Origin of the sequence: Streptomyces albicerus, assembly GCF_008905045.1 — a bacterium.
GTDB classification, from domain to species: domain Bacteria; phylum Actinomycetota; class Actinomycetes; order Streptomycetales; family Streptomycetaceae; genus Streptomyces; species Streptomyces albicerus.
Genome location: NZ_VWMY01000059.1, coordinates 1 through 57,671, shown reverse-complemented (window position 1 = coordinate 57,671; position 57,671 = coordinate 1). Strand labels below are relative to the sequence as shown.

The 57,671-nt window shown below is 70.3% G+C and carries 46 protein-coding genes (1 of these 46 running past the window's edge); 22 read left to right on the top strand and 24 right to left on the bottom strand.

Annotation, left to right across the window (positions count from 1 at the left end; all coding sequences use genetic code 11):
* A protein-coding gene (locus tag GAS53_RS40715; protein WP_151482796.1) for a beta-N-acetylhexosaminidase crosses the window boundary here: on the top strand, positions 1 to 1,274 show its 3' portion. Its footprint begins 322 nt before the window's first position; 1,274 of the gene's 1,596 nt are visible here — the last part of the coding sequence; the start codon falls outside the window, past its left edge; its stop codon occupies positions 1,272 to 1,274.
* Positions 1,275 to 1,372: 98 nt separating this feature from the next.
* Here the strand turns inward: GAS53_RS40715 and GAS53_RS40710 are convergent, their stop codons facing one another.
* From GAS53_RS40710 to GAS53_RS40665, 10 genes are all read right to left on the bottom strand, one after another.
* Entirely contained in the window at positions 1,373 to 3,145 is a 1,773-nt protein-coding gene (locus GAS53_RS40710) for an IucA/IucC family protein (protein ID WP_151482795.1), read from the bottom strand.
* Complete coding sequence (locus GAS53_RS40705) at positions 3,142 to 3,708, bottom strand: GNAT family N-acetyltransferase (RefSeq protein ID WP_151482794.1); 567 nt, start codon at positions 3,706 to 3,708, stop codon at positions 3,142 to 3,144. Before GAS53_RS40705 ends, GAS53_RS40710 begins: the two co-directional genes overlap by 4 nt.
* Complete coding sequence (locus GAS53_RS40700; protein WP_192583492.1) at positions 3,705 to 4,982, bottom strand: lysine N(6)-hydroxylase/L-ornithine N(5)-oxygenase family protein; 1,278 nt, start codon at positions 4,980 to 4,982, stop codon at positions 3,705 to 3,707. The genes GAS53_RS40705 and GAS53_RS40700 overlap by 4 nt, the downstream gene beginning before the upstream one ends.
* Positions 4,966 to 6,432, bottom strand: a complete 1,467-nt coding sequence (desA, locus tag GAS53_RS40695; RefSeq protein ID WP_151482793.1) for a lysine decarboxylase DesA — start codon at positions 6,430 to 6,432, stop codon at positions 4,966 to 4,968. The genes GAS53_RS40700 and desA overlap by 17 nt, the downstream gene beginning before the upstream one ends.
* 164 nt (positions 6,433 to 6,596) lie before the next feature.
* Entirely contained in the window at positions 6,597 to 7,529 is a 933-nt protein-coding gene (locus tag GAS53_RS40690) for a siderophore-interacting protein (RefSeq protein ID WP_151482792.1), read from the bottom strand.
* Between the two features lie 142 nt (positions 7,530 to 7,671).
* Positions 7,672 to 8,721: an ABC transporter substrate-binding protein gene (locus GAS53_RS40685; RefSeq protein ID WP_151482791.1), complete on the bottom strand. Its 1,050-nt coding sequence runs from the start codon at positions 8,719 to 8,721 to the stop codon at positions 7,672 to 7,674.
* A 184-nt stretch (positions 8,722 to 8,905) separates the two neighbouring features.
* On the bottom strand, positions 8,906 to 10,066 hold the full coding sequence (locus tag GAS53_RS40680; RefSeq protein ID WP_151482813.1) for an acyl-CoA dehydrogenase family protein: 1,161 nt from the start codon (positions 10,064 to 10,066) through the stop codon (positions 8,906 to 8,908).
* A gap of 11 nt (positions 10,067 to 10,077) precedes the next feature.
* Positions 10,078 to 11,034, bottom strand: coding sequence for a hydroxymethylglutaryl-CoA lyase (locus tag GAS53_RS40675; RefSeq protein ID WP_151482790.1), 957 nt, complete (start codon positions 11,032 to 11,034; stop codon positions 10,078 to 10,080).
* On the bottom strand, positions 11,031 to 13,148 hold the full coding sequence (locus GAS53_RS40670) for an acetyl/propionyl/methylcrotonyl-CoA carboxylase subunit alpha (protein WP_151482789.1): 2,118 nt from the start codon (positions 13,146 to 13,148) through the stop codon (positions 11,031 to 11,033). Before GAS53_RS40670 ends, GAS53_RS40675 begins: the two co-directional genes overlap by 4 nt.
* Positions 13,149 to 13,162: 14 nt before the next feature.
* Positions 13,163 to 14,779: a carboxyl transferase domain-containing protein gene (locus tag GAS53_RS40665; RefSeq protein WP_151482788.1), complete on the bottom strand. Its 1,617-nt coding sequence runs from the start codon at positions 14,777 to 14,779 to the stop codon at positions 13,163 to 13,165.
* 100 nt (positions 14,780 to 14,879) lie between these two features.
* On the opposite strand from GAS53_RS40665, the gene GAS53_RS40660 reads away from it, so the two are divergent.
* The 3 genes from GAS53_RS40660 (at position 14,880) to tesB (ending at position 17,725) form a co-directional block, all read left to right on the top strand.
* On the top strand, positions 14,880 to 15,491 hold the full coding sequence (locus GAS53_RS40660) for an SACE_7040 family transcriptional regulator (RefSeq protein WP_151482787.1): 612 nt from the start codon (positions 14,880 to 14,882) through the stop codon (positions 15,489 to 15,491).
* 169 nt (positions 15,492 to 15,660) lie between these two features.
* Positions 15,661 to 16,818: an acyl-CoA dehydrogenase family protein gene (locus GAS53_RS40655; protein WP_151482786.1), complete on the top strand. Its 1,158-nt coding sequence runs from the start codon at positions 15,661 to 15,663 to the stop codon at positions 16,816 to 16,818.
* 34 nt (positions 16,819 to 16,852) lie between these two features.
* Entirely contained in the window at positions 16,853 to 17,725 is an 873-nt protein-coding gene (gene tesB / locus GAS53_RS40650; protein ID WP_151482785.1) for an acyl-CoA thioesterase II, read from the top strand.
* A gap of 18 nt (positions 17,726 to 17,743) precedes the next feature.
* Here tesB and GAS53_RS40645 read toward each other — a convergent pair whose 3' ends face one another.
* Complete coding sequence (locus GAS53_RS40645; protein WP_151482784.1) at positions 17,744 to 18,541, bottom strand: phosphatase; 798 nt, start codon at positions 18,539 to 18,541, stop codon at positions 17,744 to 17,746.
* Positions 18,542 to 18,887: 346 nt separating this feature from the next.
* Positions 18,888 to 20,462 carry a PucR family transcriptional regulator gene (locus GAS53_RS40635; protein ID WP_151482783.1) on the bottom strand — a complete coding sequence of 525 codons (1,575 nt, stop codon included), beginning with the start codon at positions 20,460 to 20,462 and terminating at the stop codon, positions 18,888 to 18,890.
* Between the two features lie 230 nt (positions 20,463 to 20,692).
* Here GAS53_RS40635 and GAS53_RS40630 point away from each other — a divergent pair, with 230 nt between their 5' ends.
* Genes GAS53_RS40630 through GAS53_RS40620 form a run of 3 tightly spaced genes read left to right on the top strand, consistent with a single transcriptional unit; the run spans position 20,693 to position 24,874 of the window.
* Complete coding sequence (locus GAS53_RS40630) at positions 20,693 to 22,168, top strand: sodium:solute symporter (RefSeq protein ID WP_151482782.1); 1,476 nt, start codon at positions 20,693 to 20,695, stop codon at positions 22,166 to 22,168.
* A gap of 55 nt (positions 22,169 to 22,223) precedes the next feature.
* The gene (gene speB / locus GAS53_RS40625) at positions 22,224 to 23,192 is read left to right on the top strand and encodes an agmatinase (RefSeq protein ID WP_151482781.1); all 969 of its coding nucleotides are present in this window, start codon (positions 22,224 to 22,226) and stop codon (positions 23,190 to 23,192) included.
* Positions 23,189 to 24,874: a thiamine pyrophosphate-binding protein gene (locus tag GAS53_RS40620; RefSeq protein ID WP_151482780.1), complete on the top strand. Its 1,686-nt coding sequence runs from the start codon at positions 23,189 to 23,191 to the stop codon at positions 24,872 to 24,874. Before speB ends, GAS53_RS40620 begins: the two co-directional genes overlap by 4 nt.
* A gap of 185 nt (positions 24,875 to 25,059) precedes the next feature.
* Here the strand turns inward: GAS53_RS40620 and GAS53_RS40615 are convergent, their stop codons facing one another.
* The 3 genes from GAS53_RS40615 to GAS53_RS40605 form a co-directional block, all read right to left on the bottom strand.
* The gene (locus GAS53_RS40615; RefSeq protein ID WP_151482779.1) at positions 25,060 to 26,547 is read right to left on the bottom strand and encodes an FG-GAP-like repeat-containing protein; all 1,488 of its coding nucleotides are present in this window, start codon (positions 26,545 to 26,547) and stop codon (positions 25,060 to 25,062) included.
* Positions 26,548 to 26,725: 178 nt separating this feature from the next.
* Positions 26,726 to 27,529 carry an endonuclease I family protein gene (locus GAS53_RS40610; protein ID WP_151482778.1) on the bottom strand — a complete coding sequence of 268 codons (804 nt, stop codon included), beginning with the start codon at positions 27,527 to 27,529 and terminating at the stop codon, positions 26,726 to 26,728.
* Positions 27,530 to 27,882: 353 nt separating this feature from the next.
* A complete protein-coding gene (locus GAS53_RS40605) occupies positions 27,883 to 28,824 on the bottom strand; it encodes an NHL repeat-containing protein (RefSeq protein ID WP_151482777.1) in 942 nt (313 codons plus the stop codon).
* 262 nt (positions 28,825 to 29,086) lie between these two features.
* Here GAS53_RS40605 and GAS53_RS40600 point away from each other — a divergent pair, with 262 nt between their 5' ends.
* The 6 genes from GAS53_RS40600 (at position 29,087) to GAS53_RS40575 (ending at position 37,035) form a co-directional block, all read left to right on the top strand.
* The gene (locus tag GAS53_RS40600; protein ID WP_151482776.1) at positions 29,087 to 29,326 is read left to right on the top strand and encodes a hypothetical protein; all 240 of its coding nucleotides are present in this window, start codon (positions 29,087 to 29,089) and stop codon (positions 29,324 to 29,326) included.
* 159 nt (positions 29,327 to 29,485) lie between these two features.
* A complete protein-coding gene (locus GAS53_RS40595; protein ID WP_151482775.1) occupies positions 29,486 to 30,403 on the top strand; it encodes a serine hydrolase in 918 nt (305 codons plus the stop codon).
* Entirely contained in the window at positions 30,400 to 30,924 is a 525-nt protein-coding gene (locus tag GAS53_RS40590) for an AAA family ATPase (protein ID WP_151482774.1), read from the top strand. The genes GAS53_RS40595 and GAS53_RS40590 overlap by 4 nt, the downstream gene beginning before the upstream one ends.
* 244 nt (positions 30,925 to 31,168) lie before the next feature.
* Complete coding sequence (locus GAS53_RS40585; RefSeq protein WP_151482773.1) at positions 31,169 to 32,020, top strand: calcium-binding protein; 852 nt, start codon at positions 31,169 to 31,171, stop codon at positions 32,018 to 32,020.
* Between the two features lie 159 nt (positions 32,021 to 32,179).
* Positions 32,180 to 33,214 carry an esterase-like activity of phytase family protein gene (locus GAS53_RS40580; RefSeq protein WP_151482772.1) on the top strand — a complete coding sequence of 345 codons (1,035 nt, stop codon included), beginning with the start codon at positions 32,180 to 32,182 and terminating at the stop codon, positions 33,212 to 33,214.
* A gap of 77 nt (positions 33,215 to 33,291) precedes the next feature.
* Positions 33,292 to 37,035 carry an ABC transporter ATP-binding protein gene (locus tag GAS53_RS40575; protein ID WP_151482771.1) on the top strand — a complete coding sequence of 1,248 codons (3,744 nt, stop codon included), beginning with the start codon at positions 33,292 to 33,294 and terminating at the stop codon, positions 37,033 to 37,035.
* Here the strand turns inward: GAS53_RS40575 and GAS53_RS40570 are convergent.
* Positions 37,019 to 37,546 (bottom strand): hypothetical protein, encoded by a 528-nt coding sequence (locus GAS53_RS40570; protein ID WP_151482770.1) that lies wholly within the window; start codon positions 37,544 to 37,546, stop codon positions 37,019 to 37,021. The two genes, GAS53_RS40575 and GAS53_RS40570, sit on opposite strands and share 17 nt — an antisense overlap.
* Positions 37,547 to 37,730: 184 nt before the next feature.
* On the opposite strand from GAS53_RS40570, the gene GAS53_RS40565 reads away from it, so the two are divergent.
* Together GAS53_RS40565 and GAS53_RS40560 are read left to right on the top strand one after the other, a co-directional pair.
* Positions 37,731 to 38,123, top strand: a complete 393-nt coding sequence (locus GAS53_RS40565) for a hypothetical protein (RefSeq protein ID WP_151482769.1) — start codon at positions 37,731 to 37,733, stop codon at positions 38,121 to 38,123.
* Positions 38,124 to 38,239: 116 nt separating this feature from the next.
* Positions 38,240 to 39,688, top strand: a complete 1,449-nt coding sequence (locus GAS53_RS40560; RefSeq protein ID WP_151482768.1) for a S28 family serine protease — start codon at positions 38,240 to 38,242, stop codon at positions 39,686 to 39,688.
* A gap of 75 nt (positions 39,689 to 39,763) precedes the next feature.
* On the opposite strand, the gene GAS53_RS40555 is transcribed toward GAS53_RS40560, so the two are convergent.
* The 3 genes from GAS53_RS40555 to GAS53_RS40545 form a co-directional block, all read right to left on the bottom strand.
* Complete coding sequence (locus GAS53_RS40555; RefSeq protein WP_151482767.1) at positions 39,764 to 40,402, bottom strand: hypothetical protein; 639 nt, start codon at positions 40,400 to 40,402, stop codon at positions 39,764 to 39,766.
* A 125-nt stretch (positions 40,403 to 40,527) separates the two neighbouring features.
* Entirely contained in the window at positions 40,528 to 42,342 is a 1,815-nt protein-coding gene (locus GAS53_RS40550) for a glycoside hydrolase family 3 protein (protein WP_151482766.1), read from the bottom strand.
* Positions 42,343 to 42,835: 493 nt separating this feature from the next.
* A complete protein-coding gene (locus tag GAS53_RS40545; RefSeq protein WP_151482812.1) occupies positions 42,836 to 43,753 on the bottom strand; it encodes a LysR family transcriptional regulator in 918 nt (305 codons plus the stop codon).
* A gap of 108 nt (positions 43,754 to 43,861) precedes the next feature.
* On the opposite strand from GAS53_RS40545, the gene GAS53_RS40540 reads away from it, so the two are divergent.
* On the top strand, positions 43,862 to 44,797 hold the full coding sequence (locus GAS53_RS40540) for an EamA family transporter (RefSeq protein ID WP_151482765.1): 936 nt from the start codon (positions 43,862 to 43,864) through the stop codon (positions 44,795 to 44,797).
* On the opposite strand, the gene GAS53_RS40535 is transcribed toward GAS53_RS40540, so the two are convergent.
* The 4 genes from GAS53_RS40535 to GAS53_RS40520 all read right to left on the bottom strand — a co-directional run bounded on the left by GAS53_RS40535 (position 44,743) and on the right by GAS53_RS40520 (position 50,200).
* The gene (locus GAS53_RS40535; RefSeq protein WP_225859398.1) at positions 44,743 to 45,717 is read right to left on the bottom strand and encodes a hypothetical protein; all 975 of its coding nucleotides are present in this window, start codon (positions 45,715 to 45,717) and stop codon (positions 44,743 to 44,745) included. The two genes, GAS53_RS40540 and GAS53_RS40535, sit on opposite strands and share 55 nt — an antisense overlap.
* Positions 45,718 to 45,927: 210 nt before the next feature.
* Complete coding sequence (locus tag GAS53_RS40530; RefSeq protein WP_151482763.1) at positions 45,928 to 46,728, bottom strand: sugar phosphate isomerase/epimerase family protein; 801 nt, start codon at positions 46,726 to 46,728, stop codon at positions 45,928 to 45,930.
* A gap of 74 nt (positions 46,729 to 46,802) precedes the next feature.
* The gene (locus tag GAS53_RS40525; RefSeq protein WP_151482762.1) at positions 46,803 to 47,741 is read right to left on the bottom strand and encodes a bifunctional helix-turn-helix transcriptional regulator/GNAT family N-acetyltransferase; all 939 of its coding nucleotides are present in this window, start codon (positions 47,739 to 47,741) and stop codon (positions 46,803 to 46,805) included.
* A 257-nt stretch (positions 47,742 to 47,998) separates the two neighbouring features.
* Positions 47,999 to 50,200: an MMPL family transporter gene (locus tag GAS53_RS40520; protein ID WP_151482761.1), complete on the bottom strand. Its 2,202-nt coding sequence runs from the start codon at positions 50,198 to 50,200 to the stop codon at positions 47,999 to 48,001.
* Positions 50,201 to 50,284: 84 nt separating this feature from the next.
* Here GAS53_RS40520 and GAS53_RS40515 point away from each other — a divergent pair, with 84 nt between their 5' ends.
* The 3 genes from GAS53_RS40515 (at position 50,285) to GAS53_RS40505 (ending at position 52,591) form a co-directional block, all read left to right on the top strand.
* The gene (locus GAS53_RS40515) at positions 50,285 to 50,935 is read left to right on the top strand and encodes a TetR/AcrR family transcriptional regulator (RefSeq protein WP_151482760.1); all 651 of its coding nucleotides are present in this window, start codon (positions 50,285 to 50,287) and stop codon (positions 50,933 to 50,935) included.
* 185 nt (positions 50,936 to 51,120) lie between these two features.
* Complete coding sequence (locus GAS53_RS40510; RefSeq protein WP_151482759.1) at positions 51,121 to 51,969, top strand: aldo/keto reductase; 849 nt, start codon at positions 51,121 to 51,123, stop codon at positions 51,967 to 51,969.
* A gap of 190 nt (positions 51,970 to 52,159) precedes the next feature.
* A complete protein-coding gene (locus tag GAS53_RS40505; protein ID WP_151482758.1) occupies positions 52,160 to 52,591 on the top strand; it encodes a VOC family protein in 432 nt (143 codons plus the stop codon).
* Between the two features lie 96 nt (positions 52,592 to 52,687).
* Here the strand turns inward: GAS53_RS40505 and GAS53_RS40500 are convergent, their stop codons facing one another.
* Positions 52,688 to 53,740 carry a LacI family DNA-binding transcriptional regulator gene (locus GAS53_RS40500; protein ID WP_151482811.1) on the bottom strand — a complete coding sequence of 351 codons (1,053 nt, stop codon included), beginning with the start codon at positions 53,738 to 53,740 and terminating at the stop codon, positions 52,688 to 52,690.
* Positions 53,741 to 54,067: 327 nt separating this feature from the next.
* On the opposite strand from GAS53_RS40500, the gene GAS53_RS40495 reads away from it, so the two are divergent.
* Genes GAS53_RS40495 through GAS53_RS40485 form a run of 3 tightly spaced genes read left to right on the top strand, consistent with a single transcriptional unit; the run spans position 54,068 to position 57,266 of the window.
* Complete coding sequence (locus GAS53_RS40495) at positions 54,068 to 55,219, top strand: Gfo/Idh/MocA family protein (RefSeq protein ID WP_151482757.1); 1,152 nt, start codon at positions 54,068 to 54,070, stop codon at positions 55,217 to 55,219.
* 44 nt (positions 55,220 to 55,263) lie between these two features.
* Positions 55,264 to 56,439 carry a dihydrodipicolinate synthase family protein gene (locus GAS53_RS40490; protein ID WP_151482756.1) on the top strand — a complete coding sequence of 392 codons (1,176 nt, stop codon included), beginning with the start codon at positions 55,264 to 55,266 and terminating at the stop codon, positions 56,437 to 56,439.
* A gap of 29 nt (positions 56,440 to 56,468) precedes the next feature.
* A complete protein-coding gene (locus GAS53_RS40485; RefSeq protein ID WP_151482810.1) occupies positions 56,469 to 57,266 on the top strand; it encodes a sugar phosphate isomerase/epimerase family protein in 798 nt (265 codons plus the stop codon).
* Positions 57,267 to 57,671: the final 405 nt, after the last annotated feature.

The window sequence follows — 57,671 nt, the reverse complement described above, 5'->3', positions numbered from 1 at the left end:
AGGACGCCGCGTTGGGCGAGGAGGGCTACCGGCTCAAGAGCGGCAAGGGCGCCGTCACCATCACGGCCCGGGGGCCCGCCGGGCTGTTCCACGGCGTGCAGACCCTGCGTCAGCTCCTGCCCGCGGCCGTCGAGAAGGACTCCGCGCAGCCCGGCCCCTGGCTGGTCGCCGGCGGCACCATCACCGACACACCCCGCTACGGCTACCGCGGCGCGATGCTGGACGTCTCCCGGCACTTCTTCACCGTGGACCAGGTCAAGCGCTACATCGACCAGCTGGCGCTCTACAAGGTCAACAAGCTGCACCTCCACCTCAGCGACGACCAGGGCTGGCGCATCGCCATCGACTCCTGGCCGCGGCTCGCCACGTACGGCGGCTCCACGCAGGTCGGCGGCGGGCCGGGTGGCTACTACACCAAGGCCCAGTACAAGGACATCGTCAAGTACGCCACCTCGCGCTATCTGGAGGTCGTGCCCGAGATCGACATGCCAGGGCACACCAACGCCGCGCTCGCCTCGTACGCGGAGCTGAACTGTGACGGCGTCGCGCCCCCGCTCTACACCGGCACCGAGGTCGGCTTCAGCTCCCTGTGTGTCGACAAGCCGGTGACGTACGACTTCGTGGACGACGTGATCCGCGAACTGGCCGCGCTCACACCGGGCGAGTACCTCCACATCGGCGGCGACGAGGCGCACTCCACCAGCCACGAGGACTATGTGGCGTTCATGGACAAGGTCCAGCCGATCGTCGCCAAGTACGGGAAGACCGTGGTGGGTTGGCACCAGCTGACCGGGGCCACTCCGGCGAAGGGCGCGCTTGCCCAGTACTGGGGCCTGGACAGCACGAGCGCCGCCGAGAAGGAGCAGGTCGCGGCGGCCGCGCGGAACGGCACCGGGCTGATCCTGTCGCCGGCCGACCGGGTGTACCTCGACATGAAGTACACCAAGGACACGCCGCTCGGCCTGGACTGGGCGGGGTACGTGGAGGTCCAGCGGTCGTACGACTGGGACCCGGGCAACTACCTTCCGGGCGCGCCCGGTTCGTCCGTTCAGGGTGTCGAGGCGCCGCTGTGGACGGAGACCGTCTCGACCTCGGCGCACATCGACTACATGGCCTTCCCCAGGCTGCCCGGCGTGGCCGAGCTCGGCTGGTCGCCCGCGTCGACGCACGACTGGGACGCCTACAAGGTGCGGCTCGCGGCGCAGGGGCCGCGGTGGGACGCGCTGGGGATCGGCTACTACCGGTCACCGCAAGTGCCCTGGCCCGCCGAGTAATTGAAGCCCGGCAGGTGAATACGGCGGCGGGCGCCCCCTGGGACCGTACGTGGGGACGCCCGCCTGCTTGTGAGGGCCGCTGAGGCCCGACAGGGGCTCTACAGCCCGGCGATGGGGTTCTTCAGGTTCCCGACGAGCTGGAGTGCGCCCGCCGGGTCGGAGAGATCCACCATCTGCTCGTTGTTGCGCAGCTGCAGCCGGTTGAGGCAGGACAGCGCGAACTCCGACGCGAACATGTCGTACTGCTTGAACTTGTCGGCCAGTTCGGGGTTGGCCGCCTGGTAGTCGCGCACGCAGTCGGCGACCGTCCGCCAGAAGTCGGTCTCCTCCAGGACGCCCTCGCCCGCCAGGTTCGCGGCGAGGAAGCGGAAGAAGCAGTCGAAGACGTCCGTGAAGATCGACAGGAGCTTCTTGTCCTCGGGCACGTCCACGCGCAGCCGCTCGACCGTCGGCGGCAGCACCGCGTCCGGATCCATGACGGCGATCTCCTCGGCGATGTCCTTGTAGATCGCCCGCTCGACGACACCGTCCTTGAGGACAAGGATGACGTTCTCGCCGTGCGGCATGAACACCAGGTCGTAGGCGTAGAAGCTGTGCAGCAGCGGCGTGAGGTACGCGCGCAGATAGCGGCGCAGCCACTCCACCGGCGTCAGCCCCGAGCGCTCGATCAGCGCCGCCGCGATCGAGGCGCCCTCGTGGTCGACATGGACGAGGGAGGCCATGGTGGCGAGGGACTCGCCGTCCCGGAGCGAGGAGACCGGGCTCTCGCGCCACAGGGCGGCGAGCATCTTGCGGTACGGGGAGTAGCGGTCGGTGGCCGCCTCGTACTCCAGGTGCCGGTAGCCGACGGCCGCCCGCTCGCGGATGATCGACAGGCCGGTCGACCTCAACACCGGGTCGTTGTCGATCAGTTGGGCCAGCCAGTCGTTGATGGCCGGAGTCGCCTCCATGTAGGCGGCGGACAGGCCGCGCATGAAGCCCATGTTGATGACCGACAGGGCCGTCTTCACGTAGTGCTTCTCGGGGGCGCTCTTGTTGAAGAAGGTCCGGATCGACTGCTGGGCCAGGTACTCGTCGTCGCCCTCGCCGAGGCAGACGAGGTGCCGCTGGGCGACCTCCGCCGCGAAGGTGACGGTCAGCTTGTTCCACCACTGCCAGGGGTGGACCGGGATGAGCAGGTAGTCGGCCGGGTCGAGGTCCTGGTCGCGGAGGGTCCGGTCGAAGCGCTCCACGGTCTCGGAGCCCAACTCGTCGCGCAGGAAGGACTCGTACTCCACGCCCACGCCCGCCGTGAAGGCGGCGCGCGAGCGGTGTGCGGCCAGCCAGATCAGCCGTACGGGGCTCGCGGTCTCCGGCGCGTACGAGAGGTACTCGTGGACCCCGAAGCCGAGCCGCCCGTTGTTGGCGACGAAGCAGGGGTGGCCCTCGGTCATGCCCGTCTCGATCTCCTGGAAGCCGCTTTCCGCGAGCTCGGCGGAGGTGAGCTGGGGCTTGGTGAGCTTGTAGCAGGTGCCGGCGAGGGTGGAGGAGATCTCCTCCAGGTAGACCGGCAGCACCTCGTCGCTCAGGCCGAGCGACTTCTTCAGCTCGATGAAGAAGTCCAGGGCGTGCAGGGGGAGTTCCTGCCCGTCCCGGTGGCGGGTGATCGACTCGGCGTCGACCTGCCAGTGGTCGAGGGAGCGCACGGCGGCGGTGAAGCGGTAGCGGGTGAGGCCGTCGTCGCCGCGTACGACGTACGAGCCGTCTCCCTGTGCCTCGGGTGTGATCAGCCGTTCGTGGGCGAACTCGGCGAGGGCCTTGCGGATGAGGAGGCGGTCGGCCCGCGCCCAGCGGTGGGGGGACAGATGCGCCACGGCGTCGGACAGGGTCATATCGAAACTCCTCGCGTGGCAAGGCTGTGCCTATTGAAGAAGCGCTCGCGCGTGCAGAAGGACAGCAGCGCGCGCTTCTCCGGCTTCTGGATCTCCCGCGCCGGTACGAAGCCGACGGCCTCGTTCAGCGCGTGTACCGCTGTGTTGCTGACATCGGGTTCGACGACGACCCGCCGGGTGCGCGGGTCGGCGAACAGCTCGTCCATCACAGCTGTGATGACGGCCCTGGTGAAGCCGTGCACCGGCCGGTCGGTGGGGGCGACCAGGAAGTGCATGCCGACGTCACCGGGCTCGGGCTCGTACAGCCCGACCAGTTCGATGTACCGGGGGTCGTACTTCTCCATCAGGAACGCGGGTACGCCGTCGTGGAGTCCGAGGTACGCGTGGTGGTGCTCACTGGCCGCGATGGCCATGTACTCGCGTTCGACGTCCTGGAGTTTCGCGTTCTGCATCATCCAGAAGGCGGCCTTGGGGTGGGTTACCCAGGAGTGCAGCAGCTCGGCGTGCTGGAGGGGGTCGAGGGCCCGGAAGCTGAGGGTGCCGAGAGTTCCGGTGGCGCTCATACGGCGAACTCCTGGAACGCGATGGACTTCTCGACCGGGTAGTACTCGGTGCCGAGCAGCTCACGGATGATGTACGCGTTGCGGTACGCGCCCATGCCGAGGTCCGGCGACGTGATCGAGTGCGTGTGGACACCGGCGTTCTGGAGGAAGATGCCGCGCCCGGTCGTGTCGATGGCGTAGTTGCGGGCCACGTCGTGGTTGCCGTGCTCGTCGTAGCGGATGCGGTCGCGGACGGGCTTCAGGAACTCGGGCTCGGCGTACTTGTAGCCGGTCGCCAGGACCAGGCCCTCGGAGTGCAGCTCGTACTCCTTCTCCTGCTCCTCCTGGCGCAGGCCCAGCGTGTACGTGCCGTTCTCGTAACGCGCGCTGTTCAGCGAGGAGTTGGTGAGCAGGCGGGTGGGGACCGGGCCGCCGAGGTTCTTCTGGTAGAGCAGGTCGAAGATCGCGTCGATCAGCTCGCCGTCGATGCCCTTGAACAGGCCCTTCTGCTCCGTCTGGAGGCGGTAGCGGGTCCGCTCGGGCAGCGCGTGGAAGTAGTCGATGTACTCCGGGGAGGTCATCTCCAGCGTGAGCTTCGTGTACTCGAGCGGGAAGAAGCGCGGGGAGCGCGTGACCCAGTTCAGCCGGTAGCCGTGGACGTCGATCTCGCTCAGCAGGTCGTAGTAGATCTCGGCGGCGGACTGCCCGCTGCCGACGAGCGTGATCGACCTTTTGGCCTGCAGTTCCTGCTTGTGCTGCCTGTAGCGGGAGTTGTGGATGAAGTCCCCGCCGAGGTCCGCGCAGACCTCGGGAATGTACGGGGGAGTGCCGGTGCCGAGAACGAGGTGCCGGGCGCGGTACGTCTCGCCGGTCTCCGTCCGTACGACGTACACGTCATCGGCGTACGAGACCTCCGTGACCGTCGTGTTGAAACGGATGCCGGAGAGCTGCGCGGCCGCCCAGCGGCAGTAGTCGTCGTACTCGACGCGCAGCGGGTAGAAGTTCTCGCGTATGTAGAACGAGTACAGACGTCCGGACGCCTTCAGGTAGTTGAGGAAGGAGTACGGGGACGTCGGGTCGGCCAGCGTGACCAGGTCCGACATGAACGGGGTCTGGAGGTGGGCGCCCTCCAGGAACATCCCGGAGTGCCACTCGAAGTCCGGCTTGGACTCCAGGAAGACACCGTCGAGTTCGACGATCGGCTCGGTGAGGCAGGCGAGGCCGAGGTTGAAGGGGCCGAGGCCGATTCCGATGAAGTCGTGGATCTTCACGGCGGATTCAGGAAGCGCGGTCAAGGGACTCTCCCAGGTACTGCTCGGCGTGGCCGGCGATCAGGTCGAGTACGGCGGAGATGTCGTCCGTCGTGGTCTCGGGGTTGAGCAGGGTGAACTTGAGGAAGTGACGGCCGCCGACCTTGGTGCCCGCGACCACCGCGTCACCGGAGGCGAACAGGGCCTTGCGGGCGTACAGGTTGGCGCGGTCGATCACGGAAGGATCGGTGACGGCGGCCGGGATGTAGCGGAAGACGAGGGTGGAGAGGGACGGCTCGACCACGACGTCGTAGCGCGGGTCGGCGGCGATCAGCTTCCAGCCCGCCTCCGCCAGGTCGCAGACGTCGTCGAAGAGCCGGCCGATGCCGTCGGCGCCCATCACGCGCAGCGTCATCCACAGCTTGAGGGCGTCGAAGCGGCGGGTGGTCTGCAGGGACTTGTCCACCTGGTTGGGGATGCGCTCCTGCACCATGCGGCGCGGGTTGAGGTACTCCGCGTGGTAGGTGGCGTGGCGCAGGGTGGCCGCGTCGCGGACGAGGACGGCGGACGAACTCACCGGCTGGAAGAAGGACTTGTGGTAGTCCACGGTCACCGAGTCGGCACGCTCGATGCCGTCGATGCGGTGCCGGTTCTTCAGGGACGTGAGCAGTCCGCAGCCGTACGCGGCGTCCACGTGCATCCAGGCGCCGAACTGCTCGCACAGGTCGGCGATCTCGGGCAGCGGGTCGATGGAGCCGAAGTCGGTGGTGCCCGCGGTGGCGACGACGGCCATGGGGACCAGACCGTCGCGCTTGCAGCGCTCCAGCTCACGGGCGAGCACGACCGTCTGCATGCGCTTGTCGTGGCCGACGGGGATGGAGACCACGGAGTCCTGGCTGAGCCCGAGGAGTTTCGCCGACTTCTTGACGCTGAAGTGGCTCACCTCGGAGGCGAAGATGCGCAGTTTGGCGTGGCTGGCCGATGTTTCCCACCCTGCCCGCCCTGGCTTGGCCTCCTCGCGGGCGAGGAGGAGCGCCTGGAGGTTGGACTGCGTGCCGCCGCTGGTGAACACACCGTCGGCGGCCGGACCGAGGCCGATGCGCTCGGTCGTCCAGTCGATGAGCTTGCGCTCGATGAGGGTGCCGCCCGCCGACTGGTCCCAGGTGTCGAGGGAGGAGTTGACGGCGGAGAGGACGGCCTCGCCGAGCACGGCGGGTATGACCACCGGGCAGTTGAGGTGGGCGAGGTAGCGCGGGTGGTGGAAGTACACCGCGTCGCGGAGGTAGACGTCCTCCAGCTCGTCGAGCACCGCGGTGGTGTCGTACAGCGGCTTGTCGAGGTCGATCCGCTCGATACGGGGGGCGAGGGCGTCCACCGTGACACCGGTGAACGGACGGTCGGTGGTGGCGAGTTTGGCCGCCACCCGCTCGATTCCTTCGGTCACGGAGCGGCGGTACCGCTCCGCAGTCGTGTCATTGAGCAGGTGCGAGCGCATGGGGGAGTCCTCCGGGGACGACAGGAAGAGGGGTGTGGCGCTTGGGTGGGGCGCGAGGGTGGGGCGTAAGTGGGGGGTGGGCTTCAACTTAGGTAAGCCTAACCTAAGTTCCTGTGAGTGTCCGCCCCGCCGTCACGGCTGTGCTGTGACGTGCGCCTCCCTCGTCACTCGCCCTGCTCGCGCAGCTGCTCCTCGCTCAGTCCGCGCCGCCAGTAGCCGACGAAGGTGACGCGCCTGCGGTCGATCTCCCGCTCCCGTACGAGGTGGCGGCGCAGGGTTTTCACGCAGCCGGACTCGCCTGCGATCCAGGCGTACGGGGCCTGGGCGGGCGGGAGTTGGGCGGTACGGATGGCTTCGAGGGCCATGGGGGAGCCGCCCTCGTTGTGTGTTGCCCGGCGTGCCTCGTCGGGTGCCTCGGCGGATGCTTCGCCCGGCACTTCGCCGATCGCTTCGTCGCGTACGAGCCAGGTGATCTCGGCGTCGGCGGCCGTGGTGGGCTCGACGCGGTCGCCCGCGTGCGGGACCTCCAGCCAGACTCGGGCCTTCGTCCCGGCCGGCAGCGTCTCGAGGATGGCCGAGGCGGCGGGGAGGGCGGTCTCGTCGGCCCACATGACGATCAGGTCGGTGTCGGCGGGCGGACGGAAGCGGATCGCTGTGTTGTCGGCGACGGCTGGGCCGAGCAGGACGGCCCGGTCGCCGGGCTGTGTGTCGGCGGCCCAGCGGGAGGCCGGGCCGGCCGGGGTGGCGGCGTCGGGTTCCGTGCCGTGCAGGACGAAGTCGATGTCGATTTCGGTGGTGGTGCCGTGTGCGTCCTGGCGCAGGGCGCGGAGTGTGTACGAGCGCATCACCGCGCGTACGTCTTCGGGGGTGTCGATCCAGGCCTGGCGCCAGCCTTCGCCGTACTCCATCGGCATGACGGGGGCTTCCTGGCCCGGGCGGGGGAGGAAGAGGGAGAGGCTCTGGTCCTGGCCGTTGGAGGCGAAGGCGTTCAGGTCGGGGCCGGTGAAGGTTACGCGGACCAGGGACGGGCTCAGCCGCCTCGTCCGTGTGACCTGGAGGGTGAAGATACGGAACGGGGCGGCTGTCGCCGTGGTCATGCGTGCTCCTGAGTTTCGTCAGGGGGCGGGTGGGTCGCTGTTGTGTCCGGGCTGCGGGTTGTGGGGGCTGGTCGCGCCCACGCGGCGGAGCCGCATGAAAGACACAGCCTCGCGCCCCTTACGGGGCGCTCGCCCCTTCCCGTCAGGCGACCTTCTTGGCCTTCTCTATTGCCTCGGCCAAGTTGTTGAGCATGGGGGTGCACTTGGCGTAGGAGAGGATCGGCTCGGGGGTGCGGGCGATGACCTGGCCGGCCTTGACCGCGGGGAGCTTCTTCCAGGTGCCCTCGGTGATGTCGGCGGGCTGGATGGTCGCGGTGCGGTCGTCCATGATGATGATGTCCGCCGGGTACTTGTCGACGTTCTCCCAGCTCAGGTTCTCGAACCAACCGCCGCTGGCCTTCAGGGTCTTGGCGGGGGGCTCGACGAGGTTCACGCCGAGGGCCTTGAAGTACTCCAGGTCGATGGAGAGGTTCGAGCCGGAGACGTAGAAGATGTCCTGGGCCGCGGAACCGGCGAGGACCTTGATCTCCGGGCGGGCCTTCGCGGCCTTGCGCAGACGCTCGGCGGCCGTCTCGAAGTTCTTCTTCGCCTCGACGATCTCGGCGGACTTCACATCGGCGCCGAGCGACTCGGCGAGCGCGAGCATGCGCTCCAGCGGCTCGGGCAGCTGGCGGTCGTAGGCGGAGATGCCGACGCTCGGGGCGAGCTTGAGGATCTTGTCCTTGGACTCCTCGGGGACGTACCAGAGGGTGCCGGCGTCGTCGAACATCGTGGAGAGCAGGACGTCGGGGGCCAGGCTCGCGTACTTCTCGATGTTGAACTGGCCCCACTCGTTGCCGAGGATCGTCAGCTTGCTGATGTCCATGTCGCCGGCCTGGACATCGGCCTTGCCGTCCTGCGTCTCGGTCGGGCCGAAGACGCCCTTGACCTCGACGCCGTAGTCGTAGAGGGCTGCGGCGACACCGGTGAACGCGACGATGTTGGCCGGGACCTTGTCCAGCTTCACCGTCGTACCGCGGTCGTCCTTGAAGCTCCACGGACCGGACGCGGCGGCGCTCTTCGTCGAGTCCGCCGAGCCACCGCTCTTCGCGTCTTCGTCACCGCAGGCGGCGAGAACGGCGCCGAGGCCGAGGGCGCCGCCGGCGGCGAGGACGCCGCGGCGGGTGAGGTGGGTGGCACGGGCGTTGGACATGGTTTTGGCTGCTTTCGAACAGGGCGGATGACCCACCGGACAGGTGTAAAGGTAGGTTAGCCTAACCTCACTACTTGTCCAGGGGGTAGGTCTGACCTGCGAAAACGCCAAGGGTGGCCCGCGTTCGTGCTTGTGAGCCGCCTGTGTGACTCAGGGATGCGCAGAGATCGGTGGCGTGATCTTTTCAGCCAACGAGTCCCAATTCCCGTGCGATCAGCATCCGCTGCACCTCGCTCGTGCCCTCGCCGATTTCCAGGATCTTGGAGTCGCGCCACATGCGGGCGACCGGGTACTCGTTCATGAAGCCGTAGCCGCCGTGGATCTGGGTGGCGTCGCGGGCGTTGTCGACGGCGATGGTGGAGGAGTAGAGCTTGGCGAGGGCGGCCTCCTTCTTGAAGGGTTCGCCGGTCACCAGGCGGGAGGCGGCGTCGCGCCAGGCCAGGCGGGACGTGTGGGCCTTCATCTCCATGTCGGCGAGCTTGAACTGGATGGCCTGGTTCGCGCCGATCGGACGGCCGAAGGCATGCCGCTCCTTCGCGTACTTCAGCGACTCGTCCACGCAGCCCTGGGCGAGGCCCGTCGCCAGGGCCGCGATGGCGATGCGGCCCTCGTCGAGGATGCGGAGGAACTGGGCGTAGCCGCGGCCCTTCTCGCCCAGGAGGTTGGCCGCGGGGACCCGTACGTCCGAGAAGGACAGCTCGCGGGTGTCCGAGGCGTTCCAGCCGACCTTCGAGTAGGGGGCGGCGACCGTGAAGCCCGGCGTGCCGGACGGCACGATGAACGAGGAGATGAGGGGCTTGCCCTCGGGGGTGCGGCCGGTGACCGCCGTGACGGTGACGAGGCCCGTGATGTCCGTGCCCGAGTTGGTGATGAAGCACTTGGTGCCGTTGATCACCCACTCGTTCGTCGTCTCGTCGAGGCGGGCCGTCGTACGGGTCGCGCCCGCGTCCGAGCCGCCGTCCGGCTCGGTGAGACCGAAGGCGCCGAGGATCTCGCCGGAGCAGAGGCGGGGGAGCCACTCCTCTTTCTGGGAAGCCGTGCCGAAGAGGTGGATCGGCATGGCGCCGAGCGAGACGCCCGCTTCGAGGGTGATGGCGACGGAGGAGTCGACGCGGGCGAGTTCTTCGAGGGCGATGCCCAGCGCCATGTAGTCGCCGCCCATGCCGCCGTACTCCTCCGGGAACGGCAGCCCGAACAGGCCCATACGGCCCATCTCGCGGACGATCTCGTACGGGAACTCGTGGCGCTCGTAGAAGTCGCCGATCTTCGGCGCCACGACGTCGTGGGCGAACTCCTCGACCGTGCGCCGGAGTTCGTCGAGCTCGGGGGAGAGGCGGTGGTCCAGGGACATGGGGATCACTCCTTGTGGGAGAGGGCGCGGACGGTGCGGGACGGGCTGGGTCGGCCCAGTCGTTCGGCCATCCACACGCTCGTGGCGGTGAGCTGGTCGAGGTCGACTCCGGTGTCGATGCCGAGGCCCGTCAGCATCCACACGAGGTCTTCGGTGGCGAGGTTGCCGGTGGCGCTCTTCGCGAACGGGCAGCCGCCGAGACCGCCGGCGGACGCGTCCACGGTCGTGACGCCGTGCTGGAGCGCGGCCAGGGTGTTGGCGAGTGCCTGGCCGTAGGTGTCGTGGAAGTGCACGCCGATCGAGGCCGTGGGGACGCCCCCTTCGCCCAGCGCGGTGAGGAGTGCGCGTACGTGCCCCGGGGTGGCGACGCCGATCGTGTCGCCCAGGCTCAGCTCGTCGCAGCCCATGTCGATCAGCGCCCTGCAGACCCGGACGACCTGAGGGACGGGCACCGGGCCCTCCCAGGGGTCGCCGAAGCACATGGAGACATAGCCGCGGACATGAGCCTTCTGAGCCTTGGCCCGCTCGACCACCGGCTCGAACATCGCCAGCGACTCCTCCACGGTCCGGTTGAGGTTGGCCTTCGCGAAGGACTCCGTGGCGCTGGCGAACACCGCGATACCGGTCGCGCCGAGGGCCAGGGCCCGGTCGAGGCCCCGTTCGTTCGGTACGAGGACCGGGAGGGCGGTACCGCTCAGGTCTGTCAGATCCCGGACGAGGGGGAACAGCTGTTCCGCGTCCGCCAGTTGGGGCACCCACTTCGGGTGGACGAAGCTGGTCGCCTCGATGGTGGTGAGCCCGGCGTCGGCCAGCCGGCGGATGAACTCGGCCTTCGTTTCCGTCGGGACGGTCGCCTTCTCGTTCTGCAGCCCGTCCCGGGCGCCGACCTCGTAGATCCGCACGCGGGAGGGGAGCCCTTCAGCCGGTACGGCCATGGGGAGTCCGAGTTCGGGGGTGGTCATGCCTTCTCCTCCTCCTGCGCGGTGGTCTCCTGCGGGGCGGTGTCCTGCGGCGCGATCACGGCCAGGACCTGGTCCATGGCGACGGTCGTGCCCGGGGTGACGTCCAGCTCGGTGACGGTGCCGGCGTGCGGGGCGGAGATGACGTGCTCCATCTTCATCGCTTCCACCACCAACAGGCTCTGCCCGGCGGCCACTTCGTCCCCGACGGCCACCTTCACGACGGTCACCGTGCCGGGCATGGGCGCGGTGAGGGAGTCGACGCCGGCATGGGCGGCGCCGGTGAGGGAGGCGGCGACGGGGTCGTGGTCCAGGAGATTCCAGGCGTCACCGTCCCGGCCGAGCCAGGTGCCGGAGTGGTGGAAGGTGTGGGTGACGCCGTCCAGGTGGAGGGCGACCGTGGAGGACTTTTCTCCCCCAAGCCCACCCCTTCCCGAAACCGGGGGCAGTCCCCCAGACCCCCACGAGACGTCCGCGTCGTGCAGCGGGCCGCGCACGCGGACGGCCACGGGTTCGTGCCCCGGTACCCGCAAGTGGTGCACGGTCCATGCGGGCTCCCCACCGAGCCGCCACCCACTCGGAACAGAGAAAGGATCGGTCCACCCATCCAGCCCGTCCGGCGTTTGAGGACGAGGTCGTTCAGACCGATCAGCGGGGGCCTGGGGGCGCAGTCCCCAGTTTCGGGAAGGGGCGGGGCTGGGGAAGAGAGCCGCTTGTCGCAGCAACCCACCCGCCACGTACACCGACCCCGGCACCTCCCCTGAAACCAGCCCCTCGACCTCCCGCTCCACCAACCCCGTGTCCAACTCCCCGGCCACAACAGCAGGGTGGGCCAACAGCCTCCGCAGGAACCCCGCGTTCGTCTGCACCCCCAGCGTCACCGTCTCCGCCAACGCCCCGCGAAGGCGACGCAGCGCCGTCGCACGGTCGGGCCCGTACGCGATGACCTTGGACAGCATCGGGTCGTACAGCGACCCGACCTCCGTACCCTCCGTCAGGCCGGAGTCCGTGCGGACACCGTCGCCCTGGGGCTCACGCAGCCGGAGCACCGTCCCCCCGGAGGGAAGGAAGCCCCGAGAGGGATCCTCGGCACAGATGCGGGCCTCGACCGCATGCCCGGTGAGGGTGATGTCGTCCTGAGCGAAAGCCAGTCGCTCACCGGCAGCCACCCGCAGCTGCCACTCCACCAGATCGATCCCCGTGATCATCTCGGTCACCGGATGCTCGACCTGGAGACGCGTGTTCATCTCCATGAAGTAGTACGAGGACGGGTCGCTCCCCGGCACGATGAACTCGACCGTGCCCGCGCCGGAGTACCCGCAGGAGCGGGCCGCCTGGACCGCGGCCTCACCCATCGCGGCCCGGGTCCGCTCGTCGAGAAGCACGCTCGGCGCCTCCTCGATGATCTTCTGGTGCCGGCGCTGGAGGGAGCACTCGCGCTCGCCGAGATGGACGACGTTCCCGTGGCCGTCCGCAAGGACCTGGATCTCGATGTGCCGGGGGCGGTCGATCCACCGCTCGACGAGCAGCGTGTCGTCGCCGAAGGAGGCCCGGGCCTCCCGCCGTGCGGCGGCGATCTCGTCCCCCAGAACCGCGGCGTCCCGCACCAGCCGCATGCCCTTGCCGCCACCGCCCGCCGACGGCTTCAGCAGCACCGGCATCCCGATCTCCCGTGCGGAGTCGGCCAGTTGGACATCGGTCAGCCCGCTGCCCGACGAACCCGGCACCACCGGGACCCCGGCCGCCTTCACCGTCTCCTTGGCGCGGATCTTGTCGCCCATGAGCGAGATCGCCGAAGCGGGAGGCCCGATGAAGAGCAGCCCGGCATCGGCGCACGCGCGCGCGAAGTCGGCGTTCTCCGCGAGGAATCCGTACCCCGGGTGCACCGCCTGCGCCCCGGTCCGCGCGGCGGCCTCCAGCAGCCGCTCCGCCGACAGATAGCTCTCGGCGGCCGGCGCCGGACCGATCCGTACGGCCGTGTCCGCCTCGCGTACGTGCCGGGCGTCGGCGTCGGCGTCGGAGAAGACGGCCACCGAGCGCACGCCCAGGGAACGCAGCGTACGGATGACCCGGACGGCGATCTCGCCCCGGTTGGCCACAAGTACCGTGTCGAACATCGTCAGGGGTCCCCTCACATCCGGAAGACGCCGAACTGGGGGTCACCCAGCGGGGCGTTCGCACAAGCCGTCAGAGCCAGCCCCAGCACCTGGCGGGTCTCCATCGGGTCGATCACGCCGTCGTCCCAGAGCCGGGCCGTCGCGTAGTAGGCGTTCCCCTGGCGCTCGTACTGGGCGCGGATCGGGTCCTTGAAGGCCTCTTCGTCCTCGGCCGGCCAGGACTCGCCGCGCCCCTCCAACTGGTCGCGCTTGACGGTCGCGAGGACCGACGCGGCCTGCTCGCCGCCCATGACGGAGATCTTGGCGTTCGGCCACATCCACAGGAAGCGCGGCGAGTACGCCCGGCCGCACATCGAGTAGTTGCCCGCGCCGTACGACCCGCCGACCACCACCGTCAGCTTCGGTACGCGGGTGCAGGCCACCGCCGTCACCATCTTGGCGCCGTGCTTGGCGATGCCCCCGGCCTCGTACTGACGGCCCACCATGAAGCCCGAGATGTTCTGCAGGAACACCAGCGGGATGCCGCGCTGGTCGCACAGCTCGATGAAGTGGGCGCCCTTCTGGGCGGATTCGGAGAACAGGATGCCGTTGTTGGCGACGATCCCGACCGGATGCCCGTGGATCCGGGCGAAGCCGGTGACGAGGGTCTGCCCGAACTCCGACTTGAACTCCGCGAAACGCGAACCGTCGACCACGCGCGCGATGACCTCGCGTACGTCATAGGGGGTGCGGGAATCCACCGGCACCGCGCCGTACAGCCCGGCCGGGTCCACCTTCGGCTCGATGCCCTGCGTGACCGTCCAGGGCAGCGGTCCGCGCGCGGGGAGCGTGGAGACGATCGTGCGGACGATCCGCAGCGCGTGCGCGTCGTCCTCCGCGAGGTGGTCCGTGACGCCGGAGACCCGGGAGTGGACCTCGCCGCCGCCCAGCTCCTCCGCCGTGACGACCTCGCCGGTCGCGGCCTTCACGAGGGGCGGGCCGCCGAGGAAGATCGTGCCTTGGTTGCGCACGATGACGGCCTCGTCGCTCATCGCCGGTACATACGCCCCGCCCGCCGTGCACGAGCCGAGGACGGCCGCGATCTGCGGGATCCCCGCGCCCGACATCCGCGCCTGGTTGTAGAAGATGCGTCCGAAGTGCTCACGGTCGGGGAAGACCTCGTCCTGCATGGGCAGGAAGGCCCCTCCGGAGTCGACGAGATAGACACAGGGGAGGCGGTTCTCGAGCGCCACCTCCTGGGCGCGCAGGTGCTTCTTCACCGTCATCGGGTAGTACGTGCCGCCCTTGACCGTGGCGTCATTGGCGACGATCACGCACTCGCGGCCGCTGACCCGCCCGATCCCGGCGATGACGCCGGCCGCCGGGGCCTGGTCCTCGTACATCCCGTCGGCCGCCAGCGGGGCCAGCTCCAGGAAGGGGGAGCCGGGGTCGAGGAGCGTGTCCACGCGGTCGCGCGGGAGCAGCTTGCCGCGGGCGGTGTGCCGGTCGCGGGCCCGCTCACCGCCGCCGAGGCGGGCCGCGGCCAGCTTCCGCCGCAGCTCGTCGACGAGTGCGCGGTGCGCCGCCTCGTTGGCCCGCCAGGCCTCCGACGCGGGGTCCGCCGCCGTCGTCAGCTCCGGTGCCTCGTGCATCGCGGAGTCCCCTCACTTCGGTCATCGAACCTTGTTAATGAGCGTTAACCCATTTCCTTCAGGTTAACGACCGCTAACCTCCCTGTCTAGAATTGCCTTCATGGCCACGAGAACCGACGCCCCCACCCGCCGCGAGCAGATCCTCAAGGAGGCCGCCCGGCTCTTCGCCGAGCGCGGCTTCCACGGGGTCGGGGTCGATGAGATAGGGGCGGCGGTCGGCATCAGCGGGCCCGGCCTGTACCGGCACTTCGCCGGCAAGGACGCGATGCTCGCCGAGCTGCTGGTGGGGATCAGCGGGCAGCTGCTGACCGGCGCCAAGCGGCGCCTGAAGGAGGCCGAGGCGCACGACAACCCCGGGAACCCCGAGGCGGTCCTCGACTCGCTCATCGAGGGGCACATCGACTTCGCGCTCGACGACCGCCCCCTGATCACCCTGCACGACCGGGAGCTGGACCGCCTCCGGGACAGCGACCGCAAGCTCGTACGGCAGCTGCAGAGGCAGTACGTCGAGCAGTGGGTGGAGGTCGTGCGCGAGGTCTATCCGGACCTGGCCGAACCGACCGCCCGCTCGGCCGTGCACTCGGTCTTCGGGCTGCTCAACTCCACACCGCACCTCGGACGCCCCGGCGCGCTGCCCGGCCGCGCGGTCACGGCGGCGCTGCTGCACCGGATGGCGCGGGGGGCCTTCGCGGCCGCGTCTGCCTCGGAGTGACCTGCCTCGGAGTGACGTGGATCTCTGGACAGGCGCGCCAACCGGCCGGTAGCTTTTAGGCTGAGCGAGCGCTTAGTCACGGGACCGCAACCATCAATTGAGGAACCCCGACGGCGAGCAACCACATACGCGAGAGCGGCGCCGGAGTAGGCGCAGAGAGGGGCCGGCGGTGCGCCGTACTGTGTTCAACGAGGACCATGAGGCGTTCCGGGAGACCCTCCGGGCCTTCATCGAGGCCGAGGTCGTTCCCGTCTACGACGAGTGGTTCGCGGCCGGCCAGGCGCCGCGCGACTTCTACTACAAGCTCGCCGAGCTGGGCGTCTTCGGCATACGCGTGGACGAGGAGTTCGGCGGCGCCGGCATCGACTCGTACAAGTTCGAGGCCGTGATGTACGAGGAGACCGCCCGCGCGGGTGTCTCCTTCGGCGGCTCCGGTGTGCACGTGCTGCTCGGCCTGCCCTACATCAAGGCGCTCGCCACCGACGAGCAGAAGAAGCGCTTCCTGCCGAAGTTCGTCTCCGGTGAGGAGATGTGGGCCCTCGCGATGACCGAGCCGGGCACCGGCTCCGACCTCGCGGGCATGAAGACCACCGCGAAGCTCTCCGAGGACGGCACGCACTACGTCCTGAACGGCGCCAAGACCTTCATCACGGGCGGTGTGCACGCCGACCGCGTGATCGTCTGTGCCCGTACGTCCGCCCCGACGGCCGAGGACCGCCGTCACGGCATCTCCCTCTTCGCCGTGGACACCAAGTCCGAGGGCTACTCGGTGGGCCGCAAGCTGGACAAGCTCGGCCTGAAGACCTCCGACACCGCCGAGCTGGCGTTCGTCGACGTGAAGGTGCCGATCGAGGACCTGCTCGGCGAGGAGAACAAGGGCTTCTACTACCTCGGCGGCAACCTGCCCTCCGAGCGCTGGGGCATCGCCTTCGGCGCGTACGCGCAGGCCGCGGCGGCCGTCCGGTTCGCCAAGGAGTACGTGCAGGAGCGCACCGTCTTCGGCAAGCCGGTCGCCCACTTCCAGAACACCAAGTTCGAACTGGCCGCCTGCCAGGCCGAGGTGGACGCCGCGCAGGCCGTCGCCGACCGCGCCCTGGAGGCCCTGGACGCGGGCGAGCTGTCCGCGGCCGAGGCCGCGTCCGCGAAGCTGTTCTGCACCGAGGTGGCCCACCGCGTCATCGACCGCTGCCTCCAGCTGCACGGCGGCTACGGCTTCATGAACGAGTACCCGATCGCCCGCCTGTACGCGGACAACCGCGTCAACCGCATCTACGGCGGCACCAGCGAGATCATGAAGTCGATCATCGCTAAGGACATGGGCCTGTAAGGGCCGCGAAATCACCGCACGGTACAACCGACGCATGAGCAAGGCACTTGAGGCCCTGCTCGATCTGCTCGACCTCGAGCGGATCGAGCAGGACATCTTCCGCGGCCAGTCCCGGTTCGCCGTCGTCCCGCGCGTCTTCGGCGGGCAGGTCGCGGCACAGGCACTGGTCGCCGCGGGGCGTACGGTCCCCGATGACCGGTTCGCCCACTCCCTGCACGCGTACTTCCTGCGCGCGGGGGACCCCGGCGCGCCGATCATCTACACCGTCGACCGGATCCGCGACGGCCGGTCCTTCACGACCCGCCGGGTGGTCGCCGTCCAGCACGGGCAGCCGATCTTCCATCTCTCCGCGTCCTTCCAGACGTACGAGGAGGGCATGGACCACCAGGCCGACATGCCCGCCGCGCCCGATCCCGAGACACTGCCGACGGCCGCCGAGATGCTGCCGCGGTACCTGGACGTGTACCGCGAACAGGGTGTCGTGGAGCGGATGTTGGAGGCACGCGAGGCCGTCGACCTCCGTTACGTCGACGCGCCGCCGTTCGCCAGCGTCGGCGAGGCACGCGAGCCGCGCTCCCAGGTGTGGTTCCGCGCCAACGGCAAGCTTGCGGACGACCCGCTCCTGCACGTCTGCCTCGCCACGTACGTCTCCGACATGACGCTCCTCGACTCCGTGCTGCTCGCCCACGGACGCGGCGGCTGGGTCACCGGGGACGTCGTCGGCGCCTCCCTGGACCACGCGATGTGGTTCCACCGGCCGTTCCGCGCCGACGAATGGCTGCTGTACGACCAGGAGTCGCCGTCGGCGTCCGGCGGGCGGGGGCTGGGCCAGGCCCGTATCTACACGCAGGACGGGCGGCTGGCGATCACGGTGATCCAGGAGGGTGTCGTACGGATTCCCCGCTGACGTCCTACGGCCGGGGCCTCACTCGGTGTTCGTGAGGCCCGCCGCGTCCAGCAGGTACGCCGTCATCGGGTCGTAGTACCGGGGGCTCGTGACGTGGTCGTCCATGGGGATGGTCACCTGGACCGTGCCCTCGGACTCGGCGAGGAACAGGGCCGGGTCGTTGGAGTCCGCGTAGCCCATGGAGTCGATGCCCAGCCGGCCCGCGCAGCCCGCCCAGCCGTGGTCGGCGACGACCAGGTCGGGCAGGGGGCGGCCCTCGCTCTCCAGGCCCTTCAGGATCGCCCGCATCGGCTCGCCGGAGTGGGTGTGCCACAGCGTCGCGCCGTGCTCCAGGACCGCGACGTCCGCGAACTGGAACACATACCCCTCGTCCGTGGTCAGCCCGTCCGGGATCACCACGATCTCGCAGCCCGCGGCACGCAGGGCCGCCGCCGTCGCGCGGTGTACGTCCAGCAGGCCGCCCGGGTGGCCCGTCGCGAACAGCACCCGCTGCTTGCCCGCCGCCGCCTTGCGCAGCCGGCCGGCCATCCGCTCCAGCGCGTCGACCGTCAGCTCGGGGTCGATGGTGTCCTGGCCGAACCGGTACTCCGGGTCGTCGTTCACACCGCACCGCTCGGCCATCACGGCCAGCACGTCCTGCTCGTCGGTCCAGCGGTCGCCGAGCTCCAGGCCGAGCCAGTAGTTGCGGTCGCCGTTCGCCAGCTTGCGGTAGTGGGAGAGGTTGTTCTCGCGGGGAGTGGCTACGTCGCCCGCGATACGCGTCCGTACGAGGTGGTCAACGAGGTCGGCGCGGCTGGGGGTCCCGGGTATCGGCATGCCCCCCATTCTGCCGGTGCGCTCCGCTGGGTGGAGCGGGTGTATCGAACCGTGGGATATGGGTCACTCGGGGTTTGGGGCGGGGTGGAGTGGGGTGGGGCGGGTGGCGTTGTGTGTCGGGTGCGGGTGGGTGGGGGCTGGTCGCGCAGTTCCCCGCGCCCCTGAAAGACGGGCTGCGCCCTGTCTTTCAGCTCAGCCCCGCACCTCTCAGGCCCGTCCCGCACCATCCAGCCCGTCCGGCGTTTGAGGACGAGGCCGTTCAGGCCGATGCGGGGGTCTGGGGGCGGAGCCCCCGGGGATGGGACGGGTAGGGGCGGCGGGGGCGAAAAACCACGCGCGGCACGGTTCACGCGTGTCGCAGGGCGAACCACAGCTCCATGCGTACGTCGGGGTCGTCCAGGTTCGTGTCCAGGAGGGCTGCGCAGCGGGTGATGCGCTGGCGGACCGTGTTGCGGTGGACGGAGAGGGCGACTGCGGTGCGGTCCCAACTGCCGTGCAGGGAGAGCCAGGTGCGGAGGGTTTCGGTGAGGGCGGGGTTCGCGGTGATGGGGGAGAGGACGCTGCGGGCGTGGGCGGCGGCCTCGGCCGGGGGGACGAGGTCGGCGAGGCCGGGGCGTTCGCCGTGGCGGATGAGGGGCGTGTGGGTGGCTCGTGCGCGGGACAGGGCGCGGGCCGCCTGTGTATCGGCGTCCGGCCAGGCGTCCGGGTCCACGGGTGCGCTGACGCCGCACGTCCAGCCCGGCTGGGCGGCGGGCTCGCCGTGGCCGGCGGGCACGAGGACCCGTACGACGTCGCCGTTCACGTCGACCAGCGCGGAGCCGAGCGCCGCCCCGAGCGCGGACGCGGCGACGGCGTCCGGTGCGGGGCCGTCCGGCCGGGCGTGCACCACGACCCACCGCTGACTGCCGCCCAGCAACGGCGCCACCTCCTCCGGAGCGGCGCCCAGCAGCAGCCGCACCAGGGCCGAGGAGCGCGCCGCGCCCGTGCTGCTCTGGTGCTCTCCGGTGAGGAGGGAGAGGAGAACGGCGCCGACGGAGGCGATGGTGTGGTCGCCGGGGTCGCGGCGCGGGGCCGCCACGCCCAGCACGAAGCCCTGGCCGGTGCCGAGGGCGTACGCGGCGAGGTGGCTGTCGGCGAGGGTGTCCGTGGCGGAGGAGGGGGTGGGGCCCGGTTTGCCCTCGCCGGCCGGACGTACCACCGTCGCCAGCTCGGCCAGCGCGCCGCTCACCCCTGCTGCTGTCCCTGCCCTCACCCCTTCTCCCGTCGGCTCTCCCGTCGCCCCTTCTCCCGTCGGCATCCGCCCCGCCGAAGCCACCACCCCGCCGTCCGGTGCGTACAGCGCCGCCCAGCCCCCCACCCGCTGCGCGAGCTGCCGCAGCACCGACGGGACCGGGTCCGGGCGGGCCGCCGCCGCGGCCAGGCTCTGCTGGGCCTCCGTGACGCGGCGCAGTTCGGTGTGGCGGGCCTGGGCCATGAGCTGCCAGACCGCCCGGGCCACTCCGGAGAAGGTCGTGCGGGGCGGGACCTCCAGGAGAGGCAGGCCGTAGCGGTCGCAGGCCACGACCAGGGCGCGCGGGACCGTGTCGTGCACCGGGGCCACACCGAAGCCGAGGGCGGCGCCGCCCGCCTCGACGATCCGGGAGACGTACGCGTCGAAGTACGTGCCCGAGCCCGCCGCGTCAGGGATGTGCACCCCCGCCGTCAGCAGCAGCTCGCCGCCGAGCAGATACGGGTACGGGTCCGCCATCTCCGACGTGTGCGCCCAGTGGATCACCGTGGCCGAATCCTCCGGTCCCGCGATCTGCCGCAGCCCGAGGTCCTCCCGGGCCAGCAGTGCGGCGAGAGGTACCGGAGGTGTGGGAGGGGTGGAAGGGACGGTGGCGGGGGCGGCAGGCTCCGGCATGGTGGACGTTTCCTCCATCCGATCTGGCTGCAGTGGATGAAACGTACACTTCAGCGTTGCTTTCCGGCCACCTAGGGTCGTGCCCACCGGAGGCCGCGGGTACGGGCGGATGTCCCCGCGAAGCCGCAGCGCGCAGACGCCATGCGAAGACGCGATGCAAGGTCGCAGCGCGCACGTGAGCGATCAGCCACCGGTCAGTCCCCACACCACCCGCACGACACGCCACCGAACCAGCGGAGGAGACCCCTATGGCCGTCGACTACACAGTGATCGTCGTCTATCTCGTGGGGATGCTCGCCATGGGCTGGTGGGGCATGCGCCGCGCCAAGTCCAAGAGCGACTTCCTGGTCGCGGGGCGGCGGCTCGGTCCGGCGATGTACTCCGGCACGATGGCCGCGATCGTCCTCGGCGGCGCGTCTACGATCGGCGGCGTCGGCCTCGGCTACCAGTACGGGCTCTCCGGCGCCTGGATGGTCTTCACCATCGGCCTCGGCCTGCTCGCCCTCTCCGTCTTCTTCTCGGCCCGCATCGCCCGCCTGAAGGTCTACACCGTCTCCGAGATGCTCGACCTGCGGTACGGCGGCCGGGCCGGCGTGATCTCGGGCGTCGTCATGTGGGCGTACACCCTCATGCTCGCGGTGACGTCGACCATCGCGTACGCCACGATCTTCGACGTCCTCTTCGACATGAACCGCACGGTCGCGATCGTCCTCGGCGGCTCGATCGTCGTCGCCTACTCGACGCTCGGCGGCATGTGGTCGATCACGCTGACCGACATGGTGCAGTTCGTCGTGAAGACCATCGGCGTGCTGCTTCTGCTCCTGCCCATCGCCGTCGTCAAGGCGGGCGGCTTCAGCGAGATGAAGGCCCAGCTCCCCACCGAGTACTTCGACCCGCTGGGCATCGGCGGCGAGACGATCTTCACGTACGTCCTGATCTACACGTTCGGCATGCTGATCGGGCAGGACATCTGGCAGCGCGTGTTCACCGCGCGCAGCGACACGACGGCCAAGTGGGGCGGCACGGTCGCCGGCACGTACTGCCTGGTGTACGCGCTCGCCGGCGCCGTCATCGGTACGGCGGCCAAGGTGCTCTACCCGAAGCTGGCCAGCGCGGACGACGCCTTCGCGACGATCGTGAAGGACGAACTCCCGGTCGGCGTACGAGGGTTGGTGCTCGCCGCCGCCCTCGCGGCCGTGATGTCGACATCCTCCGGAGCCCTCATCGCCTGTGCGACCGTCGCCAACAACGACATCTGGTCGCGGCTGCGCGGAGCCGTCACCCACAAGACCGACGAGGTGCACGACGAGGTCAAAGGCAACCGCGCCTTCATCCTCATCATGGGCATCGCGGTGATCTGCACGGCCATCGCGCTCAACAACGTCGTCGAGGCCCTGACCGTCGCGTACAACCTGCTCGTCGGCGGTCTCCTCGTCCCCATCCTCGGCGGCCTGCTGTGGAAGCGCGGCACCGCCCAGGGCGCGCTCGCCTCCGTCGCCGTCGGCGGTCTCGCGGTCATCGGCCTGATGGCCGGCTACGGGATCCTCGCCAACGAGCCCGTCTACTACGGGCTCCTCTCCTCCCTGGCCGCGTACGTGATCGTCTCGCTCGCCACTCCCGCGACCGACGCGGCGGTGCTCGCCGCCTGGCGCGAGCGGCTCGCGGGCCGGGCCTCCGAACCCGTGTCCGAACCCGCATCCGGAACCGTTCCGGCTCACCAGTAGAGTCGGAGAGAAGCAGTACATACGCGATGAAGCGTAGGAAAGAAGGCATAACCCCATGAGCAGTTACGAGACGCCCCGCGGCCCCGTCGACTCGTCCCGCATACCGCGGTACGCGGGTCCTGCGACCTTCGCCCGGCTGCCCCGGCTCGACGAGGTCGGCACGACCGACGTCGCCGTGGTCGGTGTGCCGTTCGACGCGGGCGTCTCGTACCGGCCAGGGGCCCGGTTCGGCGGCAACGCGATCCGGGAGGCGTCCCGGCTCCTGCGCCCGTACAACCCGGCGCAGGACGCGTCCCCCTTCGCCCTCGCGCAGGTCGCGGACGCCGGGGACATCGCCGCGAACCCGTTCGACATCAACGAGGCCGTGGAGACCATCGAGGGGGCCGCGGACGAACTCCTCGGCACCGGCGCCCGGTTGATGACCCTCGGCGGCGACCACACCATCGCGCTGCCCCTCCTGCGCTCGGTCGCGAAGAAGCACGGCCCGGTGGCACTCCTCCACTTCGACGCGCATCTCGACACCTGGGACACGTACTTCGGCGCGGAGTACACGCACGGCACCCCGTTCCGCCGCGCCGTCGAGGAGGGGATCCTGGACACGGAAGCCCTCTCCCACGTGGGTACGCGCGGCCCTCTGTACGGCCGGCAGGACCTGACCGACGACGAGAAGCTGGGCTTCGGCATCGTCACGTCCGCCGACATCTACCGGCGCGGCGCCGACGAGGTGGCCGACCAGCTGCGCCAGCGCATCGGCGACCGCCCGCTGTACATCTCCATCGACATCGACTGCCTCGACCCGGCCCACGCGCCCGGCACGGGGACGCCGGAGGCGGGCGGCATGACCTCCCGCGAACTTCTGGAGATCCTGCGCGGCCTGGCCTCCTGCAACCTGGTCTCCGCCGACGTCGTGGAAGTGGCCCCCGCGTACGATCACGCCGAGATCACCTCCGTCGCCGCGTCCCACACGGCGTACGAACTGACCACGATCATGTCCCGCCAGATTGCAGAGGCCCGCGCGAAGTGACTCACGACCACGACCTGGTGCTCCGCCCGACCGCCGCCCAGACGGCGGCGGCGCTGAATCCTCCCCCCGGCCGAAGCGGCGGGGACCTGGTCGTGGAGACGCTGGCGGCGCTCGGCGCGACGACGGTCTTCGGCCTGCCCGGCCAGCACGCGCTGGGCATGTTCGACGCGCTGCGCCGCTCGGACCTCAGGTACATCGGCCTGCGGGTGGAGAACAACGCGGGGTTCGCGGCGGACGCGTACGGCCGGATCACGGGCGAGGCGGCCCCGCTGCTGCTTTCGACGGGCCCGGGAGCGCTGACGTCGCTGGCTGCCTTGCAGGAGGCCGCGGCCGCTTCCGCCCCCGTCCTCGCGATCAGCAGCCAGATCCCGACGGCCGGTCTTGGCGGCGGCCGCCACGGCTATCTGCACGAACTCCCCGACCAGGCAGCCTCATTCAGGGGTGTCGTCAAGTCGGTCCACACCGTCCGAACCCAGTCCCAGATCCCGTCCGCGATCGAGGCGGCCTGGAAGTCGGCGCTGACGGCCCCGCACGGGCCGGTGTGGGTGGAGATCCCGCAGGACGTACTGCTGGCCGAGACGGCGATCCCGGTGGTCACGGGCGGCGACGCCTTCCCCGAGGAGCTGCCTCCGCGCCCCGAACTGACGGCCGTGGCCGCCGACCTGCTGTCCCGTGCCGCCCGTCCGGCGATCATTGCGGGCGGGGGAGTCGTACGGGCGGACGCGTCGGGCAAGCTGAAGCAGCTGGCCGAAGCACTGAACGCCCCCGTGGTCACCACTCCCGGCGGCAAGGGCGCGTTCCCCTGGACGCACCCCCTCTCGCTCCAGTCATGGATCGAGGACCGCCACACCACGGACTTCCTGGAGGACGCGGACGTACTCCTGGTGGTCGGCTCGGGCCTCGGCGAACTCTCCTCGAACTACCACACGTTCAAGCCACGCGGCCGGGTCATCCAGATCGAGGCGGACCTCGGCAAGCTGGAGTCCAACCACCCGGCGCTGGGCATCCACGCGGACGCGCGACTGGCGCTGCAGGCCCTGCTGGAAACGGTGGACGAGCGCACGGACCCCTCCGCCGCGGAGCGTGTGCGTACGGTGCTCGACCTCGTGCGTGAGCGCATCGACGCGCAGGAACTCACCCTGGAACAGCAGGTGCTGGCCGCCGTACGCAAGGCGTTGCCGGACCGGTCGCCGTCCTTCTGGGACATGACGATCCTCGCCTACTGGGCCTGGTCGGCCTTCGACGCGCGCCGCCCGAACACCATGCACTCCGCCCAGGGCGCGGGCGGCCTCGGCTACGCCTTCCCGGCAGCCCTCGGCGCCGCGGTCGCCGACCCCACCCACCCCGTCCTGGCGGTCTCCGGCGACGGCGGCGCGCTCTACTCCATCGCCGAACTGGCCACCGCCAAGCAGCACAACCTCGACGTGACCTGGCTCATCGTCGACGACGGCGGCTACGGCATCCTCCGCGAGTACATGACCGACACCTTCGGCCGGCCCACGGCAACGGAACTGTCCCGCCCGGACTACGTGGCACTGGCGGAGTCCTTCGGCGTCCCGGGCACACGGACGACCCCGGCCTCCCTGTCCGACGACCTCACCAAGTCTCTGTCCACGCCCGGCCCTTCGGTGGTCGTACTCCCGGCACTGTTGCGGATGTTCGCACCAACACACCTGGACTGACGCCCCGTAAGGGGCGCGGGGCTGTGACATTCTGCGGCTCCGCCGCGTGGGCGCGACCAGCCACATCCGACCCGCAGCCATCAAACGACCCGCCTTTAGGGGCGCGGGGAACTGCGCGACCAGCCACAGCAGACCCGCAGCCAACAAACGGACCCGCAGCTCCCCACGCCCCTCCCAGCGGAGCGCTACCGCAGGGAGAACCCGAACTGCGCATCCGTGTAAGGCGCCGCCAGATCCTTCCCGCCGAAGGCGAGCGAGGACGTGGCCGTAAGCCCGCCGGAGGTACCCCGCAACACCCAGACCGCCCCGTTGTCGCTGTTCTCAGCCGTGTCACCGACGGCGAGATCCCGGTGACCGTTGCCGTCGACGTCGAGCAGCGCCGCGCTCACCCCGAACCGATCGCCCGTCTCGGCGACTCCGGGCACCCCGGAGGTGTTCTGGTGGAAGGTCTGCGTCCCGGCACCCGTGACGCCGGAGGCACCCCCGCGGACCAGGGCGATCGAACCGGCGTCGGTGAGATCGCTGAAGTCCTCCCCGGGTATCCCGAGCGCGATGTCGGCGAACCCGTCACCCGTGACATCGCCGACGGCGACCGAGGCGCCGAGTTCGTCGCCCTCCTCCTCGACGCCCGGGAAGCCGGCCAGGTCCTGGTCGAAGCTCTGGACGCGCTCCGCGGTCAGACCGGCGGCCGAACCGAGCGCGACCTGCACCTTGCCGGACCAGTCGTTGCCGACCACCACGTCGTCGAACCCGTCGCCGTTCACGTCCCCGACGCCGGTGCCCGCGTCGGTTCCCGAGCCCTCGCCGGGGGCCCAGCCGCGGGTGAAGCCCGTGCTGCCGCCGCCGTACAGCAGGCGGGAGCCCCAGACGCCGTCGCCTTCGTAGCGCCACAGGACGAGGTCGTCCTTGCCGTCGCCGTTGATGTCGCCGGCCTGGCCGGACGAGATGGGACCGCTGATCGAGTCGCCGTCCTCCTCGCAGCCGCCGTTGGTGGCACAGGAGGCGTCGTTGGCGTCGTAGCCCCACCACTCGGACTTGTTCAGGATGGGCAGGGTGGCGGTCGGCGTCCCGGCACGCGAGACCGGGCCCTTCCACACGGTGGCCGGGCCGCTCGGCGGGTCGTCGCCCGCGACCTTCTGCAGCGCGAACAGGGCGAGGTCCGCCTTGCCGTCGCCGTCGAAGTCACCGACCTGGGGGGCCTGCCCGTATCCGGCGATGTTCGTGCCGCCGGTGAGTCCGGAGGCGGAGCCCCACATGACGATGGAGCCGGCCGCGCCGCCCGCGATGACGAGGTCGCTGAAGCCGTCGCCGTCCAGGTCGCCCTTGGCGAAGGTGGACCCGAAGCGCTGGCCCGCGGTGGCGGACCCGGGAACCCCGCTGGTGGAGCGGCTGATGAGCTTCCTCTTCGACGTGGAGAGCCCGTCGGCGGAGCCGTACATGACGGCCACGTAGCCGGCCTTGGTCTGGCTCGAAATCGTGGCGTTCGGAGCGCCGATGACCAGGTCGGCGTAGCCGTCGCCGTTGAAGTCGTCCCGGGCGTCCGCCGACCCGGTGACGGCCTGGGCGGAGGCCCCGGTGAGGGCCCAGGCGCCTGCCCCTCCGGCCAGTAGCACCGCCGCGGCCAGGGGCGCCGAGAGCCGTGCGGTACGAGTTCTGCGTCGTGCTCGGGACATACGAAAGCCTTTCGAGTCGGTCCGGTGCGGCACGCGGAATGCCGCGTTCAGGGAGTTCGACTCGGGCTGGGCGCCACCAGTTGTACGCCCGCATGTCATGGATTCGTAACCAAGGAAACAGCGACCGGGGCTGAACTCCCCTTCCGTCACGGGGAGTTCAGCCTGGGTCACCGTCGGTCTACCAGATCGCCTCGACCCACTCCGGGTGGTCGATGAACGGGTTGCGGTTCTTCTGGTACGTGTCGTAGATGACCTGGTTGCGCCTCTCCTCGAAGGCGCTCGGCGGGTCCTGCTCGTTCCACTGCTTCAGGACGGAGAGGCGGCCGTGGTACGGGACGCTGCCGTTGGAGACCGAGTCGTTGGGCTCCAGGTCCGCCCAGGCGTCGTCGCCCTCGTAGCGGACGGCCATGTAGAGGATCATGCGGGCCACGTCGCCCTTGTCGGCGTTGCGCGGCTCGAAGGAGTTGGAGTCCGTGTAGCTGCCGGACGCGCCGCTGACCGCGCTGCCGCCCATGTCGAAGTCCTTGTTGCCGCGGGTGCTGTTGACCTGTACGTCCGCGGGGCGCAGGTGGTGCAGGTCGGTGCCGGGGCCGGCCGAGGTGCCGAAACTGCCATGGGACTGGGCCCACGTGTGCTCGCGGTTCCAGTCGCCCACGTCGCCGCCGTTGAGGGTCTTGCTGCGGGACTGGCCGCCGTACAGCAGGATCACGTTGCTGCTGTTGTTCGGGTCCTGGTCTGTGACCTTCAGTGCGTTCCAGACCGCGTCGTACGAGATCTTGGTCTGGGGGCTGATGATCGTGTGGAGGGAGGACTTCAGGCTCGTGCCGGTCTTGCCGATCGCGTTCTTGTAGTACGTGCTGTCGTACGCGGTGGTCGTGGCGCTCGCGGGAGTCGCGGCGACCGTCGGAAGGGTGAGGCCGACGAGGACGGCGGATATGGTCGTCGCCAGCGCCTTCCATCTGCCTATCTGCACAACGGACATGGGGGTGCCTTTCCCGGGGACGGCACGCGCCGACACGCGGCGTCCTGCTCAACGGAGCCGCGTTCTACGCGTGTTGACTTTTTGGTAACCGGGAGCGTGGCACGGGCGCGGGGTCGGCCGTGTAACCGGGGGAAGGCGTTTGTGTGACGTTCTCGCATACGACGCAACCCCTGACCGTTCCCAGGTCAGGGGATGTGAAGCCCGAGGGTTATCCCCAATTGGGGGAGGGATCGCCCTAGTTGACGTCCGAGGCGTCGAGGCGGTAGAGCGTCGGGGTGTTCTGGGTGTTCTGAGCGTTCTGGGTCGTCTGCGAGTCGGAGGACTCGGAGGACTCGGAGGAAGCTGCCCGGCGATCAGCTCTGAGACGGGTGGAGGACCGCCAAGGACCAGGTCCGTGTCACATGGCTGATCGGCATCTCGCGTGACCGCTCTTCGACGATCACGGTCAACCGATCGCCCGCGAGGGAGAGTTCGCCGTGGAAGCGCCATGCCTCGTCCGGGGGTACGCGCAGCAGCTCGGCCAGGACGGTGTCCTGGAGGCGGTGGTCGACCGCACGCAGCACGCCCGGGTCGAGCACCACGATCGTCCCGTCGGGGAGGACGGCGGGGCGGGGGGCCGTGCCGTGCGACAGCCGTGGACCGCGCTCGATGCCGCCGTCCGGCAGCAGTCGTACGACGCGTGCGGCGGTCGGGGTGGTGCGGTCGTACTCCACGACACGGACTGTTCCGTCGGGGTCGGGTACGTAGTGCCCGTAACTGCGCCAGGTTGTCAGCAAGGTGCCGTCCCGGTCGTGGAGCCAGGTGTCGAAGACGTCGTAGCCCTCCAGGCCGAGGAGGAACCGTCCGCCGCCCACGGGGCTGCCTCGCTCGCCGCGCAGTTCGGCGATCAGCTGTCCACTGTCCAGGTCGAAGAGCAGCGCGGGGCCGAGGAACCCCCATGGGTGGTAGTCGAGCGAAAACGTCAGTGCCAGCAGGCGGTCCCCCGAGACATGGGCCTCGTGCGGCTTCCCCGCGCAGCGGTGACGCCACCGCTCGCGCCCGTCCGCGCCGACACCGATGAGGTCCTGCCCCTCCGCCACGATCCGGCCGTCGCCGTCGCCGTCGCCGTCGCCGTCGCCGTCGCCGTCGCCGTCGCCGTCGGGCTCGCTGCCGCCGTCGGTCAGGACCACCCTTCGCACCTCGGGATCCAAGGGCAGGACCACCGTTCGTGGCCTGTCGGCCTCAGGGCCGTCCAGCCGATGGCGGGGGCCGTCCAGCCGATGGTGACCCAGCACCTCGACCCGCCAACCACCCATGTCCTGGCCCCCTTTGACCGCTCCGCCGTGATCCACACACCGGCGCGGACCCATGCTGCCCGTGCTTGCGCATACTCCACCACTCCTCGACCTCCGCTCGGGTTTGCGGCCATACCGTGGTGGGGCTGGCTACACCATCGATGAGGGAGGACGCCTCCTCGTGCCGGCGCGCGGGCGGCGACATCGTTGAACCCGGATGGAAGCCAGTTGGAACCCAACTGATCCCAGAGGTTCGCGCTCCGCCGCCCGGAAGGAAAGCCTCATGAAACCGCATCCCTCCTCGAAGCCCGAACTCCCTTGCCCATCAGGCGAGTTCGCCGAAGACCGTCGCGACCAGGCCGTCGCGACGCCGGAGAGCGAGCTCGCCCCGCTGCTCGCCGCCTGGGACCTCGCGCACCCGGCCGCCGCCGACGACCCCGAGTGGCGGCACCTGCTGGACGAGCTCGCCCACCCCCGGACCACCGAGGCGTTCTACCGCCTGGCCGTGGCCGCGGGCAGCTGAGCCCATCGGCGGCTGACGTGTCCGGCGTCGGCGGCTGACGGCAGGACCTCCAACTCCCCTTCTGGGAACACGTGTACAACTTCCGGCCGTCCCTGTGAGTCATGAGGGGCGAGTGTGCCGAGGCGCACTCGTATGTACCCAAGGGAATGAGAAGACTCCATGACTCACCGGATATCCCGGCGTGCCCGTGTGCTCTGCGCGGCCCTCGGCGCCGGGGTGCTAGTGCCGCTCACCGTGGCCGCAACGCCCGCCGCCGCAGCCACGACACCGCAGGTCACCTGCACGTCCAGCAAGCCAGGCCTGGCCACCAAGCTCCAGAAGGACATCACCACCGCTCTCGCGAACCGCAGGGGAACAGTCGCGGTCGGCCTCCACGACCGGACCACGAACACGACGTGCGCCCTGCGATCGACCAAGGCCTACGACTCGGCCAGCGTCGTCAAGGTGACCGTGCTCGCCGCGCTGCTCTGGGACGCGAAGAAGCACAACCGCTATCTCACCCGGCGCGAGTCCGACCTGGCCACCGCCATGATCACGAAGTCGGACAACGCCGCCACCAGCAAACTCTGGACGCAACTCGGCACATCCAAGGTGAAGGGCTTCCTCACCGCCGCGGGCATGACGCAGACCAGACCCGGCGCGAACGGCTACTGGGGCCTCACACAGATCACGGTCCGGGACGAGCAGAAGCTCCTGGCACTCCTCACCGCCAAGAACTCGGTCCTGAGCGACAACTCCCGTGCGTACATACTGAAGTTGATGGGCAAGGTCGTCTCCTCCCAGCGCTGGGGCACACCGGCGGGAGCCCCTTCCTCCGTCTCCGTCTACGTGAAGAACGGCTGGCTGTCACGCGCCACGCACGGCTGGCGCGTCCACAGCGTCGGCACCTTCGACGGCGGCGGCCACGACTACACGATCTCGATCCTCACCCACGACAACAGCTCGATGAACTACGGCGTGACCACGATCCAGACGGTGGCCCGGGCCATCCACAAGGACCTCGTGCCGACCACCGCGCAGCGCTACACGCCGACGAGCACGCCGAAGGAAGCCTTCCCGGCGGTGCCCGCCTCATGATCATCTGGCTGAACGGCGCCCTCGGCGCGGGCAAGACCACGACCGCCAAGGAACTGACGTCCCTCCTCCCGGACTCCAGACTGTTCGACACCGAGCAGGTCGGGTACATGCTGCGGCACGTCCTCGGCAAGCCCGCCCGGGACTTCCAGGACCTTCCGCCCTGGCGCGGGCTGGTGGTGGAGACCGCGCGTCAGGTGCTCGACTACGCGGGCGGCACGCTGGTCGTCACACAGACCGTGCTGGAGAAGCCGTACTGGCGGGAGATCCGCACGGGGCTGGCCGAAGCGGGCATTCCCTTACGTCACTTCGTCCTCCACGCCGACCACAACACACTGGTCGGGCGCATCCAGAACGACACGGATCCCGAGAGCGCCGGCGCCCGCAGACGGCGCCTGGACCACCTCGACGACTACGACCACGCACTGCTCTGGCTGCGCCGGGAAGCGGAGCTGATCGACACCACCAGCATCCCGCCGCCCACCGTCGCGAAAGTCGTCATGACGGCGGTCCGGGGCGGTTGAGGCCGGCCGACGACACCAGGGCGCCCTCCCGATGTGGGAGACCGTTCATCTGAGCCGGTACAACCGAACGTCCCTGGTGCGGGGTCTAACCGGGTGACCGGAAACAACAACAGCCCCACACGTCACAGGCCGCACGGGTCGATGCCGTCCGACGAGACGACGACGAGCGACGACGAGTTCACCGGCACCTTCTCCGCCGGTCCTGTTCGGCACTCATTCCACTTTCACGAAGGGTCACTTCCGCATGCGCAAGTTACGGACCATCACCGCCACCGCCGCCCTCGCCTCAGCCCTGAGCGGAGCCGTACTCGCGGCGCCCGCCGCCCAGGCGGACACCACGACCACGGCCTCCGTCGAGCGCTATGACGGCGCGATCTGGTACAGGGCCGCCGCCGGACAGACGAACGACCTGAAGATCTCCACAAAGGCGATCGATCTCGACCCGACCGACTTCGGTGGTGAGTACCTCATCACCTTCCGGGACCGGTTCGACATCACCATCACCACGGAGGCGTGCACGTATCCTTCGGCGACCGATCACACCGTCGTCGAGTGCGTGGAGCCCGAGCCCCTGGGATCCGACGACTCGGACATCTACGACGTGGACCTCGGTGACGGCGACGACACTGTGACGGTCGGCGACGACGTCTTCACGCAGGGCACCCTCTCCGGCGGCCCGGGCGACGACGTCATCCGGGGCAAGGGGGCGAACGTACTCGAAGGCGGTGACGGCGACGACCGCCTGGAGGGCATCGACGGTGTCTGGGTCCGCGGCTCCTTCGGTGACGCCGGCAACGACACCATGCTCACCGGCTGCGAGTACCACTGCCGCGGCGGTGCCGGGAACGACACCCTCACCGTGACCAGCGACGACGAGCTCGGATACACCACCCTGTACGGCGACGACGGAGACGACATCGTGCGCGGCTGGACCGGGAACGACTCCCTCTACGGCGGCAGGGGCAACGACACGCTGTACGGCGAAGAGGGCGACGACACGATCTTCGGCAACACCGGCGACGACGTGCTGTACGGCGGCCCGGGCGCCGACACCCTCTCCGGCGGCGCGGGCAACAACAAGGTCTACCAGGACTGACCTGAACGTCTGTCAGGACTGACCTGAACCCAGGGTCCACCGTGCGTGAGGGAGCGCGGACTCCCTCACGCACCGCCCGGCCCCCGACTCCGGCCCCAACTCCCCTGAATTCACGGTGAGTACCCCTCCCCTCAACCCGCATCCCCCTACCGTGACGTCATGCGCCTGAGATCCGCACTCGCCACCGTCACAGCCACCCTGGCGGCAGCCACCTGCCTCACCGCCCCGGCCCACAGCGCCACCGGCCACAGCGCCGACGCCCGGAGAGGCAAGGCCTGTTCACCCTCCGTCTCCATCGAGCGCTTCTCCGACGCGCTCGACAAGACGACGTACGAGGGCACGTTCGTCGGCAACTTCTCCGCGCTGGCCCTGGACCGCGACGGCCGGATCGCCGCGGTCTCCGACCGGTCGGCGCTCTTCACGCTGGACCGCAAGACGCTGCAGCCCAGGAGCGTCGTCCCGCTCGCCGACGAGAGCGGCGCCGCGCTCGACTCCGAGGGCCTGGTCGTGGACCGCGACGGCACCCGCCTGGTCGCCTCCGAGACCGAGCCCTCCGTACGCCGCCACGCCCGTGACGGCCGCATCCTCGACCGCCTCCCCGTACCGGACGCGCTCAGGGTCGCCCCGGCGGGCCGCGCCGCACAGAACCAGACCTTCGAGGGCCTGACCTTCCTGCCCGGCCGCCACACCCTGCTCGCCGGCATGGAGGGCTCGCTCAGCGGCGACACCGCGGGCATCGTCCGTTTCCAGACCTGGGAGCGTCAGCGGGGCCACTTCGCGCCCGCCGCCCAGTACGGCTACCGCACCGACGCCGGTCTGAACGTCTCCGAGACCACGGCGACCCCCGACGGCCGCCTCCTCGTCCTGGAGCGCGGCTTCACCCCGGGCACCGGCAACACGATCCGGCTGTACCTCGCCGATCTGCGCCACGCCACGGACACGTCCGCCATCGACACCCTGACCGGCCAGAGCGACGTACGACTGGCCAAGAAGACGCTCCTGGCCGACCTCGTGAACTGTCCTTCACTCGGCGCCCAGGCCAAGCAGCCCCAGCCCAACCCCCTCCTCGACAACATCGAGGGCATGGTGATCACCGGCCACAGCCATGGCCGCCTGAACCTCCTCCTGGTCAGCGACGACAACCAGAACGCCGCCCAGATCACCCGCTTCTACTCCCTCCGCGTGCGCCTCTGATCATTGCGGAGGGATGAAATCCGGTTCCGATCGCGTTGGTGCCTTCCGGCGGACAAGGATCTACGGAAGGCACCGGCGTGGCAGCGCAAGAGGGCGGGGCGGGGCGGGGGACCCCCGGCTGGGCACGGCGGCTGGCCGGGTACGCCTGGCGGTACCCGAAGGACGTCGTGCTCGCGCTGGGCGCCTCGCTCGCGGGCATGGCCGTCATGGCCCTCGTCCCGCTGATCACGAAGGTGATCATCGACGACGTCATCGGGAACCACACGCGCGACATGGCCCCCTGGGCGGGCGCCCTCATCGGCGCCGCGGTCGTCGTCTACGTCCTCACCTACATCCGCCGCTACTACGGCGGCCGCCTCGCACTCGACGTCCAGCACGACCTGCGTACGGATATGTACGGGACGATCACCCGCCTCGACGGCCGACGGCAGGACGAGCTGTCGACCGGCCAGGTGGTGGGCCGCGCGACCAGCGACCTCCAGCTCATCCAGGGCCTGCTCTTCATGCTCCCGATGACGATCGGGAACATACTCCTCTTCCTGATCTCCCTCGGGATCATGGCCTCGCTGTCGCTGCCGCTCACCCTCGTCGCCCTCGCGGTGGCCCCCGCGATCTGGGCCATCGCCAAGCGCAGCCGCTCGAAGCTCCACCCCGCCACCTGGTACGCGCAGGCACAGGCGGCGGCGGTGGCCGGAGTGGTCGACGGCGCGGTCACCGGCGTACGCGTGGTGAAGGGCTTTGGTCAGGAGGACCAGGAGACCGGCAAGGTCCGCGAGATCGGCCGCAGGCTCTTCGCGGGCCGCCTCCGCACGATCCGTCTGAACTCCAGATTCACCCCCGCCCTCCAGGCGGTCCCGGCGCTCGGCCAGGTCGCGATGCTGGCCCTCGGCGGCTGGCTGGCGGTCCGCGGCCAGGTCACCCTCGGCACGTTCGTGGCCTTCTCCTCCTACCTGGCCCAGCTCGTCGGCCCCGTCCGCATGCTCGCCCTGGTCCTCACGGTCGCCCAGCAGGCCCGCGCCGGCGCCGAGCGCGTCCTGGAGCTGATCGACACCGAGCCGTCGATCAAGGACGGCACGAAACCGCTGCCCGCCGACGCCCCCGCGACCGTCGAGTTCGACGACGTCTCCTTCGGCTACGAGGACGACCGTCCGGTCCTGGACGGCCTCTCCTTCGAGATCCGCCCCGGCGAGACCCTCGCGGTCGTCGGCTCGTCGGGCTCCGGCAAGTCCACGGTCTCCCTCCTTCTGCCCCGCTTCTACGACGTGACCAGGGGCGCCGTCCTCATCGGCGGCCACGACGTACGCGAGCTGACGCTCGAGTCCCTCCGGGCCGCGATCGGCCTGGTCCCCGAGGACTCCTTCCTCTTCTCGGACACCGTCCGCGCCAACATCGCGTACGGCCGCCCCGAGGCCACCCAGGAGCAGATCGAGACGGCCGCCCGCGCCGCCCAGGCGGACCGGTTCATCGCCGAGCTGCCCGGCGGTTACGACACCAAGGTCGGCGAGCACGGCCTCACCCTCTCCGGCGGCCAGCGCCAGCGCGTGGCCCTGGCCCGCGCGATCCTCACCGACCCGCGCCTGCTGGTCCTGGACGACGCCACCTCCGCCGTCGACGCCAGGGTCGAGCACGAGATCCACGAGGCCCTGCGCGGCGTCATGGAGGACCGCACGACCCTCCTCATCGCCCACCGCCGCTCCACGCTGAACCTCGCCGACCGCATCGCCGTCCTCGACGACGGCCGCCTCGCCGACATCGGTACGCACCAGGAGCTGACCGAACGCTCACCCCTGTACCGGCGCCTGCTCACCGACCCGGACGAGCTGGGCGGCGTCTCACCCGGTCACGCCCAGCCGTCCTGCCCGCAGGAGGACATGTCCGTACGCGACGAACTGGACGCCGAGTTCGACGCCGAGCGGGGCATCACGCCCCGGCTGTGGACCGGGGACCGCGAGCCCAGGGACGCGGCCATGGACGACTCGCCCGCGACCCCCGAACTCCTCGCCCAGGTCGACGCGCTGCCCCCGGCCACCGACACGCCGGCCATCGACGAGGCACGCGCGGTCACGCCCGAGGAGTCGTACGGACTCCGGCGTCTCCTGCGCGGCTTCGGGCTGCCGCTGCTCGTCAGCCTCGGCCTCGTCGCCGTGGACGCGGGCATGGGCCTGCTGCTGCCGGTCCTGATCCGGCACGGCATCGACCAGGGCGTCTCCGAGGTCGCCCTCGGCGCCGTCTGGGCGGCGTCCGCGCTCGCCCTGCTGACCGTCCTCGTCCAGTGGGCGGCGCAGACCGGCGAGATCCGCATGACCGGACGCACGGGCGAACGCGTCCTGTACTCCCTCCGCCTGAAGATCTTCGCCCAGCTCCAGCGGCTCGGACTCGACTACTACGAGCGGGAGTTGACGGGCCGGATCATGACCCGGATGACGACGGACGTGGACGCGCTGTCCACCTTCCTCCAGACGGGCCTGGTCACCGCGTTCGTCTCGGTCGTCACCTTCTTCGGCATCATGGTCGCGCTGCTGTTCATCGACGTACAGCTGGCACTGGTCGTCTTCGCGACGCTGCCGCCGCTGATCATCGGCACGTTCTTCTTCCGCAGGTCCAGCGTGAAGGCGTACGAACTCGCCCGTGAGCGGGTGTCCGTGGTGAACGCCGACCTTCAGGAGTCGGTGTCCGGGCTGCGGATCCTCCAGGCGTTCCGGCGCGAGGGCGCCGGCGGCAAGCGCTTCGCGGAGGGCAGCGACAGCTACCGCCAGGCCCGTATCCGCGGACAGTGGCTGATCTCGATCTACTTCCCGTTCGTGCAGCTGCTGTCGTCGGTGGCCGCGGCCGCCGTGCTGATCGTGGGTGCGGCGCGGATCGACGCGGGCACCCTCACCACCGGCGCGCTGGTGGCCTACCTCCTCTACATCGACCTGTTCTTCGCCCCCGTGCAGCAGCTCTCGCAGGTCTTCGACGGCTACCAGCAGGCGACCGTCTCGCTCGGCCGGATCCAGGAGCTGCTCCAGGAGCCGACCTCGACGAAGGCCGCCGCCGAGCCGCTGGAGGTGCCGTCCTTGCGGGGCGACATCGCCTTCGAGGGCGTGGACTTCGCGTACGGCGACGACGAAGAAGCCCTCAGCGGGGTCTCGTTGAGCATCCCGGCCGGGCAGACCGTCGCCTTCGTCGGCGAGACGGGCGCGGGCAAGTCGACGCTCGTCAAACTGGTGGCCCGCTTCTACGACCCCACCGGCGGGCGGGTCACGGTCGACGGCACGGACCTGCGCTCCCTCGACCTCACCTCGTACCGCCACCGGCTCGGCGTCGTCCCGCAGGAGGCGTACCTCTTCCAGGGCACGGTCCGCGACGCCATCGCGTACGGCCGCCCGGACGCGACCGACGCCGAGGTGGAGGCGGCGGCCCGCGCGGTCGGCGCGCACGACATGATCGCCACGCTGGACGGCGGCTACCTCCACGAGGTCGCCGAACGCGGCCGCAACCTCTCCGCTGGACAACGCCAGTTGATCGCCCTGGCCCGCGCCGAACTGGTCGACCCCGACATCCTCCTGCTGGACGAGGCCACGGCCGCCCTCGACCTGGCCACCGAGGCCCAGGTCAACCAGGCCACGGACCGCATCGCGGGCCGCCGTACGACCCTGGTGGTCGCGCACCGCCTGACCACGGCCGCCCGCGCGGACCGCGTCGTGGTGATGGCCGACGGCCGGGTGGCGGAGGACGGCACGCACGACGAACTGCTCGAACGGGGCGGCCGGTACGCGGAGTTGTGGCGGACGTTCGTCGGGGAGCCGGACGCCGCTTCGGCGGTCAGTACTTCGACGTGATGTCGGAGATCTTCCGGCTCTCCAGGTCCGAGCGCACCGTGAGGTAGGTGTACGTCTTCTCCCCGCCGGTGCCCGGACCGGAGTCCCAGGTCAGCCGGACCGTCGTGTACGTGTGCCCCATGCCGCTGTCGCCCGGTGTCACCTTCCAGGCGCTCGGCACGTGCTGGGCGCGCAGGATGCCGTCCGCGTCGTTCTGCTTCTCCCAGGCGAGCAGGCGCGCGCGGAGGTCGGCGGTGAGGTAGAACTTGCGCAGCTCGGCCGCGGCCGCGTTGCTGCCCGGGTCGTTCGCCACGTCGATGTACGCGCCGTAGAAGTGGGCGACCCGGTCGTAGACGACACTGGGGCTGCCGCTGCGGGCCGGCGCCGGGGGAGGGCCTCCGGGGTCCTCGGAGCGTTCGGGGGAGTTGGCCACGGCCGGGACCGAAGCGGCGGTGGTGAGCAGCGCGACGGTGACGAGTCCCCGGCCGATCGTTCGCGAGCGACTCCCTGAGCGACTCCGTGAGCGATTCATGACGGACTGCCTCTCGTTTCTGACCTGTTGGACCTCGCTTCTGACCTGTTGAACCACGGGTAAACAGGAAAGGTCACCTCAAACACGCAGAAAGGCCGCGTCGGTCGGACGATGCAACCATCCGCCGTACGTCATGCGTCCGTACATCAGTACTCCAATTGCTGCGGGCCGCGGAGGGACACCAGTGGACATGGGCGCGATACGCCGACGCCTGGCGCTCGGTACGGCCGTGCTGACCGCGTCGGGGCTGCTGGCGCTCGCGGGGCCGGGGGTGGGCGACGCGTCGGCGGCGGCACTGTGCTCCGGGCGGAAGGTGCGTACGTTGACCTTCTCCACCGGCTACGTGGAGGTCTACAAGAGGCGCGGCTACGTGTGCGCGGTGACCTATCCCAAGAGGGTCGGCGCCCGGAAGTACATGAAGGTGAGCGTGCAGGCGCGCGGGCTGGCGGAGGTGCCCAACAGCGGGCGGTTCAGGAAGTACGCGGGTCCGGTGAAAACACACGCGGGCAACCGCCGCGTGTGGATCAAGGGTGTCGTCGGCTCGGGCTCGGTGAGTTCGGGCTGGATTCGCTGCTGAGCGATCTTCTTGCGTCATCTCGGGCAACCTGTCCGGAATGACCCCAACATCCCCTGGTGCGACGGCAGTTGCTCCGCTAGGTTCCGGCGGACATCTGCGTATTCAGGGGAGAACGCATGCGCAAGACGCTCAGATGGCTGTTGTCACTCGTGGTGCTCATAGGCACCGTGAGCACGGCCGGGGCGGCCACCGCCGCCCAGCCGGACACCACCGGCACCAATGTCGTCACCGACGACGCCGCGGACATCAAGGACCGGCTCCTCGCGATACCGGGCATGAGCCTGATCGAGGAGAAGCCCTACACGGGCTACCGCTTCTTCGTCCTCAACTACACCCAGCCCGTCGACCACCGGCACCCGTCCAAGGGCACCTTCAAGCAGCGCATCACCGTGCTGCACAAGGACACGGCCCGCCCGACGGTCTTCTACACCGGCGGCTACAACGTCTCCACGAACCCGAGTCGCCGTGAGCCGACCCAGATCGTGGACGGCAACCAGATCTCGATGGAGTACCGCTTCTTCACTCCGTCCCGGCCCGAGCCGGCCGACTGGACCAAGCTCGACATCTGGCAGGCGGCCAGCGACCAGCACCGCATCTTCAAGGCCCTCAAGCCGGTCTACGACAAGAAGTGGGTCTCCACGGGCGGTTCGAAGGGCGGCATGACCGCCACGTACTACGAGCGCTTCTACCCGCGTGACATGGACGGCGTCGTCGCGTACGTCGCCCCCAACGACGTGGTGAACAAGGAGGACTCGGCGTACGACCGCTTCTTCGCGAACGTCGGCACCAAGGAGTGCCGCGACCGGCTGAACGGGGTGCAGCGCGAGGCGCTCGTACGCCGGGAGCCGCTGAAGAAGAAGTACGCGGAGTTCGCCGCCGCGGAGGGCTATACCTTCAACACGGTCGGCACCCTCGACAAGGCGTACGAGGCGGTCGTCCTCGACTACGTGTGGGGCTTCTGGCAGACCAGGATGCTCGCCGAATGCGACATGATCCCGGCGGACGCGAAGAACGCCACGGACGACGAGATCTGGGCCTCGGTCGACGAGGTCACGGGCTTCGTCTCCTACACGGACCAGGGCCTGGAGCCGTACACGCCGTACTACTACCAGGCGGGTACGCAGCTCGGCGCGCCGACCATCGGCTTCCCGCACATCGAGAAGAAGTTGATCCGCTACGGGTACCAGCCGCCGCGGAACTTCGTACCGCGCGAGATCCCCATGAAGTTCCAGCCGTGGGCGATGCCCGACGTCGACGCGTGGGTCAAGCGCAACGCGAACCAGATGCTGTTCGTGTACGGCCAGAACGACCCGTGGGGCGCCGAGCCGTTCCGCCTCGGCAAGAGCGCCCGTGACTCGTACGTCTTCACGGCCCCCGGCCTGAACCACTACGCCGGCGTCGCGAACCTCGTCCCCGACCAGAAGGCCCTCGCCACGGCCCGGATCCTGGAGTGGGCGGGCGTCGCCTCGGCCGCGGTCCAGGCGGACCCGGAGAAGGCCAAGCCGCTGGCCAAGTACGACGCGAAGCTCGACAAGCGCAAGGTGGAGCGCCAGCTCCGGCCGTAGGCGCGACCGCAACAACAACCGCAAGGACAGCCGGTAGCAACTGCCTTGCCGCGCCCGTCCGTTGAAGCCCTCGGGCTACAGCGGGCGGGCGCAGCCCACCGGCTTCGCCCCGCCCAGCTGGACGTACAGCGCCGTCGCGGCGGGGCAGTCGGTGCGCTTCTCCACCGCCGCGGCCACCTTGAACTCCGGGGCCTTCTCGCCCTTGCTGTCGCAGGAGGTCTCGCGGACCTCGCCCTCGCCCGCGCTGTAGACGCAGTCGCCGACGATCGTGCGGGGGCCTCCGCCGCCGCCCGGATCGCCGGGATGCGGGGACTCCAGATTGCGCATACAGGCGTAGCCCTGCGGGACCGCGCCGTCGCCGTCCTCGTCGGACGAGGGCTTCTGCTCGCTGATGTGCAGCACGAAGTCCGTGGTGGCGGGGCAGGGCGGCCCCTCGCCCACCTTCCCGTCGTGCCGCGCGACGACCCGCGCCGCCGCCTTCTCGCTGGTGCACGCCACCTCGGTGAACGACTCGCGCCCGAACGAACTGCACTCGTCGACCGACAGGAACACCACCCCGTACCCCGAAGCCCGCGTCGGCGCCGGAGTCGCCTCCTCCAGCCTGCCGTCCTCGGACCCGGACGACTGCTGACATCCCGTGAGCGCCGCCACCAGCATCAGCAGCGCGCACACCACCCCCGCGCGACGTGCAGCCACGCTCCGTGCATCACGCATGACGTTCCCCCCGATCCCCCGCCCAGCGTGACCCGCCGCGGCGGGCCCACGCCAGACGTGGGGGGTGCTTTGCGTCACTTGGGGGTGGTGCGCCGGGTGTGCGTCGTAGGTGCGGTACGTCAGCTCTAGTACGTCAGGCCGTGCCCGACGGGGTACAGCACCTGCGCCGGATCGTCCGCCCGCTGCACCGGCACCGGCAGCTTGCCGGCCGGACCGACCCGCCCCGCGATCACCCGTACCGCGGCACGCAGTTCGACGTCCGTCCAGGAGTACGCAGCCAAATAGGCCTTCACATCCTGCAGTTGGGCCACGTCGTACGGATTGCGGATGGCGAGCGCGACCACCGGGTGGCCCGTCGCGAGCAGCTGGTTCACCAGCGTGCGCTGGGCGGAGGCGGCCGTGACGTTGTACGTCCCCACGAGCACCGCGTCCGCGTCCTGAGCCGCCGCGACGGCCTGCGCGATGGTCGCGGCGGAGGGTGCCGTGCCCGTGGAGAGGGCCGTCGCGGTGAAGCCCAGCTCGGTGAGCGCGGCCGCGAGCACGGTCGTGGGCGGGCCCGTGGTGCCGGACGGCGAGGCGGGATCGGCACCGACGACGAGCACCTTCGGATGCGTACGACGCGAAAGCGGCAGCAGGCGGGAGGAGTTGACGAGCAGTGTCGTGGTCCGCTCGGCGATGCGGTCGGCGGCCTTCAGATGCGACGGGATCCCGACCGTCCGGTCCACGCCCCGCCGGGTGACGTACGGATCCTTCAGCAGCCCGAGCTTCGACTTCAGCCGCAGCACACGCAGGATCGACTCGTCGAGGCGTGCCTCCGTGAGTTCGCCGCCGCGGACGGCCTGGAGGACCGCGTTCCAGGCGACGTCCAGCTTCGGCGGGTTGAGGAGCTGGTCGACGCCGGCCTTCAGGGCGAGTACGGGCACGCGGTCGTCGCCGTACTTCGTGCGGACGCCCTCCATGCCGAGCGAGTCCGTCACCACGACGCCGTCGTAGCCGAGCCGTTCGCGCAGGATGCCGGTGAGGATGGGGCGCGAGAGGGTGGCCGGGTCGCCGGACGGGTCGAGCGCCGGGACCATGATGTGCGCGGTCATGATCGAGTCGATACCGGCCGCGATGGCTGCCTTGAACGGGGGAGCGTCGAGCTCGGCCCACTGGGCTTCGGTGTGCTCGATGACCGGGAAGCCGTAGTGGCTGTCGGTCTCGGTGTCGCCGTGCCCCGGGAAGTGCTTGGACGTGGCGGCCACCCCGGAGCTCTGATAGCCCTTCACCTGGGCGGCGACCATCCCGGCCACCGCCTGCGGGTCGGCGCCGAAGGAGCGTACGCCGATGACCGGGTTGGCCGGGTTCACGTTCACGTCGGCGACCGGCGCGTAGTCCTGCCGGATGCCCATCGCGCGCAGCTCCGCGCCGCCGATCCGGCCCGCCGTACGGGCGTCCGTGCGCGAACCGCCCGCGCCGAGGGCCATCGCGCCCGGGAAGAGCGTCGCGGGCTTGCCGACGCGGGCGACGATGCCGTGCTCCTGGTCGGTGGAGATGAGGACGGGCAGCCCGCGGGGCCGTCCGAGCGAGGCCCGCTGGATCCCGTTGCTCAGATCCGCGATCTGGTGCGGCTCACGGGTGTTGTGCGCCCAGGCGAAGTAGATGATGCCGCCCACGTGGTACTTGGCGATCAGCTCCGCGGCCGTCCGTACGCCGATCTCCTTGAGGTTGGCGTCGATGTCGGCCTGGTCGGGCGCGGTCGCCGAGTGCCCGTACACCCGCATCACGAAGAGCTGCCCGACCTTCTCCTCGAGCGTCATACGGGAGATGAGCGAGCGCAGTTTCCTGTCGTCGTCCTTGGCGGCTTCGGGGTCCTTGGCCTGCGCGGGGCTGCCGCCGACGGCGACGGCCGCCGCCGCGCCCGCGGTCGCAGCGAGCAGCGTACGTCTGGAGGTGTGCACGTGCGCTCCTTCCGGAGAGGGCCCTGAGGGCCCGTGGAGGGGCGAGTATGAAGGAAACTTCCAAGGAGTCACGGATATCCGGGAAATTTCTGCCAGTCAATAGCGCGGACAGCCCACACCGTGAACGCGGGAGAGAAGAGCGCGGAGAGAAGAGCGCGCAGAGACGCGGAGAGAAGAGGGGCCGTCATCGGCGCTGTTGGAGGGGGGCGCGCCGATGACGGCGTGCTGCCGGCCGCAGGCGGCGGAGAGGGTGGTCAGCGATCGCAGCCAGCAGCGAAGCCGACACCGCACTGCGAAGACTCATCCGGCAGCATGCGGGTTGGACGGGGGGTGGCGGGGATGGGTTCCCCGGAATCCACCGATTCCCCGAAATTGGTATGGGTGGGAACGGAAGTGCCCAACGGGGTGGGTGTGGTGTTGTTTTGGGCCGGTTCGGCCCGGCGCCTCATCAGGCTCTGCCAGTCGCCTCAGGTGTCAGCCGCCCCAGGTTCTGTCAGCCGCCGGCGTGCGCCGACGCCCTGGGCCAGTGGTCCTGCAGCGCGCGGACCGTCTCCGCGATCGCCGGGCGGCGGGACGCTCCCGTGCGCCACAGTGCGTACAGCCGCCGTAGGGGCATGGGGTCGAGCGAGACCTCCACGACCCCGTCGGGCAGCGGGCCTCGGCCGAGGCGGGGAACGAGGCCGACACCGAGGCCCGCCGCGACAAGGGCGACCAGGGTCGGGTTCTCGTCGGCCTGGTGGACGATGTCGGGTTCGCAGCCGGCATCGCGCAGTGTGCGTATCAGCCAGTCGTGGCAGACCCGGCCGGGTGGCTGGCAGATCCAGCGCTCGTTCTTCAGGTCCGTGCGGCGAACGGAGCGGCGGGCGGCGAAGGGGTGGTCCGCGGGGACCAGAAGATCGCACAGGTCGTCCCCGATCACGGCCTGTTCGACCCCCGGAGGGGTGGGCAGGGGTGCGATGTCCCAGTCGTGCACGATGGCGACGTCGACCGCGCCCTTGGCGACCAGGTCCACGGACAGGTGCGGGTCGATCTCGGACATCCGGGTATCCAGAGCCGGGTGCCGTTTGGCCAGGTCGGCCAGTACGCCCGGCAGGAGACCGCGCGCCGCGCTCGCGAAGGCCGCGATGGTCAGCCGGCCGACCGGGAGTCCCCGCCGCTCCTCCAGCTCCGTCTCGGCCCGCTCGACGACGGCCATCAACTCCTGTGCGGCCGCGGCCAGTTGCTCCGCCTGCTCGGTGAGCCGTATGCCCCGTCCCTGCCGTTCGAGGAGCACGGTCCGGGTCTCCCGCTCCAGTTTCGCGATCTGCTGGGACACGGCGGAAGGCGTGTATCCGAGCGCGGCCGCCGCGGCGGCGACGGTGCCGTGCACGGAGACGGCGTGCAGGGCGCGCAGGCGTTGCAGATCGAGCACGGTGGCCTCCAGTCGGCGGGCTTCGCCCCAGGTCGTAAGCGGTGCTTCATCCATCCATGCAGCAATCATCGCTGGTGCTTCATGGTTCCGGGGCGTGATCCTCGACGCATGCGACCCGCCCACCTCTGTCTCGCCGTCCTCGTCGCCGCCGTCTGGGGCGTGAACTTCACCGTCATCGAGATCGGCCTCGACCACTTCCCGCCGCTCCTCTTCTCGGCCCTGCGCTTCCTGGTGGCCGCGCTGCCCGCGGTCTTCTTCGTGGGGCGCCCGAAGGTGGCGTGGAAGTGGGTCGTGGGGGTGGGGCTGGTGCTGGGGGTGGTGAAGTTCGGACTGCTCTTCATCGGGATGGACGCCGGGATGCCCGCCGGACTGTCGTCGCTCGTGGTGCAGATCCAGGCCGTCTTCACGGCGCTGTTCGCATACGTGGCTCTGGGCGAACGCCCCACCCGGATACGGCTGTTGGGCATGGCGATCGCACTGTGCGGGGTGGGAGTGGCGGCCGTGGACGAGGGCACGTCGGGCCCTCTGCTCGCCTTCTTGCTGGTTGTCGCGGCCGCCGCCTGCTGGGGAGTCTCCAATGTCCTTACGCGCAAGGCGTCCCCGCCCGACTCCCTGAACTTCATGGTGTGGGTGAGTACCGTCCCTGTGCTGCCGTTGCTGGGGCTGTCCCTCCTGATGGAAGGCCCGTCCCGTGACCTCGCCGCCCTGCGTGCCCTGGACTGGCAGGGGGTAGGCGTCATCGTCTACGTCGCCTGGGTGACGACGGTGTTCGGCTTCGGGGCGTGGGGGTGGCTGCTGCGCCGCCACCCCGCCTCGACGGTGGCCCCGTTCTCGCTCCTGGTCCCGGTCTTCGGGATGTCGTCGGCGGCGCTGTTCCTGGGGGAGTCGGTCAGCCCACTGCGGTGGTGCGCGGCGGCGTTGCTGGTGGGCGGAGTGGCACTGGCTTCGCTCGTGAGGACCGGCGGCCCTGCTCGGCCGGCCCCCGAGCCTCACACCGCGGAGGTGACGCGGCTGCCGCTCTCCAGCGCGCGCAGGTCCCTGTAGAGCAGGGCCACCACCGCGTACACGGGCGGCAGGATCACCAAGGGCAGCAGCAACAGCGCCACCGCGGTCGGGGTGATCAGGACCAGTACGCCGGTGATGTACGCGTTGTCGCCGCTCAGCCAGAGCATGGCCAGGCCGAGGGGGTGGGCGACGGGGGCGGCCGCGTACTGGAGGAGGACGAAGACGAGTACGACGGCGGCCGCGAGGAACAGGCCCATGCCGTACGTCTTCCAGGGCGCGACCCGAGTCAGCGCCCAGGAGCGGCGTACGGCCGCCTTGGAGGAGGAGCTCTCGGAGACCAGCGCAGCGGTGGCCACGCAGTGGCGGAAATACACCAGCAGGCCGAGTCCCGCGATCGCGATCGGCAGGCCCCAGCCCACGATCCGGTACTGCATCGTCGCGGTCTCACCGACGTTCGTACGCTCCACGCCGGGCACCGCGCCCGCCTCGACGGCGGCCCACAGCGCGAACCCCAGGAAGGCGACAGCGCCGACGCGCAGCCAGGTCCGCCCCTCCACCCGGATGGCGACGCCGACGTGTGGGCGCGTGCGCGCCCACAACTCCCCGATGCTCATGCGTCCTTGGCCGCCGTTGCGGGTGTGGTCGAAGGCGATCGCGTGAGCGGTGTGCAGCACGGCGAGGACGACCAACGCGACGACCAGGAGCAGGACCGTGACGACGGCTCCGACCTCTTGCAGCGACTCCATCCGGCCGTCGATGTACGCCACGATGGGGTCCTCGTCGGCGACATTCTGCTCCGCGCTTCTTCGGACCTCCTCGAACGTGCCCCAGGACACGAGGAACCCGGCCGTCACGATGCCGCCTCCGGCCAGGGTGGTGAGGGCGGTGACGATGAGCGTGAGCCCGTAGAGGGGACGCCAGTGGAGACCGAGAGTGCGGAGGGCTTCTCGGACGAGCATCAGGGGTGGGTGGTGCTCCTGCACGGCTCACCCTCCAACTGCCCGATCGGGTCTACGGATTCCTCCGGCCGGAGGGCCTGTCGACGGATCATCGCACAGCGGCGGGCGAGCACGTCCGGAAGGTGTCGTACGACGTGAACGACGGCCGCGACGCCCGGCGGAACCCCGTCCTGGCGCCGGCAGGCCGCCTTCCCTCTCGTCGTCGGTGCCCTACGCCGACTCGTTCAGCAGCCGCGCCAGATGCTCCCGGCCCGCGCCCAGCAAGCCTTCGAGCGGTGCGGCCGACTCGTACCACCGCTTCTCGTACTCCCAGCACAGCCAGCCGTCCCAGCCCTCGCGGGAGAGAAGTTCGACGCACTCCGTGAGGGGGAGGACGCCCGAGCCGAGCGGCAGCGGGGTCGTGTCGTCGGCGGAGGCGATGTCCTTGACCTGGACGTAGCCGAGGTAGGGGGAGAGCGCGGCGTAGGTGGACGAGGGCTGTTCGCCGCCCAGCCAGGTGTGCATGACGTCCCAGAGGGAGCCGACCTGGCGGTGGCCGACGAGGCCGAGGACACGGATCGCGTCGGCGCCGGTGCGGTGCGAGTCATGGGTCTCGAGGAGGATCCGTACGCCCAGGTCGGCCGCGTACTCCGCCGCCGTGCCCAGGCGGCGGGCGGCCGTCGCGTCGGCCTCCTCGGGGCCCTGGTCCGGGCCGGCGCCGGGGAAGACGCGGATGAAGGGGGCGCCGAGGTCGCGGGCGAGCTCCAGGAGCGCACGGATCTCGCCCAGTACGGGACCGTCGTCGCCCGGTGCCGCCACGCGCGCGTACCCCGCGAGGCCCAGGATCTCGATGCCCGCCGCCTTGAACTCGGCCGCCACGTCGGCCCGCTCGGTGAGGCCGATGCCGGGATGGACCGGCTCCTCGGGATGCGCGCGCAGCTCGACGCCGTGGTAGCCGTGCGTGGCGGCGAGCCGCACCACGTCGCTCATCGGGAGTCCGGGTACACCGAGAGTGGAGAAGGCCAGCTTCATGCCCCGGACACTACCCGTCACCTGTCCGCTGTCACTCGTCCGTCCGCTGCCACTTTTCCGTTGTCACTCCTGTGTCACTCCTGCGAGCCGTGCAGGTCCAGGCGCCAGTCCTGGCCGACCAGGTCCTTGCCGAAGGAGCGGTGCGGTTTCTCGGCGAGCAGGACGAAGCCGTGGCGCTGGTAGATACGGCGGGCGGAGGCCAGCACGTCGTTCGTCCACAGGACCAGCTCGCGGTAGCCGACGCCGCGCGTGAACTCGATGCAGGCCCGCACCAGTTGATCGCCGATGCCCAGGCCGCGCGCGTCCGGTTCGACGAGCAGGAGGCGCAGCCGGGCGGCGCCGGGTGCCTCGTCCCGTACGCACATCACGCAGCCGACCGGGCGGCCGTCCAGCTCCGCGATCCACACCCGCTCCAGGTGCGGGTCGTGGTCCTCGGCGAAATCGGCGACGATCCGGGCGACCAGGCCCTCGTAGTCCGCGTTCCAGCCGTACTCGGCGGCGTACAGCGCGGCGTTGCGCTGCACGATCCAGCCGAGGTCGCCCGGGCCGGGTTCACGGAGCAGGACGTCCTCGCCGCGGGGCGGCCGGCGGTGGCCGTCGGAGAGGATCTCGCGGACTGTGTGCATCGCCTCGGTGAGGCGGGGGCGGTCCCGCGGCGGCACCGTGGACAGCAGTGAGCCGACCGCCTCGCGTGAACGCTCGTCGAGGAGGTCGGCGGTCTCCCGGCCGCTGGCCGTGAGCGTGACGCGGCGACGGCGGGTGTCCTGCTCGGACGGTGCGCGCTCGATCAGCCCGTCCTTCTCGAACTTCGCCAGCAGACGGCTCAGATAGCCCGAGTCCAGGCAGAGTTCGGTACGGAGGTCCGCCGCGTCCGTGCGCGGGGAGTGGGCGAGTTCGTACAGCACGCGGGACTCCGTGAGCGTGTACGGGGCGTGGAGTTGGCGGCTGTAGTCCAGCGCGCCGATGAGGTTCGTATAGAAGCGGTTGAAGGCACGGATCTCTTGAACGGTCATGACACCTCACACCTGCTTTGCGGCTCACACGAGGGGCTGCGTAACGGGTAGATAGCTGACTCAGTCAGAGATTATGCCGCTGGGATCGGAATCTCGCACGGGGTTTTGCGGGTACGCCCGGCCGAGGATTCCCGGCAGGCGTCCGGCCGGGGATTCGCTGCCAGGTGCCCGGCCGGGGTTTCCCGGCCGGGCACCTGCGTCGACCGCTCGCGGCCCTCGCCGCTCTCGCCGCTCTCGCCGCTCTCGCCGCCAGAGGGTCAGACCTTGGCGGGCGTCCGCTCCTCCTTCTCGGCGGGCGCGCCCTCGGTGAGGCCCAGCCGCCCGTGCACCGTGCGCAGCGGCTTCGGCGAGTACCAGGCCGTACGGCCGAGGATGCGCATGGCCGCCGGTACGAGCACTCCGCGTACGGCCACCGCGTCGATCAGGATGGCCAGACCGCTGCCGAGCCCGAACATCTGGATGAAGCTGACCTGGGCCGTGCCGAAGGCGAAGAAGCTCACCGCGAGCAGCCCGGCGGCCATGGTCACGATCCGCCCGGTGTGCGAGAGCCCGCTGGTGACGGCGGTCTCCGTGTCGGCGCCCGTGTCGTGCAGCTCCTTGATCCGGCTGGTCACGAAGACCTCGTAGTCCATGGACAGGCCGAAGGCGATGCAGAACATGAGCACCGTCATGGAGGTGTCCATCGGCTGCGGCGTGAAGCCGAGCAGGGAGGACAGATGGCCGTCCTGGAAGATCCACACCATCACGCCGATGGCCGCGGTGAGGCTGACGGCGTTGAGGACCAGCGCCCGCAGTGGCTGGACCACGCTGCCGGTGAACAGGAAGAGGAGCACGAACGTGGTGCCCGCGACGAGGCCGATCGCGGCCGGGAGCCGGTCGGCGATCGAGTCCCTGGAGTCGACGAGCCGCGCGTCGGTGCCGCCGACCAGCGCCTCGGTCCCGGCGGGCGGAGCCACCGCCCGTACGTCCTTGACCAGGTCCTGGGCCTCGTCCGACTTGGGGGTGAGGCCGGTGACGACCGTGATCCGCTGGGCGTCGGGCCGGCCGAGGGCCGCGTTCGCGGGCCCTGGCGGGGTGGCGCGGCCGTCGCTGAAGGTACCCGCGGACGTCTCGACCCGCACGGTGCCGTCGAGCCGCGACAGCTCGGTCGCGTACGAACGCAGCCCGTCCGCGGCCACGGCCCCGGTCGTGACGATCTGCACCGCCGACTCATCGCTGCCCGTGAAGTCGCGCTGCACCGTGGTGGCGACCTGCCGGCTCTGGGCGCTCTCCGGCAGCACCCGCTCGTCCGGCGTGCCGAAGGTGACGCCGAGCAGCGGACTCGCGGCGAGCAGCAGGATCCCGAGGACCGGCAGCGCGGTCAGGGCGGGCCTGCGCATGACCGTACGGGCCAGCCGGCCCCAGACGGGCGCCTCGGCGCTGCGCAGGGTCTGCGCCCAGGGCAGCCGGCCGTTGTTGACCCGGTGGCCGAGCACGGCGAGCAGCGCCGGGACGACGAGCAGGGCGCTGACGGCGGCGATGACCACCACGCCGATGCCCGCGTAGGCGAAGGAGCGCAGGAAGAACTGCGGGAAGACCAGCAGGGCCGCCAGCGCGGCGGCGACGGTGGCCGCGGAGAAGACGATGGTCCGCCCGGCCGTCCGCACGGTGTGCCGGAGTGCTTCCGGAACCTCGGCGCCCTCCGCGAGGTGCTCGCGGAACCGGCTGATCATGAGCAGGGCGTAGTCGATGCCGAGGCCCAGGCCGAGGGCGGTGGTGAGGTTGATCGCGAACACCGACACGTTGGTGACGCTGCCGAGCACATAGAGCTCGGCGAACGTGCCGACGATCGCGATCAGCCCGATGACCAGGGGCAGCAGTGCCGCGACGATGCTGCCGAAGGCGATCACGAGCAGGATGAGGATCAGGGGCACGGCGATCGTCTCGGCCAGCGCGAGGTCCTTGGCGACCTGGGTGGGGACCTCGTCGCCGACCGCGGCCTCTCCGCCGGCCTGCACGGTCAGACCGTTCCGGTCGCCGGTGTACTCGTTGATGAGCGCCGAGGCGTTGTCGCCCTGCTCGGTGTCGTCGCCCTTGACGTGGGCCAGCACCAGCGCCGCGTCGCCGTCCCGGGAGGTCAGCGTGGCGGCGCCGGTGTCCCAGTACGAGATCACGTTCGCCACGGTGGGCTCGCCCTTGAGGTCCGAGGTGAGGGTGCGGCCCGCGCGTTCGGCGGCGGGGGAGCCGAGGTCGCCGTCGTCGGCCCGGACCAGCAGGACCAGATTGGTCTCGCCGCCGAACTTCTCGTCGATGAGCTCCTGGGCGCGGGTCGAGGGCGCGTTCGGATCCTCGAAGCCCCCGCCCAGGAGCTTGCCGAACGCCCCGAAGCCGATGGCCCCCATGGCGACCACGGCCACCACGGTCAGTGTCAGTACGAGTCGGCCCCGGTGGAGGGCCAGCCCGGCAATTCGATCGAACACGGTGATCGCCTCCGGATGTTTATGCCGTTAACATTGACGGTGACACAGGATGTTAACGGCGTCAACTTCGGGCAGGATGGTGTCATGGGACCGATCACGGGCGGCAAGCCCCGCTACCACCACGGCGACCTCCGCAACGCGCTGATCGGGGCCGCCGTGGAACTCGCGGCCGAGGGCGGCCCCGAGCGGGTCGTCCTGCGCGAGGCGGCCCGCAGCGTCGGCGTGTCGCCCACCGCCGCGTACCGCCACTTCAGCGGCCAGGGAGACCTCCTCCAGGCAGTGAAGCTCCGCGGCCAGCAGGCGCTCGCCGCGTCGATGACCGCGGCCGTGCGCGCCCTGCCCCGGCTCGACGACCCCGGGGAGGAGGCCGTGCGCAGGGCCGAGGCGATCGGGCGCGGGTACGTCCGGTTCGCGATCGAGCACCCGGGGCTCTACCGCACCGCCTTCTGCCGCACGACCCCGGGGGAGGACGACGACTTCACCGGCCTCGAAGTCCCCGACGACAGGCCGGAGCTCGCGGCCTTCGTGGAGCTCTCGGACACGCTCGACGCACTCGTGGCCACGGGCCGGATGCGGCCGGAGAACCGCCCCGCGGCCGAGGTCGCCGCCTGGTCGACCGTCCACGGCCTGTCGTTGCTCGTCCTCGACGGCCCCCTGGCCCGCCTCCCCGCCGAGCAGCGCGACGCGGTCGTCGAGAGCACGCTGACGACGATCGTGGCGGGGCTGATCCGTTAGGCGTGCCCTGCCCTGCCCTGCCCTGCCCTGCCGGTCCGGGGCGGCTGGTCGCCGCCACCGATGCCGGGCCGGGCCGAGCGCGCCGTAGCCGTTCCCGTCTCCAGTCCCCGTCTTCACCCTTCAGGCCGATGCGCTCGCCAACTGCGCTGTTAGCGTTGCCACTTCAGCCAGGGGGAGGGCAGTGGATGACGACCACATCGACCACGTTCCGTATCGGCGGCGATCTGGAGGTGCGGCGGCTCGGATTCGGGGCCATGCACCTGCCGACCGAGCCCGCCGCCGAACGCGAGGCGGCCGTCGCGGTCGCCCGGCGGGCCGTCGAACTGGGCGTGACGCTGATCGATACCGCCCACATGTACGGCGGCGGGGGAGCCAACGAGGAACTCCTCGCCGAGGCCCTGTACCCGTACGCGGACGGGCTGCTCGTCACCACCAAGGTCGGGGTCGTCCGATCGGAGACCTCGGGCGAGTGGGAGCTGAACGGCCGGCCGGAGGTCCTGCGGGACCAGGTCGACCAGGCCCTGCGCCGGCTCCGCGTGGAACGGATCGAGCTGCTCCAGCTGCACCGCATCGACCCCGAGACCCCGCTCGCCGACCAGCTCGGCGCGCTGCGGGAGCTCCGGGAGGAGGGCAAGGTGGGCCGGATCGGGCTGTCCGAGGTCACCGTCGACGAACTCGACCGGGCCCGGCGGATCGTCGACATCGCGAGCGTGCAGAACCGCTACAACCTGCTCGACCGTGAGCACGAGCCGGTGCTGGAGGCATGCGCGGCGGCGGGGATCGCCTTCCTGCCGTGGCGGACCGTCGCGTGGGGGAAGTCGGGCGCCGAGACCGAGGTGGCCGCGGTGGCGGCCGAACTCGACGCCACACCCACCCAGGTGTTGCTCGCCTGGCTCCTCGGCCACTCTCCGGTCATGCTCCCCATCCCGGGCACGGCCCGAATCGCCCACCTGGAAGAGAACGTCGCCGCGGCCGGCCTCGAGCTGAGCCCGGCCCAACGGGCGCGCCTGGACGGGCTGTCCGAGCCGGCGTAGGCCGTCGGCCCGTCGGTCGGTGGGCTGTCCACCGGACGACCGCGACGGCTGCCTCGCGGAGGCGGCCCCGGGCGGCGCGAGGAGGCGCCCCGACTGCCGGGCCGGTCGGGCACCGGCCGGTCGTCGTAACGTCAACACTGCGACAACCCGAGAAGAGCCCGAGAAGAGCGAGAAGAGAAGGACGCGACCCATGACCGTTCTCGACTCCCCGATCCCCCGTTTCCACCTGGCCATGCCGGTCGACGACCTGGCCGCCGCCCGCCGGTTCTACGGCGAGGTGCTGGGCCTGGAGCAGGGCCGCAGCGCCGACACCTGGGTGGACTGGAACCTGCACGGCCACCAGTTCGTCACGCACCTCGCGCCGGAGCGTGCGCGGCAGGTCCACAATCCGGTCGACGGCCACGACGTACCCGTGCCGCACTTCGGGCTGATCCTCACGGTCCCCGAGTTCCGCAAGCTCGCCGACCGACTGCGCGCGGCCGACGCCGAGTTCGTGATCGAGCCCTATGTGCGCTTCGAGGGGCAGACCGGCGAGCAGTGGACGATGTTCCTCCTCGACCCGGCGGGCAACGCCCTGGAGTTCAAGGCGTTCGCCGACGACTCCCAGGTCTTCGCCGCCTGACGCGCCGGAGCCCGACGCGCGGAAGGCGAGCGGGCACGACTCACCTCGGACGCCCCGGCCCGCCGACGCGCTGGGCCGCCCGACCCGCCCCGAACATCAGGAGTTCTTCGGCGCCCCCGTCGACCCCCGCACCATCAACTCCCCCCGAATCGTGGCGATCCCTCCGGGCGGCGCCTCCTCCCGGCCCATCGCGATCCGCCCGGCCCGGGCGCCCGCGTCCGCCAGCGGCAGCCGGACCGTCGTCAGGGCGGGTACCGCGTCGATGCTGAAGGGGAGGTCGTCGAAGCCGACGACGGAGACGTCGTCCGGGATGCGGAGGCCGGAGTCGCGTACCGCGGCGCACGCGCCGAGGGCGACCGTGTCGTTGGCGGCGACAACGGCCGTCAACTCCGGGTCGCGGCGCAGGAGTTCGAGGGTCGCCTCGTATCCGGCCCGGCGGTCGTAGCGGCCGTGGACCGTCCAGTCGGGGTTGTCGGGGACGCCGTGCGCGGCGAGCGCGGCCCGGTGGCCCTCGAGGCGGTGGCGGGTCGTGGTGCGCTCCTCCGGGCCCGCGATATAGCCCATGCGCCGGTGGCCGAGGCCGATCAGATGCTCGGTGAGCTGCTGCCCGCCGCCCCGGTTGTCGAAGGTGAGCGCCACCGCGTCGGTGTCCGCCGGTGCGGGCGGCCGCCCGCACAGCACGATCTTCGTCCCCGCGTCCGCGAGCTTCCGCAGCTTCGTCGCCACGGCCTCCGCGTGCGCGGTGTTCTCCACGGCCCCGCCCGTCAGCACCACCGCGGCGGCGCGCTGACGCTGAAGGAGCGTGAGGTAGGTGAGCTCGCGCTCCGCGGACCCGCCGGTGTTGCACACGACGGCGAGCCGCTCACCTCCCGCCCGGCCCCCGGGCCCCCCGATCTCGGACTGGATCGCCCCCGCCATGATCCCGAAGAACGGGTCGGCGATGTCGTTGACCAGGATCCCGACCAGGTCGGACGTGGCGGCGGCGAGCGCACTCGCCGGGCCGTTCAGTACGTAGTCCAGTTCGTCCACGGCTCGCAGCACCCGCTCACGGGTGGAGGCGGCCACGGGATAGTTCCCGTTCAGCACGCGCGACACCGTCGCGGGCGAGACCTGCGCGCGGGCCGCCACGTCCGCCAGGGTCACCGTCATCTCGTCGTCCTCCGGTCGCGCATCTCGTCGTACGTCGTCGTACACCGTTCCGAGGCCGTACACGACCCTCCCGGGCCGTACGCCGTCCTCCCAAGGCCGTACACGCACGAGCCCCCAGCCACGGTTTCGTGCAGACCTTATGGCCGAAGCCCCCTGTTGTTCGCACCTTCGAACAACTCGTCCCCGTCACGGTCTTGTCCGGACCGCTGCTCAGAGGCTAGCTTCTCATTGGATAGAAAGCGCTTGCTGCAACGCTCATCAGTACGGGTGTAGGCGGCGCGCACACTCGCGTACGACGCTGAGTACGACGCCTACGAAGGGAATGACGTGACACGCAAGACGGTGCGTATCGCCATGAATGGTGTGACTGGGCGCATGGGCTACCGCCAGCACCTGGTCCGTTCCATCCTGGCCATCCGCGAAGAGGGTGGCCTCGACCTCGGCGACGGCACCGTGCTGTGGCCCGAGCCGGTCCTCCTCGGCCGCCGCGAGCACGCCCTCAAGGCGCTCGCGGACCGGCACGGCATCGAGCACTGGTCCACGGACCTCGACGCCGTGCTCGCCGACCCGACCATCGACATCTACTTCGACGCCCAGGTCACCTCGGCCCGCGAGGAGGCGATCAAGAAGGCGATCGCGGCGGGCAAGCACATCTACACCGAGAAGCCGACCGCGACGGGCCTCGACGGCGCCCTGGAGCTGGCCCGCCTGGCCGCGGTCGCCGGCATCAAGCACGGTGTCGTCCAGGACAAGCTCTTCCTCCCCGGCCTGCTCAAGCTCAAGCGGCTCATCGACGGCGGCTTCTTCGGCCGGATCCTCTCCGTCCGCGGCGAGTTCGGCTACTGGGTCTTCGAGGGCGACTGGCAGTCCGCCCAGCGCCCGTCGTGGAATTACCGGGCCGAGGACGGCGGTGGCATCGTTGTCGACATGTTCCCGCACTGGGAGTACGTCCTCCACGAGCTGTTCGGCCGCGTGACGTCCGTGCAGGCGCTCACCGCCACGCACATCCCGCAGCGCTGGGACGAGCAGAGCAAGCCGTACGACGCCACGGCCGACGACGCCGCGTACGGCATCTTCGAGCTGGAAGGCGGCGCGATCGCCCAGATCAACTCGTCCTGGACCGTACGCGTCAACCGCGACGAACTCGTCGAGTTCCAGGTCGACGGCACCGAGGGCTCGGCCGTGGCCGGCCTTCGCAACTGCCGTGTCCAGCACCGCAGTTCGACACCCAAGCCGGTCTGGAACCCCGACATCCCGGCCACCTACTCCTTCCGCGACCAGTGGCAGGAGATCCCCGACAACGCCGAGTTCGACAACGGCTTCAAGGCTCAGTGGGAGCTCTTCCTCAAGCACGTCTACGCGGACGCGCCCTACCACTGGGACCTCCTGGCGGGCGCCCGCGGCGTCCAGCTCGCCGAACTGGGGCTGAAGTCCTCGGCCGAGGGCCGCCGTTTCGACGTACCGGAGATCGCGCTGTGACGAACGGAACGAACGGAATGAACACGGCGAACGGAACGAACGGAATGAACGGGGCGATTCAGCTTCCGGGCCCGGACGGGACGTTGCGCTCCTACACCCCGCGCACCGAACCGCTCGCCGTCACCACCGGAGCCCCCTTCGCCTCCCGTACGGTCTACTCGGCGGCCCACGTGGTCGCCGACCCATACGCGGACACCACCCCCGACTCGCCCGCCGCCGTCGACTGGGACGCCACCCTCGCCTTCCGCCGCCACCTGTGGTCCCACGGGCTCGGCGTCGCGGAGGCGATGGACACCGCCCAGCGGGGGATGGGCCTGGACTGGGCAGGCGCGGCCGAGCTGATCAGGCGGTCCGCCGCCGAGGCGAAGGCCGTCGGCGGGCTGATCGCGTGCGGAGTGGGCACCGACCAGCTGTCCGTCACGGAGATCGGCTACCCGTACAGCCTCGACGAGATCCGGGCCGGGTACGAGGAGCAGCTCGCGCTGGTCGAGGAGGCAGGCTCCCAGGCCATCCTCATGGCCTCCCGGGCCCTGGCCGCCGTGGCCAAGGGACCCGAGGACTACCTGGAGGTCTACGGCCATCTGCTGCGCCAGGCTTCCGAGCCCGTGATCCTGCACTGGCTGGGCCCGATGTTCGACCCGGCGCTGGAGGGCTACTGGGGCAGCACCGATCTGGACGCCGCCACCCACACCTTCCTGGAGGTCATCGCCGCCCACCCGGACAAGGTGGACGGCATCAAGGTCTCCCTGCTGGACGCCCAGCGTGAGATCGACATCCGCCGCCGCCTCCCCGACGGCGTGCGCTGCTACACCGGCGACGACTTCAACTACCCCGAACTGATCGCCGGAGACGACCGCGGCTTCAGCCACGCCCTCCTCGGCATCTTCGACCCGCTGGGCCCGCTGGCGGCCGAGGCCGTACGGGTGCTGGACACCGGCAACGCCGACGGCTTCCACGAACTCCTCGACCCCACCGTCGAGTTGTCCCGCCACCTCTTCCAGACCCCCACCCGTTTCTACAAGACGGGCGTGGTCTTCCTCGCCTGGCTCGCGGGCCACCAGTCGCACTTCACGATGGTCGGCGGCCTCCAGTCGGCCCGCTCGCTCCCGCACTTCGCCCGCGCGTACGAACTCGCCGACGGCCTGGGCCTGTTCCCGGACCCGGCGCTCGCTCAGGCCCGTATGAAGAACCTGCTCTCCCTGTACGGAGTGAACCAGTGAGTGCCCTGTCGCGTTTCTCCATCAACCAGATGACGGTCAAGCAGCTGTCGATGCCCGAACTGGTCGACGCCTGCCTGGAGTTGGGCGTCCCGGGCGTCGGCCTGTGGCGCGAGCCGGTCCAGTCGTACGGCGTGGACGCGACGGCCAAGCTCATCCGCGACGCCGGCCTGACGGTCACGACGCTCTGCCGGGGCGGCTTCTTCACGGCGATCGACCCGGCCGAGCGGGCCGAGGCCCTGGCCGACAACCGCCGCGCGATCGACGAGGCCGCCACGCTCGGCACGGACACCCTGGTGCTGGTCTCGGGCGGCCTCCCGGCGGGCTCGAAGGACCTCCACGGCGCACGGGAGCGCATCGCGGACGCACTGGGCGAGCTGGGCCCGTACGCGGCCTCGCGTGGCGTCCGGCTGGCCATCGAACCCCTCCACCCGATGTACGCCTCGGACCGCTGCGTGGTCTCCACCCTGACCCAGGCCCTGGACCTCGCGGAACGCTTCCCGGCGGAGCAGGTGGGCGTCACGGTCGACACGTACCACATCTGGTGGGACGACCAGGCCCCCGCGCAGATCGCCCGCGCGGGCGCCGGCGGCCGCATCCACACCTTCCAACTCGCCGACTGGACCACCCCGTTGCCCGAGGGCGTCCTGACCGGCCGCGGCCAGATCGGCGACGGCGCGATCGACATGCGCGAGTGGAAGTCCTACGTCGAAGCGGCCGGCTACACCGGCCCCATCGAAGTCGAGCTGTTCAACGACGGGTTGTGGGCCAGGGACGGCCGCGAGGTGCTGGCGGAGACGGCGGCGCGGTTCGTGGAGCACGCGGCCTGAGGAACATGGCTCGCGGAACACGACCTGAGGGACGCGGCTCGCGGAACTCAGTCCGAAGAATGCCGGGAACGGAACGTCGACGGGATTTCGCCCGTCGGCGTTCCGCTCCGCCCGATGATCGATGTCACTCGCATGATATCTGCCTGAATATGGCTAAACCGGTCGCTGGTCGGCATGAGCTATACCTGGTCGGGCACCGAGAACCTCCGGCGCCACATGACCAAGTACCGCAAGGCCCCGTCGGTCTCGAAGCGGAACGCGCGGTCCGGAGACATCGTCCTGTTCAAGTGACTCCTCCCTCACCTGAAGGCGGGGGCTTCTCGCTATGCCGGGTTGGCGTCGCGACGGACCAGCCCGGCCCGTAGAACATTCAGGGCGCCCACCGTGTCCGCGTGCGCGCTGTGG

Coding starts and splice junctions, on each gene's coding strand:
- GAS53_RS40485 (WP_151482810.1), top strand. CDS start 56,469: ATGACGGTCAAGCAGCTGTCGATGCCCGAACTGGTCGACGCCTGCCTG.
- GAS53_RS40570 (WP_151482770.1), bottom strand. CDS start 37,546: ATGAATCGCTCACGGAGTCGCTCAGGGAGTCGCTCGCGAACGATCGGC.
- GAS53_RS40515 (WP_151482760.1), top strand. CDS start 50,285: ATGGGACCGATCACGGGCGGCAAGCCCCGCTACCACCACGGCGACCTC.
- GAS53_RS40615 (WP_151482779.1), bottom strand. CDS start 26,547: ATGTCCCGAGCACGACGCAGAACTCGTACCGCACGGCTCTCGGCGCCC.
- GAS53_RS40510 (WP_151482759.1), top strand. CDS start 51,121: ATGACGACCACATCGACCACGTTCCGTATCGGCGGCGATCTGGAGGTG.
- GAS53_RS40490 (WP_151482756.1), top strand. CDS start 55,264: ATGAACGGGGCGATTCAGCTTCCGGGCCCGGACGGGACGTTGCGCTCC.
- GAS53_RS40705 (WP_151482794.1), bottom strand. CDS start 3,708: ATGAGCGCCACCGGAACTCTCGGCACCCTCAGCTTCCGGGCCCTCGAC.
- speB (WP_151482781.1), top strand. CDS start 22,224: ATGAGCAGTTACGAGACGCCCCGCGGCCCCGTCGACTCGTCCCGCATA.
- GAS53_RS40675 (WP_151482790.1), bottom strand. CDS start 11,034: ATGACCACCCCCGAACTCGGACTCCCCATGGCCGTACCGGCTGAAGGG.
- GAS53_RS40560 (WP_151482768.1), top strand. CDS start 38,240: ATGCGCAAGACGCTCAGATGGCTGTTGTCACTCGTGGTGCTCATAGGC.
- GAS53_RS40690 (WP_151482792.1), bottom strand. CDS start 7,529: ATGACCACGGCGACAGCCGCCCCGTTCCGTATCTTCACCCTCCAGGTC.
- GAS53_RS40645 (WP_151482784.1), bottom strand. CDS start 18,541: ATGCCGATACCCGGGACCCCCAGCCGCGCCGACCTCGTTGACCACCTC.
- GAS53_RS40670 (WP_151482789.1), bottom strand. CDS start 13,148: ATGTTCGACACGGTACTTGTGGCCAACCGGGGCGAGATCGCCGTCCGG.
- GAS53_RS40610 (WP_151482778.1), bottom strand. CDS start 27,529: ATGTCCGTTGTGCAGATAGGCAGATGGAAGGCGCTGGCGACGACCATA.
- GAS53_RS40525 (WP_151482762.1), bottom strand. CDS start 47,741: ATGACCGTTCAAGAGATCCGTGCCTTCAACCGCTTCTATACGAACCTC.
- GAS53_RS40585 (WP_151482773.1), top strand. CDS start 31,169: ATGCGCAAGTTACGGACCATCACCGCCACCGCCGCCCTCGCCTCAGCC.
- GAS53_RS40635 (WP_151482783.1), bottom strand. CDS start 20,462: ATGGAGGAAACGTCCACCATGCCGGAGCCTGCCGCCCCCGCCACCGTC.
- GAS53_RS40665 (WP_151482788.1), bottom strand. CDS start 14,779: ATGCACGAGGCACCGGAGCTGACGACGGCGGCGGACCCCGCGTCGGAG.
- GAS53_RS40540 (WP_151482765.1), top strand. CDS start 43,862: ATGCGACCCGCCCACCTCTGTCTCGCCGTCCTCGTCGCCGCCGTCTGG.
- GAS53_RS40530 (WP_151482763.1), bottom strand. CDS start 46,728: ATGAAGCTGGCCTTCTCCACTCTCGGTGTACCCGGACTCCCGATGAGC.
- GAS53_RS40710 (WP_151482795.1), bottom strand. CDS start 3,145: ATGACCCTGTCCGACGCCGTGGCGCATCTGTCCCCCCACCGCTGGGCG.
- GAS53_RS40660 (WP_151482787.1), top strand. CDS start 14,880: ATGGCCACGAGAACCGACGCCCCCACCCGCCGCGAGCAGATCCTCAAG.
- GAS53_RS40555 (WP_151482767.1), bottom strand. CDS start 40,402: ATGCGTGATGCACGGAGCGTGGCTGCACGTCGCGCGGGGGTGGTGTGC.
- GAS53_RS40595 (WP_151482775.1), top strand. CDS start 29,486: ATGACTCACCGGATATCCCGGCGTGCCCGTGTGCTCTGCGCGGCCCTC.
- tesB (WP_151482785.1), top strand. CDS start 16,853: ATGAGCAAGGCACTTGAGGCCCTGCTCGATCTGCTCGACCTCGAGCGG.
- GAS53_RS40590 (WP_151482774.1), top strand. CDS start 30,400: ATGATCATCTGGCTGAACGGCGCCCTCGGCGCGGGCAAGACCACGACC.
- GAS53_RS40600 (WP_151482776.1), top strand. CDS start 29,087: ATGAAACCGCATCCCTCCTCGAAGCCCGAACTCCCTTGCCCATCAGGC.
- GAS53_RS40580 (WP_151482772.1), top strand. CDS start 32,180: ATGCGCCTGAGATCCGCACTCGCCACCGTCACAGCCACCCTGGCGGCA.
- desA (WP_151482793.1), bottom strand. CDS start 6,432: ATGCGCTCGCACCTGCTCAATGACACGACTGCGGAGCGGTACCGCCGC.
- GAS53_RS40605 (WP_151482777.1), bottom strand. CDS start 28,824: ATGGGTGGTTGGCGGGTCGAGGTGCTGGGTCACCATCGGCTGGACGGC.
- GAS53_RS40500 (WP_151482811.1), bottom strand. CDS start 53,740: ATGACGGTGACCCTGGCGGACGTGGCGGCCCGCGCGCAGGTCTCGCCC.
- GAS53_RS40685 (WP_151482791.1), bottom strand. CDS start 8,721: ATGTCCAACGCCCGTGCCACCCACCTCACCCGCCGCGGCGTCCTCGCC.
- GAS53_RS40630 (WP_151482782.1), top strand. CDS start 20,693: ATGGCCGTCGACTACACAGTGATCGTCGTCTATCTCGTGGGGATGCTC.
- GAS53_RS40505 (WP_151482758.1), top strand. CDS start 52,160: ATGACCGTTCTCGACTCCCCGATCCCCCGTTTCCACCTGGCCATGCCG.
- GAS53_RS40535 (WP_225859398.1), bottom strand. CDS start 45,717: ATGCTCGTCCGAGAAGCCCTCCGCACTCTCGGTCTCCACTGGCGTCCC.